The sequence below is a fragment of the Noviherbaspirillum sp. genome (assembly GCF_035654295.1).
Taxonomy (GTDB): domain Bacteria; phylum Pseudomonadota; class Gammaproteobacteria; order Burkholderiales; family Burkholderiaceae_D; genus Noviherbaspirillum.
Genome location: NZ_DASRXF010000006.1, coordinates 1 through 55,901 on the forward strand (window position 1 = coordinate 1; position 55,901 = coordinate 55,901).

The 55,901-nt window shown below is 62.5% G+C and carries 56 protein-coding genes and 1 pseudogene (1 of these 57 running past the window's edge); 28 read left to right on the forward strand and 29 right to left on the reverse strand.

All coding sequences use genetic code 11. The annotated features are described in order from the left end of the window. From VFF99_RS00235 to VFF99_RS00250, 4 genes are all read right to left on the reverse strand, one after another. Positions 1-369 (reverse strand): twin-arginine translocation signal domain-containing protein (locus tag VFF99_RS00235; RefSeq protein ID WP_325013900.1); only part of this gene is annotated, 369 nt, incomplete at its 3' end. Further along, positions 366-641 carry a chaperone NapD gene (locus tag VFF99_RS00240; RefSeq protein ID WP_325013902.1) on the reverse strand — a complete coding sequence of 92 codons (276 nt, stop codon included), beginning with the start codon at positions 639-641 and terminating at the stop codon, positions 366-368. The genes VFF99_RS00235 and VFF99_RS00240, both read right to left, overlap by 4 nt. Before the next feature lie 7 nt (positions 642-648). After that, positions 649-807: a periplasmic nitrate reductase, NapE protein gene (locus tag VFF99_RS00245; protein WP_325013904.1), complete on the reverse strand. Its 159-nt coding sequence runs from the start codon at positions 805-807 to the stop codon at positions 649-651. A 361-nt stretch (positions 808-1,168) separates the two neighbouring features. Beyond that, positions 1,169-2,221: a DMT family transporter gene (locus VFF99_RS00250; protein WP_325013906.1), complete on the reverse strand. Its 1,053-nt coding sequence runs from the start codon at positions 2,219-2,221 to the stop codon at positions 1,169-1,171. A 137-nt stretch (positions 2,222-2,358) separates the two neighbouring features. Here VFF99_RS00250 and yddG point away from each other — a divergent pair, with 137 nt between their 5' ends. Beyond that, positions 2,359-3,276: an aromatic amino acid DMT transporter YddG gene (gene yddG, locus VFF99_RS00255; protein ID WP_325013908.1), complete on the forward strand. Its 918-nt coding sequence runs from the start codon at positions 2,359-2,361 to the stop codon at positions 3,274-3,276. A 16-nt stretch (positions 3,277-3,292) separates the two neighbouring features. Here yddG and VFF99_RS00260 read toward each other — a convergent pair whose 3' ends face one another. From VFF99_RS00260 to VFF99_RS00290, 7 genes are all read right to left on the reverse strand, one after another. After that, on the reverse strand, positions 3,293-3,664 hold the full coding sequence (locus tag VFF99_RS00260) for a cupredoxin domain-containing protein (protein WP_325013910.1): 372 nt from the start codon (positions 3,662-3,664) through the stop codon (positions 3,293-3,295). A 12-nt stretch (positions 3,665-3,676) separates the two neighbouring features. Beyond that, complete coding sequence (locus VFF99_RS00265; protein ID WP_325013912.1) at positions 3,677-4,201, reverse strand: DUF4142 domain-containing protein; 525 nt, start codon at positions 4,199-4,201, stop codon at positions 3,677-3,679. Between the two features lie 207 nt (positions 4,202-4,408). Then, on the reverse strand, positions 4,409-5,050 hold the full coding sequence (locus VFF99_RS00270) for a TetR/AcrR family transcriptional regulator (protein WP_325013914.1): 642 nt from the start codon (positions 5,048-5,050) through the stop codon (positions 4,409-4,411). Positions 5,051-5,072: 22 nt separating this feature from the next. After that, positions 5,073-5,888 (reverse strand): crotonase/enoyl-CoA hydratase family protein, encoded by an 816-nt coding sequence (locus tag VFF99_RS00275; RefSeq protein WP_325013916.1) that lies wholly within the window; start codon positions 5,886-5,888, stop codon positions 5,073-5,075. Then, the gene (locus VFF99_RS00280; protein ID WP_325013918.1) at positions 5,885-6,235 is read right to left on the reverse strand and encodes an AtuA-related protein; all 351 of its coding nucleotides are present in this window, start codon (positions 6,233-6,235) and stop codon (positions 5,885-5,887) included. The genes VFF99_RS00275 and VFF99_RS00280 overlap by 4 nt, the downstream gene beginning before the upstream one ends. Continuing rightward, on the reverse strand, positions 6,236-7,630 hold the full coding sequence (locus VFF99_RS00285) for an acyclic terpene utilization AtuA family protein (protein WP_325013920.1): 1,395 nt from the start codon (positions 7,628-7,630) through the stop codon (positions 6,236-6,238). Continuing rightward, a complete protein-coding gene (locus VFF99_RS00290; RefSeq protein WP_325013922.1) occupies positions 7,627-8,406 on the reverse strand; it encodes an enoyl-CoA hydratase/isomerase family protein in 780 nt (259 codons plus the stop codon). The genes VFF99_RS00285 and VFF99_RS00290 overlap by 4 nt, the downstream gene beginning before the upstream one ends. Before the next feature lie 172 nt (positions 8,407-8,578). Between VFF99_RS00290 and VFF99_RS00295 the strand changes: the two genes are divergently transcribed. The 6 genes from VFF99_RS00295 to VFF99_RS00320 are packed head-to-tail and all read left to right on the forward strand — an operon-like array spanning position 8,579 to position 15,178. Then, a complete protein-coding gene (locus tag VFF99_RS00295) occupies positions 8,579-9,475 on the forward strand; it encodes a branched-chain amino acid ABC transporter permease (protein ID WP_325013924.1) in 897 nt (298 codons plus the stop codon). Positions 9,476-9,490: 15 nt separating this feature from the next. Further along, a complete protein-coding gene (locus tag VFF99_RS00300) occupies positions 9,491-10,567 on the forward strand; it encodes a branched-chain amino acid ABC transporter permease (RefSeq protein WP_325013926.1) in 1,077 nt (358 codons plus the stop codon). After that, positions 10,564-11,337: an ABC transporter ATP-binding protein gene (locus VFF99_RS00305; protein ID WP_325013928.1), complete on the forward strand. Its 774-nt coding sequence runs from the start codon at positions 10,564-10,566 to the stop codon at positions 11,335-11,337. Before VFF99_RS00300 ends, VFF99_RS00305 begins: the two co-directional genes overlap by 4 nt. Further along, positions 11,334-12,107, forward strand: a complete 774-nt coding sequence (locus VFF99_RS00310; RefSeq protein WP_325013930.1) for an ABC transporter ATP-binding protein — start codon at positions 11,334-11,336, stop codon at positions 12,105-12,107. Before VFF99_RS00305 ends, VFF99_RS00310 begins: the two co-directional genes overlap by 4 nt. Positions 12,108-12,117: 10 nt before the next feature. Next, the gene (locus VFF99_RS00315) at positions 12,118-13,971 is read left to right on the forward strand and encodes a long-chain fatty acid--CoA ligase (RefSeq protein WP_325013932.1); all 1,854 of its coding nucleotides are present in this window, start codon (positions 12,118-12,120) and stop codon (positions 13,969-13,971) included. A gap of 31 nt (positions 13,972-14,002) precedes the next feature. Next, the gene (locus VFF99_RS00320) at positions 14,003-15,178 is read left to right on the forward strand and encodes an ABC transporter substrate-binding protein (RefSeq protein ID WP_325013934.1); all 1,176 of its coding nucleotides are present in this window, start codon (positions 14,003-14,005) and stop codon (positions 15,176-15,178) included. A gap of 195 nt (positions 15,179-15,373) precedes the next feature. On the opposite strand, the gene VFF99_RS00325 is transcribed toward VFF99_RS00320, so the two are convergent. Genes VFF99_RS00325 through VFF99_RS00350 form a run of 6 tightly spaced genes read right to left on the reverse strand, consistent with a single transcriptional unit; the run spans position 15,374 to position 23,014 of the window. Continuing rightward, positions 15,374-16,543: an acyl-CoA dehydrogenase family protein gene (locus VFF99_RS00325; protein WP_414691484.1), complete on the reverse strand. Its 1,170-nt coding sequence runs from the start codon at positions 16,541-16,543 to the stop codon at positions 15,374-15,376. Next, entirely contained in the window at positions 16,540-18,510 is a 1,971-nt protein-coding gene (locus VFF99_RS00330) for a biotin carboxylase N-terminal domain-containing protein (protein ID WP_325013936.1), read from the reverse strand. Before VFF99_RS00330 ends, VFF99_RS00325 begins: the two co-directional genes overlap by 4 nt. A gap of 5 nt (positions 18,511-18,515) precedes the next feature. Further along, the gene (locus VFF99_RS00335) at positions 18,516-19,313 is read right to left on the reverse strand and encodes an enoyl-CoA hydratase/isomerase family protein (protein ID WP_325013938.1); all 798 of its coding nucleotides are present in this window, start codon (positions 19,311-19,313) and stop codon (positions 18,516-18,518) included. A 5-nt stretch (positions 19,314-19,318) separates the two neighbouring features. Further along, the gene (locus VFF99_RS00340; protein WP_325013940.1) at positions 19,319-20,479 is read right to left on the reverse strand and encodes an acyl-CoA dehydrogenase family protein; all 1,161 of its coding nucleotides are present in this window, start codon (positions 20,477-20,479) and stop codon (positions 19,319-19,321) included. 17 nt (positions 20,480-20,496) lie between these two features. After that, entirely contained in the window at positions 20,497-22,116 is a 1,620-nt protein-coding gene (locus VFF99_RS00345; protein WP_325013942.1) for an acyl-CoA carboxylase subunit beta, read from the reverse strand. Positions 22,117-22,123: 7 nt separating this feature from the next. Continuing rightward, on the reverse strand, positions 22,124-23,014 hold the full coding sequence (locus VFF99_RS00350; RefSeq protein ID WP_325013944.1) for an SDR family oxidoreductase: 891 nt from the start codon (positions 23,012-23,014) through the stop codon (positions 22,124-22,126). Positions 23,015-23,157: 143 nt separating this feature from the next. On the opposite strand from VFF99_RS00350, the gene VFF99_RS00355 reads away from it, so the two are divergent. Beyond that, positions 23,158-24,360, forward strand: a complete 1,203-nt coding sequence (locus VFF99_RS00355) for an acetyl-CoA C-acetyltransferase (RefSeq protein WP_325013945.1) — start codon at positions 23,158-23,160, stop codon at positions 24,358-24,360. Between the two features lie 35 nt (positions 24,361-24,395). Beyond that, positions 24,396-26,534, forward strand: a complete 2,139-nt coding sequence (locus tag VFF99_RS00360; protein ID WP_325013947.1) for a 3-hydroxyacyl-CoA dehydrogenase NAD-binding domain-containing protein — start codon at positions 24,396-24,398, stop codon at positions 26,532-26,534. Between the two features lie 17 nt (positions 26,535-26,551). Here VFF99_RS00360 and VFF99_RS21290 read toward each other — a convergent pair. Next, a pseudogene (locus tag VFF99_RS21290) lies at positions 26,552-26,721 on the reverse strand (VapC toxin family PIN domain ribonuclease); the annotation flags it as partial. Continuing rightward, the gene (locus VFF99_RS00365; RefSeq protein ID WP_325013950.1) at positions 26,721-26,921 is read right to left on the reverse strand and encodes a type II toxin-antitoxin system VapB family antitoxin; all 201 of its coding nucleotides are present in this window, start codon (positions 26,919-26,921) and stop codon (positions 26,721-26,723) included. The gene VFF99_RS00365 and the pseudogene VFF99_RS21290, both read right to left, overlap by 1 nt. 281 nt (positions 26,922-27,202) lie before the next feature. On the opposite strand from VFF99_RS00365, the gene pip reads away from it, so the two are divergent. Further along, positions 27,203-28,204 carry a prolyl aminopeptidase gene (gene pip / locus VFF99_RS00370; protein WP_325013952.1) on the forward strand — a complete coding sequence of 334 codons (1,002 nt, stop codon included), beginning with the start codon at positions 27,203-27,205 and terminating at the stop codon, positions 28,202-28,204. Positions 28,205-28,212: 8 nt separating this feature from the next. Here the strand turns inward: pip and VFF99_RS00375 are convergent, their stop codons facing one another. Next, positions 28,213-28,938, reverse strand: a complete 726-nt coding sequence (locus VFF99_RS00375) for a Crp/Fnr family transcriptional regulator (protein WP_325013954.1) — start codon at positions 28,936-28,938, stop codon at positions 28,213-28,215. Positions 28,939-29,218: 280 nt separating this feature from the next. Between VFF99_RS00375 and VFF99_RS00380 the strand changes: the two genes are divergently transcribed. From VFF99_RS00380 to VFF99_RS00390, 3 genes are all read left to right on the forward strand, one after another. Then, positions 29,219-29,503: a hypothetical protein gene (locus VFF99_RS00380; RefSeq protein ID WP_325013956.1), complete on the forward strand. Its 285-nt coding sequence runs from the start codon at positions 29,219-29,221 to the stop codon at positions 29,501-29,503. Between the two features lie 224 nt (positions 29,504-29,727). Then, a complete protein-coding gene (locus tag VFF99_RS00385) occupies positions 29,728-31,977 on the forward strand; it encodes a family 1 glycosylhydrolase (RefSeq protein WP_325013958.1) in 2,250 nt (749 codons plus the stop codon). Between the two features lie 116 nt (positions 31,978-32,093). Next, entirely contained in the window at positions 32,094-32,996 is a 903-nt protein-coding gene (locus tag VFF99_RS00390) for a transglutaminase family protein (RefSeq protein WP_325013960.1), read from the forward strand. A 23-nt stretch (positions 32,997-33,019) separates the two neighbouring features. Here VFF99_RS00390 and VFF99_RS00395 read toward each other — a convergent pair whose 3' ends face one another. The 4 genes from VFF99_RS00395 to VFF99_RS00410 form a co-directional block, all read right to left on the reverse strand. After that, on the reverse strand, positions 33,020-34,459 hold the full coding sequence (locus VFF99_RS00395; protein ID WP_325013962.1) for a dihydrolipoyl dehydrogenase: 1,440 nt from the start codon (positions 34,457-34,459) through the stop codon (positions 33,020-33,022). A gap of 4 nt (positions 34,460-34,463) precedes the next feature. After that, positions 34,464-35,885 carry an FAD-dependent oxidoreductase gene (locus VFF99_RS00400; RefSeq protein WP_325013964.1) on the reverse strand — a complete coding sequence of 474 codons (1,422 nt, stop codon included), beginning with the start codon at positions 35,883-35,885 and terminating at the stop codon, positions 34,464-34,466. A gap of 3 nt (positions 35,886-35,888) precedes the next feature. After that, positions 35,889-36,665, reverse strand: a complete 777-nt coding sequence (locus VFF99_RS00405; RefSeq protein ID WP_325013965.1) for a TlpA disulfide reductase family protein — start codon at positions 36,663-36,665, stop codon at positions 35,889-35,891. Positions 36,666-36,729: 64 nt separating this feature from the next. Then, positions 36,730-36,972 carry a hypothetical protein gene (locus tag VFF99_RS00410; protein ID WP_325013967.1) on the reverse strand — a complete coding sequence of 81 codons (243 nt, stop codon included), beginning with the start codon at positions 36,970-36,972 and terminating at the stop codon, positions 36,730-36,732. Positions 36,973-37,170: 198 nt separating this feature from the next. On the opposite strand from VFF99_RS00410, the gene VFF99_RS00415 reads away from it, so the two are divergent. The 3 genes from VFF99_RS00415 (at position 37,171) to VFF99_RS00425 (ending at position 40,358) form a co-directional block, all read left to right on the forward strand. Continuing rightward, positions 37,171-37,830, forward strand: coding sequence for a class I SAM-dependent methyltransferase (locus VFF99_RS00415; protein ID WP_325013968.1), 660 nt, complete (start codon positions 37,171-37,173; stop codon positions 37,828-37,830). Positions 37,831-37,853: 23 nt separating this feature from the next. Then, on the forward strand, positions 37,854-39,248 hold the full coding sequence (locus VFF99_RS00420) for an EAL domain-containing response regulator (RefSeq protein ID WP_325013969.1): 1,395 nt from the start codon (positions 37,854-37,856) through the stop codon (positions 39,246-39,248). A 144-nt stretch (positions 39,249-39,392) separates the two neighbouring features. Further along, entirely contained in the window at positions 39,393-40,358 is a 966-nt protein-coding gene (locus VFF99_RS00425; protein ID WP_325013970.1) for a GlxA family transcriptional regulator, read from the forward strand. Between the two features lie 11 nt (positions 40,359-40,369). On the opposite strand, the gene VFF99_RS00430 is transcribed toward VFF99_RS00425, so the two are convergent. Then, entirely contained in the window at positions 40,370-40,693 is a 324-nt protein-coding gene (locus VFF99_RS00430) for a DMT family transporter (protein ID WP_325013971.1), read from the reverse strand. A gap of 374 nt (positions 40,694-41,067) precedes the next feature. Here VFF99_RS00430 and VFF99_RS00435 point away from each other — a divergent pair, with 374 nt between their 5' ends. Together VFF99_RS00435 and VFF99_RS00440 are read left to right on the forward strand one after the other, a co-directional pair. Beyond that, positions 41,068-42,057 carry an SLAC1 anion channel family protein gene (locus VFF99_RS00435; RefSeq protein ID WP_325013972.1) on the forward strand — a complete coding sequence of 330 codons (990 nt, stop codon included), beginning with the start codon at positions 41,068-41,070 and terminating at the stop codon, positions 42,055-42,057. Positions 42,058-42,147: 90 nt separating this feature from the next. After that, positions 42,148-42,909: a metallophosphoesterase gene (locus VFF99_RS00440; RefSeq protein WP_325013973.1), complete on the forward strand. Its 762-nt coding sequence runs from the start codon at positions 42,148-42,150 to the stop codon at positions 42,907-42,909. Positions 42,910-42,949: 40 nt separating this feature from the next. Here the strand turns inward: VFF99_RS00440 and VFF99_RS00445 are convergent, their stop codons facing one another. Further along, positions 42,950-43,822: a pirin family protein gene (locus VFF99_RS00445; RefSeq protein ID WP_325013974.1), complete on the reverse strand. Its 873-nt coding sequence runs from the start codon at positions 43,820-43,822 to the stop codon at positions 42,950-42,952. A gap of 339 nt (positions 43,823-44,161) precedes the next feature. On the opposite strand from VFF99_RS00445, the gene VFF99_RS00450 reads away from it, so the two are divergent. From VFF99_RS00450 to VFF99_RS00460, 3 genes are all read left to right on the forward strand, one after another. Beyond that, positions 44,162-44,584: a hypothetical protein gene (locus VFF99_RS00450; RefSeq protein WP_325013975.1), complete on the forward strand. Its 423-nt coding sequence runs from the start codon at positions 44,162-44,164 to the stop codon at positions 44,582-44,584. Between the two features lie 41 nt (positions 44,585-44,625). After that, positions 44,626-45,378 carry an MOSC domain-containing protein gene (locus VFF99_RS00455; protein ID WP_325013976.1) on the forward strand — a complete coding sequence of 251 codons (753 nt, stop codon included), beginning with the start codon at positions 44,626-44,628 and terminating at the stop codon, positions 45,376-45,378. Positions 45,379-45,531: 153 nt separating this feature from the next. After that, positions 45,532-46,491 carry a GlxA family transcriptional regulator gene (locus tag VFF99_RS00460; protein ID WP_325013977.1) on the forward strand — a complete coding sequence of 320 codons (960 nt, stop codon included), beginning with the start codon at positions 45,532-45,534 and terminating at the stop codon, positions 46,489-46,491. Between the two features lie 3 nt (positions 46,492-46,494). On the opposite strand, the gene VFF99_RS00465 is transcribed toward VFF99_RS00460, so the two are convergent. Then, entirely contained in the window at positions 46,495-46,902 is a 408-nt protein-coding gene (locus tag VFF99_RS00465) for a PAS domain S-box protein (RefSeq protein ID WP_325013978.1), read from the reverse strand. A gap of 16 nt (positions 46,903-46,918) precedes the next feature. Further along, positions 46,919-47,521 (reverse strand): recombinase family protein, encoded by a 603-nt coding sequence (locus VFF99_RS00470; protein WP_325013979.1) that lies wholly within the window; start codon positions 47,519-47,521, stop codon positions 46,919-46,921. 194 nt (positions 47,522-47,715) lie between these two features. Between VFF99_RS00470 and VFF99_RS00475 the strand changes: the two genes are divergently transcribed. Genes VFF99_RS00475 through VFF99_RS00485 form a run of 3 tightly spaced genes read left to right on the forward strand, consistent with a single transcriptional unit; the run spans position 47,716 to position 49,647 of the window. Continuing rightward, positions 47,716-47,889: a hypothetical protein gene (locus VFF99_RS00475; RefSeq protein ID WP_325013980.1), complete on the forward strand. Its 174-nt coding sequence runs from the start codon at positions 47,716-47,718 to the stop codon at positions 47,887-47,889. Positions 47,890-47,939: 50 nt separating this feature from the next. Continuing rightward, positions 47,940-48,431: an FAD-dependent oxidoreductase gene (locus VFF99_RS00480; RefSeq protein WP_325013981.1), complete on the forward strand. Its 492-nt coding sequence runs from the start codon at positions 47,940-47,942 to the stop codon at positions 48,429-48,431. Next, a complete protein-coding gene (locus VFF99_RS00485) occupies positions 48,394-49,647 on the forward strand; it encodes a patatin-like phospholipase family protein (protein WP_325013982.1) in 1,254 nt (417 codons plus the stop codon). The genes VFF99_RS00480 and VFF99_RS00485 overlap by 38 nt, the downstream gene beginning before the upstream one ends. Positions 49,648-49,655: 8 nt before the next feature. Here the strand turns inward: VFF99_RS00485 and VFF99_RS00490 are convergent, their stop codons facing one another. Further along, positions 49,656-50,966, reverse strand: a complete 1,311-nt coding sequence (locus VFF99_RS00490; protein WP_325013983.1) for a b-glycosidase — start codon at positions 50,964-50,966, stop codon at positions 49,656-49,658. A 59-nt stretch (positions 50,967-51,025) separates the two neighbouring features. Between VFF99_RS00490 and VFF99_RS00495 the strand changes: the two genes are divergently transcribed. The 4 genes from VFF99_RS00495 to lnt all read left to right on the forward strand — a co-directional run. Continuing rightward, complete coding sequence (locus VFF99_RS00495) at positions 51,026-53,527, forward strand: sensor domain-containing protein (protein WP_325013984.1); 2,502 nt, start codon at positions 51,026-51,028, stop codon at positions 53,525-53,527. A 293-nt stretch (positions 53,528-53,820) separates the two neighbouring features. After that, positions 53,821-54,909, forward strand: a complete 1,089-nt coding sequence (locus tag VFF99_RS00500; protein WP_325013985.1) for an SGNH/GDSL hydrolase family protein — start codon at positions 53,821-53,823, stop codon at positions 54,907-54,909. Between the two features lie 18 nt (positions 54,910-54,927). Then, the gene (locus tag VFF99_RS00505; protein WP_325013986.1) at positions 54,928-55,593 is read left to right on the forward strand and encodes a hypothetical protein; all 666 of its coding nucleotides are present in this window, start codon (positions 54,928-54,930) and stop codon (positions 55,591-55,593) included. Between the two features lie 17 nt (positions 55,594-55,610). After that, positions 55,611-55,901, forward strand: the 5' portion of a protein-coding gene (gene lnt / locus VFF99_RS00510; RefSeq protein ID WP_325013987.1) for an apolipoprotein N-acyltransferase. The gene runs 2,151 nt beyond the window's last position; only the first 291 of its 2,442 coding nucleotides appear in the window; it begins with the start codon at positions 55,611-55,613; the stop codon falls past the right edge of the window.

Sequence of the window (55,901 nt, forward strand, 5' to 3'; positions counted from 1 at the left end):
ATCCCAGGACACCGGCGTGAATTCGCCGTTCTTGTCGTACTTGCCGTTCGTCATGCGCAGCAGCGGCTTGGTGAGGCGGTCCTTGCCGTACATGATCTTCGACAGGAAGTAGCCCTTCACGCAGTTCAGGCCGCGGTTGACCTCTGCGTTGATGTCGCCGTGGGTGGCCACCACGCGGCCGTCCTTGACGCCCACGTTCACGCCGCAGCCCACGCCGCAGAAGCGGCAGGCCGCCTTGCTCCACTGGAGTTGCGTCTTCGAGGAGTCGGTGACGACGTTCGATGCAATGGACTGGATCGGAATGCCGACCGAGCTGGCCGCGGTGACGGCGGCAGATTGTTTGATGAAGTCGCGCCGTGTGAGCTTCATTGTGAGACCTCCTGGTCAAGGGCGGAAACCGGTTCCGTGTGTTGATATACGAGTACGACGTCGAGCACGCCCGGCAGGGCGCGCATGGCGTCCATGGTGTCGAGGGTGCGTTTTGTTCCTTCAGTCTCGAGCGTCACGATCAGCTTTCCGTGGGGGTCCTCCGCGTGGATCTCCGCGTAGGGGACCTCGGCGATGCATGACTTGATCGACTCGAGCTGAGCGGGCTGCGTGTAGACCACGACCCCGGCAATATGAATTTCCTGTTCCATCATCGCGTGCTCAATGGGTCGGCAAGGAGCCTGTCAGAAGCTGGATCATCCAGACCGCAAAGCCATATCCGCCGACCACCATCACCGAAAGAATCGGCGCAGCGACAACGGTCAGGCCGAGGAAGGCGCGCAGCTCTTCCTTTCTGCTTGCTTGTGCTTCCTGTTTCATGTTTTCTCCATTTGGTGCGGGCGAGCGAGGCCACACGCACCGGTCGTCACTGGTTCGTGCTGCGGAGTTCGCAAGCGGGAAATTAGGGATGACTAGGTAAAACGGCGTTTGGTCTTCTTAGTCATTGCTCTGACATGCACTTAAGCAAGCGCCGTTCCAGCTCGTTAAAAACAGGCAATTGGCTGGGTTGAGAGGGGTTTTGTCTTGACGGCCTGTGATTTCACGTGTGCTCGCGTATCGAATGGACAAGCTTTGACACCGGCAGCCAGACTGGCGGCCGGTGCGCAGGAATCTCATAAGCAGGAACGTTTCCCGGCAATGGGAAGAAGCCGATGAAGACGCCGATGAAGTACGCGGCGGCTTAGTGCTTGTGCTGGTGATGGATATCGGGGAAATGCGGGTGGCTATGGGTGATCGGTTCGTGGCGGTGCGGGTGGGTATGCGGCTCCTTGCCGTCCCAGGGAAAATCGTGCTGGTGCTGATGATGCTCGTCATGCGAGTGCGGGTGCGAGTGATGCATCACCTCATGCGTGTGTTCGTGGACGTGCCGCTCCGTCAAATGCAGCCAGATCCCCGCTCCCATCAGCGCGGCGGCAGCCCAGAACATGGTCCCCGGCGATTCGGCCAGCATGACCAGGGAAACGGCGGCGCCGACGAATGGCGCGACAGAGAAATAAGCGCCGGTTCTCGCCGTGCCGAGGTTGCGCAAGGCCAGCACGAAGAGAACCAGGCTGAGCCCGTAGCCGCAAAAGCCGATGAGCCCTGCCCCGGCTGCGGTGATCATGCCCGGCATCGGCAAGCCTAGCCCTGTGGCAATTGTCAGATTCGCCATTCCGGCGACCAGGCCTTTGATTCCGGCGATCTGCACCGCATCGCTGGCCGACACCTTGCGGGTCAGGTTGTTATCGATGGCCCAGCACAGGCAGGCGCCGACAATGGCAAGCGCGCCCCATGGCACGCCGAGTTCCGGGCGCTGCTCCCATGACAGGAGCAAGCCGCCGGCAACAATGAGCACCATGCCCAGGAAGATGCGCCGGTCGAAGTTTTCCTTGAACACGAACCACGCCAGCAGGGACGTCAGCACGCCTTCCATATTTAGCAACAAGGATGCGGACGACGCCGGCGTCAACGCCAGGCCTGACATGAGCAGCACGGGCCCGGCAATTCCGCCGAAAAGTATCGCCCCGGCCAGCCAGGGAGCGTCGCGGGCGGCAAGCCGCGTGCTTGCCTCGTGCGCATTGCCGGAGGCGATTGCCCTGAATGCGTACCACGCAAGCAGGCCGATGCCGCTGCCCAGGTAAAGCAGGCCGGCAAGGGTTACCGGCGCAACCTCGCCCAGCAGCGTTTTGGAAAATGGCGTGCTGGCGCCAAAGGTCACGGCCGCCAGCAATGCATAGACGACGCCTGCATGCATTCCTTGCCTCATTAAAAAAGCGCCCTGTTTACTTGCAAATTTTAGTACAGGGGCGTATCAGCGCCGGCAAGCAGGCGTGACTTGTCGTATGATCCTCGGCTTTTCTCGCTGTCTGCCGCCTTCGTTGCGGAGCTATCGTGTTTACAACTCTTGTCTCAACCTCCCCGGCCCGGGCCGGAAATGCCGGCGGCATCCTTGCCATTCTTCTCTGGAGCGCGACGGTCGGCCTCTTTCGGAGCATTGGTGAAGCGCTCGGTCCGGTTGGCGGACCGGCTTTGATCTTCACCGTCAGCGGCATCCTGGTCGTCGTGTTCGCCGGCATCCCCGACCTCCGGACCATGGACCGGCGCTACCTGCTGTTCAGCGGCCTGCTCTTCGTTGCCTACGAGATCAGCCTCGCGCTTTCCATCGGCTATGCGCACAATCGCGGCCAGGCGATGGAAGTCGGCATGATCAACTACCTGTGGCCCAGCCTGACCATGCTGTTCGCGGTACTGCTGCGCCAGCAATCCGCCTCCATCCTTCTGCTGGCGCCCGGCATCACGCTTGCCTTCCTGGGCATCGTCTGGGTCATGAAAGGCAACGATGCATTTTCCCTGGCCCGGCTCGCAAGCAATTTCGCGGACAATCCGCTTGCCTACGGGCTGGCGTTCCTGGCCGCCTTTCTGTGGGCGGCGTACTCCGTCGTCGCGCGCCGGTACGGCAAAGGCAAGAGCGCGGTCGGCCCCTTCCTGCTGGCCACGGCCGGCCTGCTCTGGGTGCGCTACTTCCAAGGCGAGCAGCCGCCGATGCACTTCAGCATGGCGACAGCGGTCGAGGTCATGGTACTGGGGACCTTCACCGCAACCGCCTACAGCGCCTGGAACTTCGGCATCCAGCGCGGCAACATCGGGTTGCTGGCCGCCCTTTCCTACTTCACCCCCGTCCTGTCCAGTTGCCTGGCGAGCGTCTGGCTCGGTGTCACGCCGCCGTGGACCTTCTGGGCAGGGGTGGCGATGGTGACAACGGGCTCGCTGATGTCGTGGGGGGCGACCCGGCTGCCGGGGCGCCGGTAATGCGCCATGCCGGCGGTCACTTCACGACCAGGCGTGCGTTCATCGTCCGGTGGAGTGTGCACAGATAGGAAAAATCGCCGGGCTTCTTCGCGGTCATCTTCCAGCTGCGGCCCGGCTTGATTTCGCCCGAGTCGAAATCCCTGGTGCTGTCCGTGGTCGCCGTGTGCGGATAGGGATCCTTGTTGTGCCAGATCACCGTGTCGCCAGCATTGACTTCGAGGACCGCCGGCGAAAACTGCATGCCTTCGATGACCACGGTGTGCACCGCAGCCTTCGGCGCCGTCGCCGCGCCCACGCTTGAAAGGGCAAGGGCAAGGGCAAGGGCGAGGGCGAGCATCAATCCGCGCGTTCGCGGCAGGCCTGTCCCTGGCGGGAGCGCATGGTTCATGGTCCGTGCTCCTTACTTCAACGATGCCTGGATATGCTTGGCGTGCTCAAGATGGGCCACGAATGCGGGCCGCACCTTGACCAGTGTGTCCTTGAGCTCGGCGTTCCTGGCGTTGGGGATCAGGGTCTTGTCGAGTGCGTCGATCACCGTCTGGTGGTAGGTCACTTCATTATCGACATAGGCCTTGTCGAATTGGGCGCCGTTCAGGTCTTTCAATTTGGCGAGGGTCGCATCGCCGCTTTCCTTCAGGCTCTTGCTGGTATCGCTGTCCTCCGGCGTGATCTTGAGCTTCTTGACGAGCGCGGTTGCCTGCTTGTTGACGCCCGTGTGATCCGTCACCATCTGCTTGGCGAACGCCTTCACTTCCTTGTTCTGGGATTTTTTCTGCGCCAGCTTGCCGGCGTCGATATCCACCGTATTGGCGGCCACGACGATGCCGGCGATCTGCGCATCGTTGGGCGCGGCGGACTGCGAAAAGGCCGGCGTGGTGCCGAGTGCAAACAAGCCGGCAATCAGCGCGGCTGTCAATTTTTTCATGACGAGACTCCTTCAGTTTTGAGTGCTACACATCGCCGGAGCGGCGGATAAGGAAGCGGTCCCTGCGTTTCCGGTGCCGCGTAACACATTAGATGAAAGGAGTTGGCGCCGCGTTCCGGCGCCTCATGATGCGCTCGTCGCGATTTGCGACGAGGCAAGCTTCAGGGGGGAGTGCTGTGCCCCGTTTTGCGCAGCCGCAGGCAATCCCTAGTCAGCTGCTTCGCCGAGGAAGAATTCAACCGCCTGGTCTGCAAGCTGGTCGATCGAGAGGCCTTTCCCGCGCTTGTACCACTGGGCGGTGTAGTTCACGGCGCCGAACATGAGCAGACGCACGACCTTGCTGTCGGACTTGATCAGCCCGGCCTGTTTGAGGTCCGCAAGCACCTGCTGCCAGCGCGCATCGTACTTGTCCTTGAGGGTGATGATCCGGGCCTGCAGGTCGGGGCTGAGCGAGCGCCATTCGTAGAGCAGCACCGGGATGAAATCGTGTCCTTCCGCAAGCACGGTCTCGAGATGCGAGCGCACCAGGGCGCGAAATTTTTCGCGCGGCGGAAGATCGCTGCCGACGATGCGCTCGGTGTCGTTCAGTCCGGCCACCAGGCCCTCTTCCATGACGGCGGCAAGAATGTCCTGCTTGGTCTTGAAGTGATAGAACGGGCTGCCGGAGCGCATGCCCACGGCGCCGGCAATGTCGCGCACCGTGGTGCCCTCGAATCCTTTTTCGCGGAACAGCCGCGCGGAGACGCGGACGAGGTCGGCACGGCGGTTGCGGTCTTCTTCCGTGACCGTGACGAGGGGGCGCTTTCTCGGTGCGCGCTTGGCGGGAGCGGGGCTGGTCTTTTTTTGCATGAGGGTCACCTGGGGCCGCAAATTATAACGGGGAAGGCGTGCGCGGCGTACCTTTGTTTCCCTGGCCAATCGCGGAAAAGTCGCCGTGGCGTCCCGCGCCATCCGCGAAACGCTGCGCCCCGGCAAGCGACTCGGCGGCGATCACCGCTTGGCTGCGCGCAAACTCGGTGCGCAACGCCTCTCCCTCTGCCATGTTGCGGCATGCGAACACGTTGCTGCGGTCGGCCCGAAGGCAAGCCTGCGGATAGCGAGCGATATCCGCCGCCAGCGCCTCGGCCGCTTCCCGCGCCTGCCCATCCGGCACCACGCGGTTTGCGAGGCCGATGGCGAGAGCTTCGCGGGCGTCGACCGGACGGCCGGTGAGGATCAGGTCGAGTGCCCGGCTTTGGCCGATCAGCTGCGGCAAGCGAACCGTGCCGCCGTCGATGAGCGGAACGCCCCATCTCCTGCAAAATACGCCGAAGACCGCGCCTTCTTCCGCCACCCGCAAATCGCACCACAATGCCAGTTCAAGGCCGCCTGCCACCGCATAGCCGGATACCGCGGCAATCACCGGCTTGGACAGGCACATGCGGGTCGGCCCCATCGGGCCGTCTCCCTCCGGTTTCAGCCGGTTCCGGCGCTGCGGGTCCGCCATCGCCTTGAGGTCGGCGCCGGCGCAAAAATTCCCGCCGCTGCCATACAGCACGGCCACTGCGCTTTCAGGGTCCTTGTCGAATTCCCGGAACGCGTCGGCGAGCGCCTGAGCCGTTGTCCTGTCGACGGCGTTCCGGGACTCGGGGCGGTCGATGATGACGGTCGTGACGGCGCCCTTCTTTTCCACGCGCACGGCATTCATACGTGTTCCTCCGGATGGCGCAAAGGCAAGTCGTCCGGCACCTCGATGTTCATGCGCAGCAGGCCCGCTGCAAGGGACTTGCCGAGGTTATCGCTGCGTAACGAGCGCGCGGCGCCGCCGTCTAGCGCCTGGTGAAGAACGAATTTCAGTGCCAGCAGATTATCGAGCGCGAAACATTCGACCTTGCCGTGCGCGATGCCGGCGAAATGCGCCGCCACGCGTTCGGCGCTCACTTCGCGCTTCAGCACGGCGTAGGTTGTTTCGTCGTAAGCGAACAGGCTGAGGTCGGCCTTGTCGCCCTTGTCTCCCCCACGGGCGTGGGCAATGCGCACCAGTTGAACCTGCATCTATACCTCCATCACATCGACGGCAACGCGTTCTTCGATGAGCCCGCGCTCGGCCAGCGCCGGCCAGATTCCGAGGAGTTCGGATGCCGGCTGCATGGCGTAGCGGCCGCCCACGAACGGCGGGCCAGAGAGTGCGAGCCATGGGAACAGCCGCCCGAAGCCATCGGCCACCCGTTTGTCCTGCGCGCGGATCGCCATGCGCAGATAGATTTCATTCAGCGCGTCGCGCTGGGAAGGATCGGCGAGCCGGCCGAGGATCGAGTCGTAACCCAGGTACTCCACGCGCATTTCATCGTATTGCATGCCCTGCTCCTGCAAGAGGCCGGTGACGATCGCCGCCGTGCGCTCTGCCTTTTGATAGGCTTGCGGCCAGCTGTAGCCGAAGGTAGCCTGCCCCATCCAGCCATCTTGGTAGCCGCCGACGATTTTCAGTTCCGCCGGGCGCGGCCGCCCTGTTGCACCGCTGACCCTCACCCGGTCATCCCCGAGGTCATCAAGACGGATGGTTCCCATGTCGAGCACGACGTCGGGCGAATAGTAGCGGCGCGGGTCTTGTACCTCATACAGCAATTGCTGACGTACCGTGTCGAAAGAGATGCGCCCGCCGGTGCCCGGGGCCTTGGTGATGGTTGCCGTTCCGCTTTCATCGACTTCGGCGATCGGGTAGCCGATATGGCCGAGGTCGGGAATGTTTTTCCAGTCGAGACCGCCGAAATTTCCGCCGCTGCCTTGCCCCGAACACTCCAGCAGATGCCCGACAGCCAGGCCTTGCGCAAGCCTGTTCCACTCTTCAGGGGAGTGCGCCTCCAGTGTCCATCCGAATTCATGCACCAGTGGCGCGAGGAAAAGCGCCGCATCGGCGACCCGCCCGGCCAGCACGATGTCGGCGCCCTGCTCCAGCGCGCGCACCAGCGGCGCCGCGCCAAGGTAGGCATTGGCGAACACCATGCGTTCGCGCACGGCTTCGAGCGGCTGACCGGTGTCGAGGTGCGCGAGGGCTTGTCCGGCTTGCTGCAGGTCGTCGAGCCTGTCGAGCACGTCGTCGCCTGTGACGACGGCGATCTTCGCATGCCATCCTTTCTTCCGGAAAACCTCGGCCAGCGCATCGCGCGCACCGTGCGGATTCAGGCCGCCGGCATTGAGCAGGAAGCGAACGCCCTTGCCGCCGTTGGCCTTGCGCGACAAAGGCCAGAGTTGCGCCAGCATGGGCACGAGATCCTTCGTGTAACCCGATGCCGGATCGCGCGCGCGGTCCTTCTGCAGGATGGCCAGCGTCAGCTCGGCCAGGTGGTCGGAGGCGATGTATTGAACGTCGCCGCGCTCGATGCTTGCGGCGACAGGCCACCATGCGTCGCCGTAAAAGCCCAGGCCTGCGCCGATGCGTACGGTCTTCATTGGTCACCAAAACGGGGTTTGCGTTTCTCCAGGAAGGCCTGGATGCCTTCCGCGAAGTCCGGGCTTTCCGCAGCCTGGGCGAAGTGCTCGATCTCGTCGTCCAGTTGCTGCGCCAGCGAGGTTGTCTCGGACTGGAGAACGAGGCGCTTCATGCGCCGGTAGCTGCCTGCGGGGCCGTCCAGGAGGCGCCGGACCAGCGCGTCCGTGGCCTCGCGCAAGTCATGGTCAGGCACGACCTGGTTCACGAGACTGTTCGCCATCGCCGTATCGGCGTCGATATTGTCGGAAAGGATCATCCACTCCAGCGCCTTGCGCGGGCCGACGATGCGCGGCAGGAACCAGGAATTGCCGGCGTCGGGGCTGGCCGCGATGCGGGCGTAGGCGAGGTTGAAGGTGGTGCTGCGGGCCGCGACCACGTAATCGGCGGCACAGACCAGCCCCAGGCTGCCGCCCGCAACCGCGCCGTGCACGGATGCGACTACGATTGCCGGCAGCTTGTGCAATCTCAAGATCGCCGGATTGAGTTCGCGTCCGATTTCGCGCAGGAGTGAGGGTGTATTTTCCGTGTCGCGTCCAAGCATGCGCAGGTCGCCGCCGACGCCGAATGCCGGTCCTTCCGCCCGCAGAAGGACGACGCGTACGTCACCGCTCGCCGCAATCCGCTCGGTCACCTGATTGAGCTCGGCGATCTCGATCCTGCCCATTGCGTTGAGGGTTGCCGGGTTGTCGAATACCACGGTCGCCAATCCGCCGTCGATGGTCAGATGTGTGCTCATCTGTCTGCCCTGGAGTTAGAGGTCAGAATGAATCCTAGTCCTGCAAATCATAAAAAGCAATTGCTTGGTTGCTTAACAAAATCAATCTTGCTACACTGCCTTCAAATCATCGCTGCCGCCTTGCCGGCGGCGGGACAAATAATATCCACGTCGCACACTGCGCGGAGGAGACATGCAGGTACTGCAGATCGCGTTGAGCGGGATCGCACAGGGTTGTATTTACGGCCTGATCGCGCTCGGTTTCGTCCTGATCTACAAGGCAACGGAAACCGTCAACTTCGCCCAGGGCGAACTGATGATGGTGGGTGCCTTCATCGGCCTCTCGGGCGCAACCGTGCTCGGCCTGCCCTTCTGGGTCTCGATTGCCGCGACCATGCTCGCGATGTTCCTGTTCGGCATGGTTCTCGAGCGCAGCCTGCTGCGCCCGCTGCTCGGCCAGCCGGCCTTCACCGTCGCCATGGTCACGATCGGATTCGCTTACCTCGCGCGCGGCCTCGTGACCATGATTCCCGCTTGGGGCACGGAAACCCATACCCTCCCCGTTCCCTACAAGGATGAACTCCTGCGCTTCGGCACGCCGGACGCCACGGGCCAGCAGCTCGTGGTGAGCATGGAGCACATCGCCATCATTGTCGCGACTGCCGGGCTGTGCGCGATCCTGTACCTGTTCTTCCGCTTTACCCGCCTGGGCATTGCGATGCAGGCCGCCTCCCAGAACCAGCTTGCCGCGTTCTACATGGGCATCCCGGTGCGCCGGCTGAATGCGCTCGTGTGGGGCATCAGCGCCGGCATGGCCGCCTGCGCCGGCATCCTGCTCGCACCGATCACCTTTATCCACGCGAACATGGGCTTCATCGGCATGAAGGCTTTCCCGGCCGCCGTCGTCGGCGGCTTCGGCAGCATTCCCGGCGCCATCGCGGGCGGACTGGTCATCGGCCTGGTGGAATCGTTTTCGGGGTTTTATCTGCCGGAAGGTTTCAAGGACGTGGCGGCCTACGTCGTCGTCCTGCTGATGCTCGCCATCAAGCCGAACGGATTGTTCGGGGACAAACTGCGCAAGCGAGTATAAGGGGGCGCCGCAACGATGCGTTTCATATTCAAGACAGACTACGACCAGGATATCCGCCTGATCAAACATCGCGGCGCCGCCTTCTGGTATGCGGTGCTCGGCATCCTGCTGCTGGCCGCACCCGCGCTGTTGTCGGAATACTTCCTCTCGCAGCTGGTCTTCATCCTGATTTATTCGATCGTCGGCCTGGGCCTGATGCTGCTGGCCGGCTTCACGGGCCAGGTATCCATCGGCCATGCCGCCTTCCTCGCGGTCGGCGCCTACACCGAGGCTTACCTGCAGAGCAAGGGGTGGCCGTTCGCGGCTTCGCTTGCGGCGGCAGCCATCCTGTCGGCGGCGACAGGCGTTCTCGTCGGGCTGCCGGCGCTGCGCACCAAGGGCATGTATCTTGCCATCGCGACGCTCGCCTTCGGCTTCATCATCGAGGAGGTCGTGGTGCGTGCCGAGGGCATCACGGGCGGCAACTCGGGCAAGCAGGTGGGCCGGATCGAGGTCGCCGGCGTACTGATCGACAGCGAAGCACGCTTCTACTACCTGACACTGATCTTGACCGTCGGCGTGACCCTGCTGGTGCTGAACCTGATGCGCAGCCCGACCGGGCGGGCCTTCGTGGCCGTGCGCGACTCCGAAATTTCGGCGCAGAGCATGGGCATCCATCTCGCCCGCTACAAGACCATCGCCTTTGCGCTCAGCGCCGCCATCGCCGGTATCGGGGGCGCGATCTATGCGCACAAGCTGCGCTTCCTCTCACCCGAGCAATTCACTTTCCTGCAATCGATCGAGCTGCTGATGATGGTCGTGATCGGCGGACTCGGCTTCGTGCACGGCGCATTCTTCGGCGCGGCGTTCTGGGTGGTCACGCAGCAGCTGATCGTGCTGGCCAAGGATTACCTCCCCGAGTCCATCGCCCAGCAGTCGGGACTGCAGCCCACCGTGTTCGGCGTGATCCTGATCGCCTTCGTGCTGTTCGAGCCGATGGGCCTGTACGGCCGCTGGCTCAAGGTGCGCACCTACCTGGAGCTGTTCCCCTTCTACCGGCGCGGCATGTTCAAGAGGCAGAAATCGTATATGAAATCGGAGCGGCTGAAATGACGGCGCCCCTGCTGCAGGCGGACAAGCTCACCGTGCGCTTCGGCGGGCTGACGGCGGTCAACAACGTCAGCTTTTCGGTGCAGGAAGGCGAGATCTTCACCCTGATCGGCCCCAACGGCGCCGGCAAGACGACCACCTTCAATCTCATCAGCGGGCTGTACCGGCCGACCAGCGGCAGTATCGTCTTTCGCGGCGAAACCATCTCCGCGATGCCCCCGCATCGCATCGCCGGCAAAGGCATCGCCCGCACTTTCCAGAACATCGAGCTGTTCGAACATGCGACGGTGCTGCAGAACCTGCTGATCGGGCGGCATACCCAGCGCAGCACCTCCTTGTGGCAGGAACTCCTGTTCACGCCGGCCACGCGCCGCGCCGAACTCGCCTTCCGCGCAGAGGTGGAAAAGGTGGTCGATTTCCTGGACCTGCAGCATTACCGCGACAGCCTGGTCGCCGCCCTGCCCTACGGCGTGCGCAAGGTCGTCGAGCTGGGGCGCGCCCTGTGCATGCAGCCCAAACTGTTGCTGCTGGACGAACCCTCCTCCGGGCTCAACGCAGAGGAAACCGACGACATGGCATTCTGGATCGAAGACATCCGGACCGACCTTGGCATCACGGTCATCATGGTCGAGCACGACATGTCGCTCGTCAACCGTGTCTCGGACCGGGTGCTGGCGCTGAACTACGGCGAAGTCCTGGCGACCGGAAAATCCTCCGAGGTGCAGTCCGACCCGGCAGTCATCGAAGCCTACCTCGGCGGGGTGGCGGCATGAGCGACACCATCCTCCAGCTCAACAATATCGAGAGCAGCTACGGGCCGGTGAAGGCCATTCGCGGCGTGAGCCTGGGTGTCAAGCGCGGAAGCATTTCGGCGGTCCTCGGGTCCAACGGCGCGGGCAAGTCCACCATCCTGAAGACCATCTCCGGCATCATCGATCCGCAGAAGGGCTCGATTGCCTTCGAAGGCGAGCCCATCCAGAAAAAGGACCCGGCGGAGATCGTGCGGCGCGGCATCGTGCACGTTCCCGAAGGGCGCGAAGTGTTTCCCCTGCTCTCGGTCCACGACAACCTGCTGATGGGCAGCTATACCCGTAGCGACCGCGACGCCGTTGCCCGGGACATGGAAGCCGTGTTTGCCTACTTTCCCATCCTCAGGGAACGGGCGCGGCAGGAAGCCAGCCTGCTGTCCGGCGGGCAGCAGCAGATGCTGGCCATCGCGCGCGGTTTGATGGCCCAGCCCAAGCTGATGCTGCTGGATGAACCGAGCCTCGGCCTTTCGCCCAAGCTGACGAGGGAAATCTTCGAAATCATCCGCCGCATCAATGGCGAGCGCGGCACCACCATTCTCATCGTCGAGCAGAATGCGCAGGTGGCATTGCATTACGCAGACTACGGCTACGTCCTCGAACTGGGACGCGTCGTCATGGAAGACCATTGTGCGGTGCTGCGCGAGAAGGATGACATCAAGGAGTTCTACCTCGGCGTCAAGGATGCCGGAGTGCGTGGACAGCGCCGCTGGAAGCGCAAGAAAAACTGGCGTTAGGACTGTACACATGCGACACGACACCGCATCGACCGCACTGCTCGTCCCCGGGGAAACGATTCCGGAAATGTTCTGGAACGCCGTGCAGAAACGGCCCCGGCATGTCTGCCTGCGGCAGAAGGAATTCGGCATCTGGCAGAGCATGACCTGCGAGGCCTTGGCACAGGTCGTCCGCGAGATCGGGCAAGGCTTGATCTCGCTCGGCTTCTCGGTCGGCGAACGCGCCTCCATCCTCGCCAATACCACGCGCGAGTGGCTTTACGCGGACCTCGCCATCCTGTGCGCGGGCGGCGTTTCCAATGGCATCTATCCGACCGACGCCGCGGCGCAGGTGGAATACCTGATGCAGGATTCCGGCTCCGTCTTCCTGTTCGTCGAGGACGAAGAGCAGCTCGACAAGGCACTGGAAGTGCGCGACAAGCTGCCGCACCTGCGCAAGATCATCGTGTTCGACATGGAAGGCTTGCGTGACCTGCGTGACGACGATGTGATCAGCCTCGACACCTTGCGCGCGCTGGGGCGGGCGTACGAAACGATGAACAGCGCGCACGCAGGGCAATGGCTGGAGCGCATCCATTCACGCAAGGCGTCCGACCTCGCGATCCTCATCTATACATCCGGCACGACCGGCAAGCCCAAGGGGGCGATGCTTTCGCACCGCAACGTCATGACTTCGGTGCGCGGGTTCGGATCAGTGATTCCGCAGGACGAGAAGGACGAGCGCATGTGCTTCCTGCCGCTCTGCCACGTCGCCGAGCGCCTGGCCGGCGCCTATTACTCCCTCTACACCGGCTCCTGCCTGAACTTCGTCGAGAACCCGGAAACGATTCCGGAAAACGTGCGGGAAATCGCGCCGACCGTGTTCCTCGCGGTGCCGCGCATCTGGGAAAAATTCTATTCCGGCGTCATGATCGCGCTGTCCGAGGCGACGCGCTTCGAGCAGTTCGCCTACCGCGTCGCGATCGGGATCGGGCAAAAGGCTGCGGCCTGCATGGAGAGCGGCAAGCCTGTGCCCGCCGGGCTTGCGCTCCGCTTCCGGCTGGCGCGGCTGCTGGTGCTCGACAACGTGCGCAAGATGATCGGCATCCACCGCTGCCGGCATATCACCACGGGCGCGGCGCCGATTTCCCCGGAACTTGTCCGCTGGTACCTCGCGCTCGGCATACCGATGATCGAGGTCTGGGGGATGACGGAATCGGCCGGGGGCGGCACGGCAAATCCCGTCTCGCGCATCAAGCCCGGCATGATCGGTATTCCCGCGCCATTCAACGAGGTGCGTGTCGACCCGACGACCAGCGAAATTCTGGTGCGCGGCGACAACGTCTTCATGGGCTACCTGAACCAGCCCGAAAAGACGGCGGAAACCATCGATGCGGACGGCTGGCTGCGCACGGGCGACGTGGGCTCGGTCGACGCCGACGGCTACCTGAAGATCACCGACCGCATGAAGGACATCATCATTACCGCCGGCGGCAAGAACATCACGCCGTCGGAGCTGGAGAACGAACTCAAGTTCTCGCCCTACATCACCGACGCCGTGGTCATCGGCGACAAGCGGCCCTACCTCGTCTGCCTGATCATGATCGACCAGGACAACGTGGAGAAATACGCGCAGGACCACGACATCCCCTTCTCCAACTACGCCAGCCTGTGCCGTGCGCCGGACATCCAGGCGCTGATTGCCGGGGAACTGCAGAAGGTCAACCAGAAATTCGCGCGCGTCGAGCAGATCAAGAAGTTCCGTCTGATCGAGCAGAAGCTGACCGCCGAGGACGAAGAGCTGACGCCGACGATGAAACTCAAGCGCAACTTCGTCAACAAGAAGTACGCCGAGCTGATTGAAAGCATGTACCGGGAAAATTGACGCAACATCCGTCACCTTGAAAGGAGGCATCATGAAAACAACAAGCCGTATCCTTGCACCGTTTGCCGCAGCAGGCCTGCTCTGCGCGGGTCCCGCTGCACTCGCCCAGACACAGGGTGTGACGAAGAATGAAATCGTCGTCGGCACCATCCAGGACTTGTCGGGCCCGATTGCCGGCTTCGGCAAGCAGGCCCGCAACGGCATCCAGATGCGGATCGAGGAAATCAACGAAGCCGGCGGCATCCACGGCCGCAAGCTGCGCCTGGTGGTCGAGGACAGCGGCTACGATCCGAAGAAGGGGCTGCTCGCGACGCAGAAGATGGTGCAGCAGGACAAGATATTCGCCATGCTCGGCACCATCGGCACCGGCGTTGTGATGGCCTCGCTGCCCACGCTGATGGAAAAGAACGTGCCCAACCTGTTCCCGCTGACGGCGGCGCGCGAAGTGTACGAACCGGTGCACAAGCTCAAGTTTGCATTTGCCGCGCCCTACCACGAGCAGGCGCACAGCGCGGTGAAGTTCATGCAGAAAGAGCGCGGCGCGAAGAAGTTTTGCGTCATCTACCAGGATGACGACTTCGGCCTTGAAGTGCTGCGCGGCGCCGAAGCCGGCCTGAAGGAAATCGGCATGAGCTTTGCCGAGAAGACCAGCTACAAGCGCGGCGCCACCGATTTTTCCTCCCAGGTGGCCAAGATGCGGGGCGCGGGCTGCGATACGGTCGTCATGGGCACCGTGATCCGTGAAACGATCGGCACCATCGCCGAAGCGCGCAAGACCGGCTGGAGCCCCAACTTCATCGGCACCAGTGCCTCGTACACGGAGCTGATCCACAAGCTGGGCGGGAAGGCGATGGATGGGTTCTATTCCGCCTATCAGGTCGGCGTGCCCTACCTCGATGATGCATCGAAGAACCTGCGCGACTGGGGCGGCAAGTACAAAGCCAAGTTCAACGACGACCCGAGCGTGTTTTCCGCATACGGCTATTCGATGGTGAATCTGTTTGCTGCCGCGGCCGAGAAGGCAGGGCCGAACCTGACGGTGGACAGCTTCATCGATGCCCTCGAAAAGACGACCTACAGCCGCGACATTTTCGGCAGCCCGGAATACAAGTTCAGCAAGACGAACCACCTGGGCAATTCCAAGTCGCGCATCGGACAGATCCAGGGTGGGAAGTGGATTGCGGTGACTGATTACCTCGATTATTGACGAGTAGCCAACCGTCATTTGCGGCCCGCCTTGTGCGGGCTGTTTTTTTGGGGAGCGGGTATATATGCTCGAAGGCGCGCAGGTGGGCCGGTCAATCACAAGAATTCACGCGTCATTCCCGCCTCCGCGGGAATGACGGGGAAAGGGAGTTTGAGACGTTGATCGGAAGGTGCCCGCAGATAAATTTCGTCTCTGCTAGTAATCCAGCTGCCGCGCCGCCAGATCCTTCATCACTTCCTCCGCCCCGCCCCCAATCATGTTGACTTTCACGTCGCGATAAATGCGCTCCACGCGCGTGCCGCGCATGTAGCCCATCCCGCCCAGCGTCTGCACCGCCGCGTCCGCACAGAACTGCGTGGTCTGCGTCGCATGGTTCTTCAGCATGCACAGCATGGCGACCAGCTCCGGCCCCTGCTGCCCCCGATCGCCGAGCCGCCACGCGACATCTTCGAGGAAGGCGCGCGTGGACTGGATGCGCATGCCCATGTCCACCAGCTTATGGCGAACCACCTGGTGGTCGACCAGGCGCTGCCCGAAGGTGTGGCGGTCGCGTGCCCAGGAAAGCGCATCCTCGTAGCACACTTTGGCGAAACCGTAGGCGCTGGAAGCAAGCGTGAAGCGCTCGAGATTGAAATTCCGCATGATCAGCTGGAAGCCCTTACCCTCTTCCCCGATCAGGTTGGAGGCCGGGACGCGGCAGCCGTCGAAGCGCAGGTGCGCGGTGTCCGATGCCCACCAGCCCATTTTCTGCAAGGGAGTGCGGCTGAATCCGGGCGTGTCGCGCTCGACCAGGATCAGGGACAGTCCGCCGGCGCCGCGCACCTCGGGGTTGGTGCGCACCGCCACTGTAAAGTAATCGGCACGGATGCCCGAGGTGATGAAGATCTTTTCGCCGTCGATGAGGTAATCGTCGCCGTCGCGCCGGGCAATCGTCTTGAGTGCGGCAACGTCGGAACCGCCACCGGGTTCGGTGATGGCGAGCGCGGAGATGCGCCTGCCGGCGATGATATCGGGCAGCACCCGTTCCTTGAGGGCGGCACTCCCTGCATGCATGATGGGCGGCGCGCCGATGCTGTGCGACATGAGCGAGGCGGCTACTCCGCCGCTGCCCGCGCGCGCCAGTTCTTCCGATGCGATCAGGTGGTGGAATGCGTCCACGTCCGGCGTGCCGCCATACTCGGCTGGAAAGCCCAGTCCGAGCAGGCCGAGCGCACCGGCTTTTTCGTAGAGCGTGCGCGGGAAGCTCTCCGCTTCCTCCCATTCGTTGGCGTAGGGAGCGATTTCCTGCTCGGTGAAGCGGCGTACCGCCTGCCGGAAGTCCTCGTGGCCCGGGGTGTAATAGACGGGATTCGGCCGTGACATCATGATGCGATCTCGGCCAGGATTTTCCCCGGCGCCACCTGCTCGCCGCCGGCGACGTGCAATACCTTGATCACGCCGTCGCAAGGCGCGGCGACACTGTGCTCCATCTTCATTGCCTCCAGTACCAGGATAGGCTGGCCGGCGCTGACTTTCTCGCCCGGGCGCACATGCATGACGGTCACCTTTCCGTTCATCGGCGCGCGCAGGAGACCGTCGGAACTATCGTTGCGCCCGAATTTCGCCGGCCGCCAGCCCGCGTCTTCCGCAACATGATTGCGGCCGGCATGGCGGAAATGGATCTTGCCGTCCTGCAGCGCATGGGCGACCGGGACGGAGGCACCGTCGATGTTCAGCTGCAGCAGACCCGGCGCGTGCGCGGCGATCGCAACCGATGCCTGGAACCCCTCGCCGCGCAGCAGCCATGCGTTCGGCCCGTTCGCCTGCGCTTCGCAGCGGTGCCGCGTCCCGTCGAGTTCGAGATCGATGCCGGCCGGCATGGCCCCCGTGCTGTTCCAGCCCGCAAGTTGCGCCGGGAATCGCCGTTCGGCGGATGCCTGACGGCTGGCGAGCACCAATGCGGCCGCTGCCACGGTGGCCGTCGAATCGCTGCGGGACTGACGCTTTTCCAACGGAAAGCAGGCATCGATGAAGCCGGTCGTGGCACGACCCTCGGCGAAGTCGGGATGGGCCAGGCAATCGGCAAGGAAATCCTGGTTGGTGGGCAGGCCGAGCAGGACGCATTCGCCCAATTGCTGCAGCAGCCTTTGCCGCGCCTCTTCGCGGTTCGTACCGTGCGCGATGAGCTTGGCGACCATGGAATCGTAATACGCCGGCACCACCGCGCCGTCGCGCAAGGCGTGGTCGACACGCTGCTGGCTTGGTGCGCACCAGAGGGCGATTTTTCCCGCCTGCGGAAGAAAGTCCCGGGCCGGATCTTCCGCGCACAGGCGCACTTCGATCGCGTGCCCGCCCGTCGCCAGCCGGGCGTCGATCTCGGCCTGCGTCAGTGGCAACAGCTCGCCCGCGGCGACGCGCAACTGCCATTCGACGAGGTCGAGGCCGGTAATCGCTTCCGTGACGGGATGTTCGACCTGGAGCCGGGTATTCATTTCCATGAACCAGAAGCCGCCGGTGGCATCCAGCAGAAATTCCACCGTGCCGGCGCCGGCGTAGCCGCATGCACGCGCCGCTTCCACCGCGGCCGCGCCAAGCCGCGCGCGCAAGGGCGGCGTGACGGCCGGCGACGGCGACTCTTCGATGATCTTCTGGTGGCGGCGCTGCACCGAGCAGTCGCGCTCGCCAAGGTGGATGACATTGCCCTGCGTATCCGCAAAGACCTGCACCTCGACGTGGCGCGGCGAGATCAGCGCGCGCTCCAGGATCAGCTCTCCGCTGCCAAACGCCTGCAGTGCCTCGGAACGGGCACGCGCGAGTTGGGACGGCAAGTCCTTTTCTTCCATGACGAGCCGCATCCCGCGCCCGCCACCGCCCGCCGCCGCCTTGATCATCAGCGGCAAGCCGATGCGCCGGGCTTCCCGCAGCAATGCCTCTTCGGACTGCTCCGTTCCCTGGTATCCGGGCAGCAGCGGCACACCGCGCTCCAGCAGCAAGCGTTTTGCACCCGCCTTGTTGCCCATCGCGCGCATCGCCGAAGGCGGCGGGCCGACCCATGTGAGGCCGGCATCGAGCACCGCCTGCGCAAAGTCGGCATTCTCGGCAAGAAAACCATAGCCCGGGTGCACCGCGTCGGCGCCGAGGCGGCGCGCGGCATCCAGGATCGCCGCTGTGTTCAGATACGATTCGCGTGCCGGGCCGGCGCCGATGCACATGGCGCTGTCGGCGAATTCCGCATGGACGCCACTGCGGTCGGGCTCGGAGTAGACCGCGGCAGTGCGCAAGCCCATACGGCGCGCGGAGCGCATGATGCGGACGGCGATTTCGCCACGGTTTGCGATGAGGAGTGTGTGCATAGTAGTTACGCCGGTTGTTCAACCCAGGCCGGGCTGCGTTTTTCGCCGAATGCGCGTACACCCTCGGCCGCTTCACCGCCTCGCAGGGCGTGCGCAAACTCTCCCGCTGCAAAGTCGAGCGTTTGATCGAGATCCACGGCGCGCGCAACAATCGCCTTCGTGGAGCGCAGGGCGCCGGGTGCGCAGCGCAGCACCGCACGCAGTGTCTTGCCCAGCGCTTCGGCAAGGGCGTCCGGCCCCTCGTGGATCTCATCGACCAGCCCCGCCGCGCGCGCCTCCTGCGCGCCGATACGGGAAGCCGTCAGGGCGAGGCGGCGGGTTGCGGCCTGTCCGATCCGCAGGGCGACGAAGGGCGCGATCTGCGCGGGCGGAAGGCCGAGGCTGGTCTCCGGCATCGCGAACTGCGCCGATGTCTCGGCCAGACAGATATCGCTGATCGCGGCAAGGCCGAAACCCCCGCCCATTGCAGCGCCCTCCACCACGGCAACGACTACCTGCGGCAGTGCATGCCAGGCTTGCAGCATCCGGCCGAATTCACGGTTGGCGGTTGCAATCGGATCGACGGCTCCTTCCCGCGGCATGCGCATGAGCCGTTGGAAATCCGCCAGGTTGCCGCCTGCGCAAAAGTTGCCGCCGGCGCCACGCAATACGACGCATCGCAGGTGCGCATCCGCGGCACATTCCGCTGCCACCGCCTGCAGTTCGGCCACCATTTCCGCCGACAGCGCATTGCGGGACTGCGGCTGGTTCAGCGTCACGTGGAGTGCGGCCCCCGCGCGCCGGAGTTCGAGCGTGGCTGCCATCGTGTTCACCTTGCCTGTTTGCCGGGGTGGATGCCCATGGTCTTGGCGATGATGCCGAGCATGACCTCGTCCGCGCCGCCTCCGATGGAGCCGAGCCTGCCGTCGCGGAAGGTGCGCGACACCAGGTTTTCCCAGGTGTAGCCCATGCCGCCCCAGAATTGCAGGCACGCGTCCGGCACGATCCGGAGCAGGCGCCCTGCCTTGAGCTTGGCCATCGATGCCAGCTCGGTGACGTCCTGCCCGCCGACGTAGAGTTCGCAGGCGCGGTAGGTCAAGGCGCGCAGCGACTCGACTTCGGTCTTGAGTTCGGCCAGCCGGAAGTAGACGTACTGGTTGTCCAGCAGGCGTCCGCCGAACATCTGGCGTTCGCGAGCCCATTCCACGGTCCAGTCTATGCAATTGGTCAGGCTCTGCAGCGCGTTGGCCGCGCACCAGAGGCGTTCTTCCTGGAACTGCATCATCTGGTAGGTGAAGCCCATGCCCTCTTCGCCGATCGCATGATGCTGCGGGACGCGGACATCATCGAAGTAGATCAGGCCGGTATCGGAGGAATTCATGCCGATCTTGCGAATCTTTTTGGCGATGCTCACGCCCTTGGTTTTCATCGGCACGATAATGAGCGTCTTGTTCCGGTGCGGCGCGCCTTCGGAGGTATTGGCCAGCAGGCAGATCCAGTCCGCCTGCAGGCTGTTGGTGATCCACATCTTGCTGCCGTTGATCACGTAATCGCCGCCATCCTTGCGCGCGGTCGTCCTGATTGCCGCGACATCGGAACCGCCCGATGCCTCCGATACGCCGATGCAGCCGACCGTCTCGCCGGCGATGGCAGGAGCGAGGAATTCGCGGCGCAGCGCGTCCGAACCGAAGCGCGCCAGCGCGGGGGTGCACATGTCGGTCTGCACGCCGATGGCCATCGGGATGCCGCCGCAGTGGATATGGCCCAGCGCCTCGGCCATCACGACCGAGTAGGAATAGTCGAGGCCGAGTCCGCCGTACTCCGCCGGCTTGCACAGGCCGAGGAAGCCCAGTTCGCCCATTTTTCTGAATACCTGGTGCGCCGGGAAAATGCCGGCCTCTTCCCATTCGTCGACATGCGGATTGATCTCGGTATCAATGAAACGCTTGAGGCTGCGCTGCAGCTCCTGGTGCTCCTGGGTGAATTGCATGATGTCTCCTCTTATCGTTAAGGTCTTGCAACGCTGAACTGCACGGGGCGAACCTGCCGGCGGTTCGCCTCCTCGCACACGGACAGGCACATCCCCACCACCTTGCGCGTATCGCGCGGATCGATCACGCCGTCGTCCAGCAGCAGCGCGGAGGTGTAGAACGCGCTGGTCTGCCGCTCGAAGGTGGCAATGATCTGTTGCTTGAGCCCGGCGATCATCCCGGCGTCCACCGGCTGGCCTTTGCGCGCGGCGCCGGCTTCCATCACCATCGCCATCGTGTCCGCCGCCTGCTCCGCGCCCATCACCGCTGTGCGCGCATTCGGCCAGCTGAAGGCGAAATCGGGCTCGTAACCGCGGCCGCACATGCCGTAGTTCCCCGCGCCGAAACTGGCGGCGCACATGACGGTAATGCGCGGCACATTCGCGCTCGATACCGCCTGGATCATCTTCGAGCCATGCTTGATCATCCCGGCCTGCTCGGATTCCCTGCCGACGATGAAACCGGTGGTGTTCTGCAGGAACAGCAAGGGCGTGCCGGACTGGCAGCAGGCTTGCATGAAGTGGGTTGCCTTGGTCGCGCCGGCGGGATCGATGGGGCCGTTGTTGGTCACGATGCCGACCCGCTGGCCGTACACCGACGCATGGCCGGTCACGGTGGCCGGGCCGTAGCCGGCCTTGAATTCGAGGAAGTCGGAGCCGTCGGCGATGCGCGCGATGACTTCCCGCATGTCCACCGGTTTCTTCGGGTCGGCGGGCATGATGCCGAGCAGTTCCTCGGCGTCGTAGCGCGGTTCCTCGAACGGTGGCGGTGCGTAGGGCAACTGCCTGTTCCAGTCGAGGGCGGCGACGATGTCGCGGGCAATACGCAATGCATCCGCATCATCCTCGGCCACGTATTCCGCCAGGCCGGATGTGGTGGCGTGCATGTCCGCGCCGCCAAGCTCTTCCTCGGTCGCGATCTCCCCGGTAGCCGCTTTCAGGAGCGGCGGGCCGGCGAGGAAGGCACGCGCGCGGCCGCGCACCATGACGACATAGTCCGACAGGCCCGGCATGTACGCGCCGCCGGCCGTGGACGAGCCATGCACGACGGTCACGACCGGCAGGCCTGCGGCAGACAGGCGGGCGAGGTTGTAGAACACGCTTCCGCCGTGGATGAAATGTTCGACCCGGTATTCGAGCAGGTTTGCGCCGGCGCTCTCGACGAGATGAATGAAGGGCAGTTTCTTGTCCAGCGCGATGGATTGCGCGCGCAGCATCTTGTCGAGGCCGGCCATCTTCAGCGCCCCGGCGTTGATGCCGGCATCGGAGGCGACGATCATCGCGCGCACGCCGCGCACATAGCCGATTCCGGCGATCACGCCGCCGCCGGGTATGCTTTTTTCCGGATCGGGCGAGTCCAGCATATAGCCGGCCAGCGTGGACAGTTCAAGGAAAGGTGCGCCGGTGTCCAGCAGCCGGGCCACCCGTGCGCGCGGCAGCATCTGCCCGCGCTTGTCGAACAAGGCTTTCGATGCCGCCGAGGCATCGCGGGTGCGCTGCTCAAGGGCGCGCAGGCGCTCGATCTGTTGCAACAGTGCCGCCCGGTTCTGCGCAAACTGCTCGCTGCCCGTGGCAATTCTGGATTCGATGACGGCCATGGGAGGTTTACCCTTCGTCGGATTGAAGAACCTTGGGTGGTCGGGCGAGCGGGAATCCCTGGAAGGGCCGCACAGCGGGCCGATCCATTCCCTCTTTGGATTGCATCTGCGGCCAGCCCGCGCGCATCTGCGGCCTGCCGCCATCGACGCGCAGCACCGTGCCGGTGATGAACGACGCCGCCTCGGACAGCAGGAAGACGATGGCCGCGGAAATCTCCGCCTCGGTCGCCATCCGCTTCAGCGGCACGCCGTCGGCGGCGCTGCGCAGCAAGGGCGCCATGGCCGGCGGGTAGGCATCCATGCCGCTCGAAGCGACGTAACCCGGCGCGACCGCGTTCACGCGCACGCCGTACGGCGCCCATTCCATCGCGGCGGTTTCGGTGAAGCTCACCATGCCTGCGCGTGCGGCGCCGGAATGCCCCATGCCCGGCATGCTTCCCCAGTTGTCGGCCGTGATATTGACGATGGCGCCGCCCTTGTCCTGCATCCATTGCTGGAGGCATTCGCGCGCCATCAGGAAGCCGCCGGTGAGGTTGGTGCGGACGACCGCCTCCCAACCCTTCAAGGAGATGTCGCGCAGCGCGGCGGGAAACTGCCCGCCCGCGTTGTTCAGGAGGGCGTCGATACGGCCATGCGCGGCGAGGACTTCAGCCACGGTTTGCCGGACCGCTTCCTCTTCCCGGATATCGCAAGGATGGGCGGTGGCGATACCGCCGGCGTCCGCAATTTCCGCGCACACGGATTCCAGCTTGCTTGCGTTGCGGCCGATCAGCGCAACACGCGCGCCGAGCGCGGCGAGTTCATGCGCGGTGCATCTGCCAATACCCGAGCCTCCCCCGGTCACGACGGCGACCTGTCCGGCGAACAGGCCCGGCCGGAATACCGATCGATACTTCATTGCTTCTCCTTGGAAATAATGCAATCGCTCACGGCCGCCGCAGCCTCGTTCGAGCCATTCTACTAACCAAGCAATTGCTTTGTAAAGTGCTCCGATTTATGATTCGACAAACCCCGACAAAACCCATTACACAGGAGACCGCTGTGACCGAAGCCTATATCTACGATGCCATCCGCACCCCGCGCGGCAAGGGAAAAAAAGACGGCAGCCTGCATGCCGTAAAGCCCGTCAGCCTGCTGACCGGGCTGATGCGGGAACTGGAAACCGCCCATCGCCTCGACACCTCGCAGGTCGATGACGTCGTTCTCGGCTGCGTGACCCCGGTCGCCGACCAGGGCGCGTGCATTGCAAAGACCGCGGCGCTGGCAGCCGGCTGGGACTGGAAGGCATCGGGATTCCAGCTCAACCGCTTTTGCGCATCCGGTCTGGAAGCGGTCAACCTGGCGGCGCAGAAAGTGCGGTCCGGCTGGGAAGAACTGGTGGTGGCGGGCGGCGTGGAGTCGATGTCGCGCGTACCGATGGGATCGGACGGCGGCGCTTGGGCAGCCGACCCCGAAACGAGTTTCGGCACGGACTTTGTGCCGCAGGGCATCGGCGCGGACCTGATCGCTACCCTGGAAGGCTTCTCCCGCGAAGATGTCGATGCCTTCGCCTTGCGCTCGCAGCAAAAGGCGGCAGCGGCGCGCGCCGCCGGCCGCTTCAAATCAATCCGTCCGGTACGCGATGCGAACGGCATCGTCGTGCTGGCCGAGGATGAATTCATCAAGCCGAATACCACGATGGAGACGCTCGCCTCCTTGAAGCCCTCCTTTGAAATGCCGGGGAAGATGGGCTTCGATGCCGCCGCCATCCGCAAATACCCGCAGGTCGAGCGCATTCGCCACGTGCACACCGCCGGCAATTCGTCCGGCATCGTCGATGGCGCGGCGCTCGCGCTGATCGGCAGCGCAGCCGCGGGCAAGCGCCTGGGCCTTACGCCGCGCGCCCGCATCGTGTGCGCCGCCGTCACCGGAAGCGACCCGACCATCATGCTCACCGGCCCCGCTCCCGCCACGCGCAAGGCGCTGGCCAAAGCCGGGCTTTCCATCGGCGACATCGACCTGTTCGAAGTGAACGAAGCCTTCGCCTCGGTCGTCATGCGCTTCATGAAAGACCTTGGCGTTCCGGAAGAAAAGATCAACGTCAACGGCGGTGCGATCGCCCTTGGACATCCCCTGGGCGCGACCGGCTGCATGATTCTCGGCAACCTGATCGACGAACTGGAAGCGCGCAATCTGCGCCGCGGCCTCGCCACCTTGTGCGTGGGCGGCGGCATGGGCATCGCCACCATCATCGAGCGCGTATAAGTGGACATTAAGCGGATATTCAGCGGAGAAACCTCATGAGCATTCAATGGCAAGCCGACGGCGACAACATCATTACCCTGACCATCGATATGCCGGGCCAGCCGGTCAATACGATGAACGCGGCGTTCCAGCAGGCGCTGGCGGCGACGCTGGAACGGCTGGAGAAGGAGCGGGGCAATATCAAGGGTGTCGTCATCACGTCGGCCAAGGACACCTTCTTTGCCGGCGGCGATCTGCGCGAGCTGATCGCGATCCCCGCGGATGGCGCGCAAGAGTGCTTCCGCATGGTCGAACAGAACAAGGCGGTGCTGCGGCGCCTCGAAAAGCTTGGCTGCCCGGTAGTGGCGGCCCTGAACGGCAGCGCGCTGGGCGGCGGGCTTGAACTGGCGCTGGCCTGCCACTACCGGATCAGCCTCGACAACCCCAAGATCCAGTTCGGTTTCCCGGAAGTGACGCTGGGACTGTTGCCCGGCGCAGGCGGCGTGATCAGGACCGTGCGCCTGCTCGGCCTGCAGGAAGCCATGCCCTATCTCGTCGAGGGCAAACGCATGCCGCCGCAGGAAGCCTTGAACAAAGGTTTCGTGCATGCGCTTGCCACGGACAAGGACCACATGCTGGCGCAGGCCCGCGAATGGATCGCGGCCAATCCCGCAGCCAAGCAGCCATGGGATAGCGAGGGCTACCGCATGCCGGGCGGCGCGCCGAACACGCCGAAGCTGCTGCCGATGCAGATGGCGGCACCGGCGATGCTGCGCGAGAAAACGCGCGGCCTTTACCCCGCTCCCGAAGCCATCCTCTGTGCGATGGTGGAAGGCGCGCAGGTGGACTTCGACAACGCGCTCGTGATCGAGGGACGCTACTTCACCCGGCTGGCCACAGGCCAGGTCGCCAAGAACATGATCGGCACCTTCTTCTTCCAGATGCAGGAAGTCAGCGCCGGCAAGAGCCGTCCGCGCGACATCCCGAAATGGAAGGCCGGCAAGGTGGGCATCCTCGGCGCCGGGATGATGGGCGCGGGCATCGCCTGGGCCAACGCGAGCCGCGGGATCCCGTGCGTGTTGAAGGATGTCGGGCTGGAGCAGGCGGAGAAAGGCAAGTCATACAGTGCGCGTCTGCTGGAAAAGCGCGTGCGCAACGGCAAGATGACCGAAGCGAGAGCAAAGGAAACCCTCGCGTTGATCCAGCCGGCGGCCAGTGCGCAGGACCTGGCCGGATGCGACCTCGTCATCGAAGCCGTCTTCGAGAAGCGCGAGCTCAAGGCAGCAGTCACCAGGGAGGCGGAGCAGTTTCTCGCGCCGGGCGGCGTCATGGCGTCCAATACCTCGACCCTGCCGATCACCGGGCTGGCGCAGGCATCCACCGACCAGTCTCGCTTCATCGGCCTGCACTTCTTCTCCCCGGTCGACAAGATGCAACTGGTGGAAATCATCCGCGGCGCCAAGACCTCGGAAGAGACGCTCGCCCGCGCCTACGACTACGTGCAACAGATCGGCAAGCTGCCGATCGTGGTCAATGACTCGCGCGGCTTCTTTACCAGCCGCGTCTTCGCCACCTTTGTGAACGAAGGTATTGCCATGCTCGGCGAAGGCGTGCCTGCGGCATTGATCGAGAACGCGGCCTTGTCGGTTGGCATGCCCGTCGGCCCGCTTGCGGTCCAGGACGAGGTGGCGCTCACCCTGTCCCTGCATGTGATGAACCAGACCCGAGCCGACCTTGCCGCCGAGGGAAAACCGTACCGTGCGCACCCGGCGGAAGCGATCGTGGAACGCATGGTCAACGAGTTCAAGCGCTGCGGAAAAGCCGCCGGCGGCGGATTCTACGAGTATCCCGTCGGCGAAGGGAAGAAATACCTCTGGCCGGAGCTGCAGAAGCATTTCGGCGGGACGAATGCCTTGCCTGTCGAGGAAGTGCGCGACCGCTTGCTCTACATCCAGAGCATCGAAACGATACGCTGCCTGGAAGAGCGGGTGTTGGAATCCACGCGCGATGCCAACATCGGTTCGATTTTCGGCATCGGATTCCCCGGCTGGACGGGAGGCGCCATCCAGTTCGTGAACCACGTCGGGGTGAAGAAGTTTGCCGAACGTGCGGAACAGCTGCGCAGCCGTTACGGGGACCGATTCGCACCCCCGGCGCTGTTGCTGGAGCGTGCCGCCGGCGGAGAGGCTTTCTAGTTCGTAGGCCGGACTGAGGTCCTTGAGCGTCTGCGCGCGTGGTGCCGGCGGTGTCCTGCAGGCGAGTTCCACCAAAACCATGGGGGTGCATCAGTACCAAGTCCAGGCCGAGCAAATTTACCAGCGAATCATTGCGTTGCCGGAAGTGGTCGACCCAGACCGAGGTATCAATGAGCACGCTCCTCATCACGCTGGCTCTGCACGCCGGCGTGGTACGTCCTGCATCTCCGGCATCGTAGCGCCCAAAGCTGCCAAACGCTTGGCGGCTTGCACCCGCACAAACGTCTTGATCGCCTCACGAAACAGATCCGCCTTGTCCATGGTCGGATCGGCCATCTCCAGGGCCTTCTCATACAACTCGTCTTCGATCGTGACTGTCGTCCTCATGCGCGCTCCTTGCTTCAATGTTGATGATATTGCGCATCGCTTTCGACATCTATACAAGATCGTGGGCCGGATAGTTGCGCTGTTGTTCGATATCCTGTCAGAGTTGGCGGTATGCAATGTCGAAGTATCGAGTTTGCGCAGGAGGTTGTTCATCGGGATTTGATGCAGCATTAATTCGGCGCCGGCCTGTCGGTGGAGAGAACTTCTGATCTTTCTCGCCGCGCCGCTGTCGGAGCGACAGGTACTCGCAAGTTTCATTCAACGACTTCTCCCCCGCAATCATGAACGCTCCTTCTGACTTTTCCCTGTTCCCTCCGATAGAAGCGCGCCGTACCGGCATGCTGCCGGTAGATGCGCTGCACACCATCTACTGGGAAGAATGCGGCAATCCCGACGGCATTCCGGTCGTTTATCTGCACGGCGGCCCGGGCGGCGGCGCCTCGCCGGAAAAGCGCCGCTGGTTCGATCCGGATTCCTATCGCATCATCCTGTTCGACCAGCGCGGCGCCTACCGCTCCACCCCGCTGGCCGAGGTCCGCGCCAACACCACGCAGCTTCTCGTCGACGACATGGAAGTGTTGCGCAAGATGCTGGGCGTGGAAAAATGGCTGCTGGCAGGCGGCTCCTGGGGCACGACGCTCGCGCTCGCTTATGCCCAGACCTGTCCGGACAGGTGCCTGGGACTGATCCTGCGCGGCGTCTTCCTCGGCACGTCAGGCGAGATCGACTGGTTCTTCGACGGCATGCGCCGCTTCTTCCCGAAGGCCCACGCCGATTTCGTCTGCTGGTTGCCTGAAGAGGAAAGGACAGACCTCCTCGCCGCGTACGAGCGCCGCCTCTTCGGCGAGGATGAAGACGCGCGCATGGAGGCGGCAAGGTATTGGTTCAAGTACGCCGAGGCGTGCTCGCTGCTGCGCCACGATCCGCAGCTGGTGGAGGAAGCGGCGAAAAACGATCCGGTGGTACTGGGCGTGGGGAGACTGGATGCCTTCTATTTCCGGAACCGGATGTTCCTGGAAGAAGACCAGCTGGTCCGCACCATCGAGCGCATCGCGCATCTCCCGCTCATGATGGTGCAAGGCGGCCATGACGTGATCGCCCCGCCGGAGTCCGCTTACCGTGTTCACCGCGCGTGGCCCGGCTCGGTCTTGCATATCGCGGCCGAGGCCGGCCATTCGCCTGCCGAACCCGCCATTCGCTGCAAGCTGATCCAGGCGCTGGAGCAGTTCAAGCGGGAACGGCGCTTCGATGCGCAGATGCTGGAGGCATCGGGCCCGGTTTAAGCCCTGGTTCAGCCATAAGGAGTGTCCAACACTCTCCTGAACTGGGCGTTCACGCACGCATAGCATTCACAAGAGACGACTTCGAGTTTGGCGCGATCCAGTATCGCCATGTGGCCGCGACGGTAACGTATCAGCCCATCCTTCTGGAATGCCACCGCCGCCAGGCTCACGCTCGGCCGGTTTACCCCCAGCATGTCGGCCAGAAACTCTTGCGTCAGCATGAATTCACGTCCCTGCACCCGGTCATGCGTGAGCAGCAGCCACCGTGCAAAACGCGATTCGAGCGTGTGCCTCCGGTTGCAGGCTGCCGTTTGTGAGACTTGGGACAGGTAGCCCTGCAGATAGCACTCGCTGACGTGGCGAAGCGCGGTATCGCCATCTATAGCATGCAGGTAGTCGCGTGCGCTCATGCGCATGCTATGGCCTTCTATCTGGCAGATCGAGGTTTCTGTCGCCCGCGATGCACGGGCGAGCAACTCCGGGGCACTGAAGCCCTCATTGCCGACGGTGCCCACCTCGATGACCGTTCCGTCTTCAAACCCCACGATATTGGACATCGCGGCGTTGCAAGGAAAGTAGACATAGGGGATGCAATTATTCCGCTCGTGCAGTACCTGCTTCACGCTCGTATGCACTCTCTCCAGCTTTTTGCATAGTGGGGCGTAATGCTCGTCGGACAGGCGGGACAGCAACCGGTTTGCGCACAAGCGCGCCTCGGCAAGGGTGACAGGCATGACGTTTCCTTGTTGGGTTGAGAAACAACAATCGGAAACAAGCGCCGAGGAAAAAAGATGTCAGCGGGAATTTTCGACCCCGGTACAGGCCTTTGCAGGGAGAAAGGCAGACGGAATGCCTGCGCCAACGCTGAAAGAGGATAGGCGGACCTGAAACCCGCGGCCGCGACACTGTGTATCGAATGTGACAGGAAGCGAAGTCATATGTTCAAAAATGACGAAAATGTCCGAGCACAGGCATAAAAAGTTCCTGTGACTTTTTTGGCAGAATCGCGCGCATATGTCGCGTATCGAACAGAAGCTCTTGTTTGTACGCGCAAGAATCTCTCTCAGGCTGATCTTCGATCTCGTACTTATGGACCCGAAAATCCCGTTCAAGGGCGTCGCCCGTCCATGGATACTCGGCTCCTATGCCGTGTACGCACACAACCTTCATGCCGCGCGCCTTGTTTACGAGTATGCGCGCCAGTCAGATCCGGGTCCATTCGGCACCGTTGAATTAGAGACCGGGGAAGCCATCGACTGGAACAACATGAACTATGGCGTCGGCGACCACCATGGATGAGCTGCGAACCATCGTTGGAGACCGGCGCAGGAACTTGCGCCTGTCATGTTGGTTCGCGGCCTGATACAACAAACCGCCACCCCCCCGGTCGCCGGAAGCAATACTAGTCGCCCCCTCCGTCATGCCGCCATTGGCACGACGATTGCAACGGAAAGTGCTCGCCTCCCCGCCGTGCCAGTTGCTGCGTGAATGCACGGCTCTTAATTCCCCTCCCCCGAAAAAACATGAATAAAGAACGAACCAAGGACCTCTCCATCGAACTCTGGGGCGGTCTCGAATGCACGGTCAATCGTGTACTTGACGACTATTTCAGCCAGATGGAGCGAAACGGCCACGCCACCCGCGGGGACGACCTCGAACGGTTCGCTTCCCTGGGCATTCGCGCCATCCGGTATCCGGTGCTCTGGGAGCGCACGGCCCCTGACGGCCTGGCGAGCGCGGACTGGTCCTGGCCCGACGAACGTCTCCCGGGCCTGCAAAAGCTCGGCATCACGCCGATCGCCGGTCTTGTCCATCACGGCAGCGGGCCGCGCCATACCAGCCTCGTCGACCCCGGATTTGCCGAGGGCCTGGCTGAATTTGCAGGCGCCGTCGCACGGCGCTATCCCTGGCTCGCGTACTACACACCGGTCAATGAACCCCTGACGACCGCCCGCTTCAGCGGCTTGTACGGGGTGTGGTATCCGCACGGGCGAGACGAGCGCAGCTTCATCCAGGCCCTGTTGAATCAGTGCCGTGCAGTGGTCCTCTCGATGCGTGCCATTCGTGAAGTCAATCCAGATGCCAAGCTGGTCCAGACCGACGATCTCGGTAAAACTTACAGCACATCGGAAATGTCTGGATTGGCGGCCTTCTATAACGAGCGGCGATGGCTGGGCTGGGACTTGTTATGCGGGAAGGTGGATGAAGCACACCCTCTCTGGGATTACCTCCTCGAGACGGGCATCGAGGCATCGCAGTTCCTGTGGTTCCGGGACAACCGCTGCCCGCCGGATGTCATCGGAGTCAACTACTACATCACGAGCGAGCGCTGGCTGGACCAGCGGGTCGAGCGATATCCGCAGGAATATGTGGGCAGCTACCGGGGAAGCCATCATGCCGACATCCATGCCGCGTGCGCGGTGGCCACACCGACGCCCGGCATCGGGCCGCTGTTGCAGGAAGCCTGGGACCGCTACGGCTTGCCCCTGGCCGTCACCGAAGCGCACATAGACGCGAACCGCGAAGACCAGCTGCGCTGGCTGCGCGAGATCTGGAGCGCTGCACAGGATGTCCGGCGCGGCGGGGTGGATATCCGGGCAGTAACGGTCTGGGCCTTGCTGGGTTCGTATGACTGGAATTGCCTGGTGACGCAATGCAAAGGCTATTACGAACCCGGGCCGTACGACGTCCGCTCGCCCAAGCCGCGTGCCACAGCGGTTGCCGAACTGATGCGAGAGCTCTCCGCAGGGCGTCCTTTGTCCCACCCGGTGCTCCAGGGGCAGGGCTGGTGGCGGCGCCCCGGCCGCTTCCTTTGCCCGCCGGTCGCCAACAGCGCTGCGATCGCCGCCCTCACGCCGGATATTCTGCACGACAGGACAAGTCACGTGCAGCCGATCCTGATCACCGGCGCCACGGGCACCCTCGGCAGCGCCTTTGCCCGCATTTGCCAGACCCGTAACCTTGCCTGCCGGCTAGTCAACCGGCAGGAGATGGACATAGCGGATCCCGCGTCGGTTGAGCGGGCGATTGCGCGGTACCGGCCGTGGGCGATCATCAATGCCGGCGGCTACGTCCGCGTGGACGACGCGGAGCAGGACGTCGAACGCTGCTTCCGCGAGAACGCGCTTGGCCCGTCGCTGCTCGCCATTGCCTGCATACGGCACAGGGTGCAGTTGCTGACCTTCTCGAGCGACTTGGTATTCGATGGACAGCAGAACGCACCCTACGTCGAAACCGACCCGGTAGCTCCGCTCAATGTGTATGGCAGAAGCAAGGCCGAAGCAGAACGCCGGGTGCTGGACATGTATCCCGAAGCCCTTGTCGTGCGCACCAGCGCATTCTTCGGCCCCTGGGACACGCACAACTTCCTGACGCAGGCGCTCAACACCTTGCGGTCGGGCGCTCCCTTTCTCGCCGCCAACGACACCACCGTGTCGCCCACCTACGTCCCCGATCTGGTTCACGCCTGCCTCGACCTTCTCATCGACAGGGAAGAAGGCGTCTGGCACCTCACCAACGGCGACCCCATCACCTGGCTGGACCTCGCGTACAAGGCCGCGTCCATGGCGAATGTGGATACCAGCCGGCTCGAGGCACGGTCATGCTCGCAATTCGGCCATGCGGCCGCGCGTCCTCTGTTCAGCGCGCTGGGGACCGAGAAGGCCATTCTCCTTCCGCAACTTGACGATGCGGTCTCGCGCTATCTGCGCCTCCAGGCGCAGGCGGGCGAGGAGGACTTTTCGGGCCAGGCAGCACGGGTCGGCCACGGATGAATGCATGGGGATGAAGAAGTAACGGGCGTTTGTCAGGCATCTAACAGACACGTGATCGATGCCGGCCCAGAATGACATCGTGCTCCAATATCCTCGACCTACATCCTTGCATCTGCATGACCTCCCACACCGCGATCCCTACGATGCATCGGCACCCGCAAGTGGTGCCCGCGCCCGAAATGAACGCAACCCGGACCATTCGTCTCGGATGTTCGCTTGCCTATCTGGCGGAAGAACGGTCGCACATACTGCTTCTCATCCAACCCGCACCCAGTCCCGGCCAGAGGATCCTGAGTGAAGAGATCACGGTCGGCAGCGGCGAGGCACTGGAACGGTTGACCGACGCGCATGGAAACAAGGTCCTGAGAGCGACCCTGGTACCAGGGAAAAACACATTCCGGCACGAGGCGGTACTTCGCGTGCCGGTGAACAATGAACATGTCCTGCCGCGATTGGACAATAGTTCGGACAAACTGCCGTTCGATGTCATTCGCTACACATTGCCGAGCCGCTACTGCGAGTCGGACAAGCTCGTCCCGTTCGCCTCGAAGCAGTTCGGCTGCGGCAAGGGGATGGAAACGGTGCAGAAAATCTGTGACTGGACCCATCGGCATCTCGAATACAGGTACGGGTCCGGGGATCCGACCCTCTCGGCATGCGAAGCCCTCCAGCGCGGGTACGGCGTGTGCAGGGATTTTGCACATGTGATGGTGGCCCTGTGCAGGGCGCTGGACATTCCTGCCCGCTATGTCGCCGGACACATGCCGCTCATCGGTGCCTCCATCCCGGATTCAGACATCGGTATCGATTTCCATGCCTACGTGGAGGTTTACGTCGAAGGGGCATGGCGCGTCTTTGACCCGCGCTACAACAGGCCCTACCCCGGGCGCATCAAGATCGCCCACGGCGCGGATGCTGTCGACGCAGCGTTTGCGACATACATCGGGCCGGTAAAACCGGTCACGTTTGAAGTCTGGTCATACGCGATCGACGATGGCGCTTCGCTGAAAGGCAATTGACCTGCGGGATAAGCGGAACGCTCTTACCCGCCCGGCCCGCAGTCCAGACAACGTTCCACCGGAACCGGCCCCATCCTCAGCCTGTGGTTGAGCTGGCGCAGCGCCGTGCGCACGCCCTCCTCCACGACCGGATGGTAGAACGGGCTGTCGAGCATCTGCTGCACCGTCTGCTGCTGCTGGATCGCCCATGACAAGAGATGGCCGATGTGCTCCGCGGCCGGGCCAATCATTTCGGCACCGAGGAAGCGGCCGGTGTGGCGCTCACCGTATACCCGGATCATCCCCTGGTTGCGCGCCATCACGCGGCTGCGTCCCTGGTCCTCGAAACTGGCTTCGCCGGTGTCGAATTCGGCCTCGCGCTCGGTGAGCGTACGATGGCTTTCTCCGGCAATGGCGATCTGCGGGTCGGTGAAGACGATGGTCAGCGGCGCGCGCCGCGGCCGTACGCGTACATCGGGAAAGCGTCCGGCGTTGTCGCCCGCGATCCGTCCGTCATCGGCGGCCTCGTGCAGCAAGGGCAGTTCATCCGTCACGTCGCCGGCAATAAACAAGTGACTGTCGCCGACCCGGCCCGTATACCGGTCCACCGGAGGTATGCCGTGTGCGCCCAATTCAATCCCGGCGTTGTGCAGATCGAGCCCGTCCACGTTCGACCTTCTTCCGATCGCAACAAGAAGGTAATCGAATCGTTCCTCCCGATGCGCGTCGCCTTCCGTAAAGCGCAGCACGACAGTGTCGCCGTCGCGCGTCACGTCGAGGTTTCTCGCGTCGGCGGAGAACTCCAGTGCACCCGCAACGATTTCCCGCGCCTTGCCGACCAGATCCGGATCGGTCAGCGGCCCCACCTTTCCACCCCGGCCAAGCAGACGGACGCGCACACCCAGGCGCGCCAGCGCCATGGAAAGTTCCAACCCGATGACGCCCGCGCCAACCACCGCCACCGAGGACGGAAGGTCCTGCCACTCGAATACATCGTCGTTGATCACCAGCCGATCGCCAAGGTGTTCTCTCCAGCCGGAGGGAACGATCGGACTGGAGCCGGTGGCGATCACAATTCGATCGGCGTGCACTTCAGCCTGGTCGTCCACGGCCAGCACATGCGGTGAAAGGAAGCGCGCAGCGCCGCGCAGCCGGTGTTCTTCCGGCCACGCCTGCACGGCATTCACGGCGAACCCTGCAAACCGGTCACGCTCGGCCCGCACCCGCTGCATCACCGCCTGGCCGTCGATTTCGCGGCCTTTCACCTGGATGCCAAAGCGGTGCGACTGCTCCACGGCATGGGCCGCCTCGGCGGCGGCAATCAACAGCTTGCTCGGCATGCATCCGACGCGCGCGCACGTTGTGCCGTACGGCCCCGATTCGATCACCACCACGCTTCGGGTATGCGCCAGCGCCGAACGATAGGCAGTCATTCCTGCCGAACCGGCACCGATGATCGCGACATCCACGTTCAGCTTTTTCATTTCGCTACTCCGTCATGGATAAGTGGGATTGCGCGGGAGACCAAGCTGTTACCGGCTTCGCCATCGCGCCCTGCAGCGATATCAATGCGCTGCGCAATTCTTCCTGCATGGCCGCGCCGTGAAACGGCATGTCGAGAATCTGGCCAATGCTAAGCGTGTTCCGATGGGCCCATGACAGAAGTTGGGCAATGTGGCCCGCTTCTGGTCCAACCATCTCTGCCCCCAGAAATAGACCGGTACCGATCTCGCCGTAGACACGCAAGACGCCGCGCCTACGGCGTCCCGTTCCGTTCCGCGAGACGATGTCAAGCGGCGCTTCTCCGACTGCATAGCCTTGTTTCGGAAGATTACTGAAGGTGGTACCTGTCGTTGCAATCTGCGGAGCGGTATGGCAGACGTCCAGTCTCGGGCCTTGTCTGCACTCCTGGACTTCAGGGTAACGCGCGGCATTCCCACCCGCCAGTTCACCCGCACCCGGCCCGCAAGACAAGGCGCCGCCGGCCGCCATGAAGATGCTGCTGTCCCCGCATTGCAGCGTGCGCCGGGTGAAGGCGGGAACGCCGCGTGAATCAAGTTCCAGACCGGTGTTTTCGAGGCCCAGCCTGTGCACATCGGGGATTGACCGGTCGGCGATGAGCACATACGCAAACCGCTCAACGAACTCCTGACCGTCATCATCCTTGAACCGCAGGATGGCCGAGGCATGATCCCATCGTGCATCGAGCAACTCGACATTGCGCCGCACGTCCATGCCTTCCCCGACGCACCTGGCAGCCACGTTCCGCACGACGGGATCGGAAAGCGCGGCAAACCCGGATCCGCTTTCGAAAATGCCAACCCTCACGCCGAGGCGATGCAGGGCCTGGCCGAGCGCCAAACCGGCCGGGCCGGCGCCGATGACCGCCACCGAATAAGGGAGCGTATCGAGTTCGAACAGCGTATCGGGTGTCAGCAGACGCTCATTCAGTCCGGCCAAAGCGCCCGGCACCGCTACGCGCGATCCCGTGGCGATGACGACTGACGCTGCCTCCACGACTATCCGTTCACCCGCCTGCAGACAATGCGTATTCAGGAACCGGCCGTGCCCATGAATGAGATCGGCAGCCGGAATTTCGCTGACGGGATCGCGCGAGAAAGCGTCGAACCGTTCGCATTCCGCCTGGATCCGTTTCATCAACGCTCTGCCATCGATATGACGCAAGACCGCATGGACGCCCACCCCTTCTGCTTCCTCGATCGAATGTGCTGCTTCAGCTGCCGCAAACAGCAGTTTGCTCGCCACCTGCCTCGTTGCGGAGCACGCTGCTCCACCACAGCCGCGGTCGATCAATACCGCCCGTTTGCCAAGGCGGGCCGCTGCATGATATGCAGAGATCCCGGCGTTCCCGGCACCGATCACCGCGACGTCAACTTTGAATTTTTCCATTTCCTAATTCCCTGCCCGAACTGCCGCGAGCCTTTGTGACAACGTAGCGGCCGACAGCTCTCCTATCCGGCTATCGACAATGCGTCCCGTCGCATCAAGGAATACTGTGGTGGGCAATGCGCCGGCGTTCCAGTCCCGCATGGCCGTCATTGTCGGATCCAGCGCGACGTTGGACAGTTCCAGTCCGCGTGACTGCAGAAAGGCAGAGACCGTGGCGTGCGACTCGCCTTGGTTGATAAACACGAACGTGATGTCCTGGTTCTTCTCCTGGGCATCGCGGAATACGGGCATCTCCCGCATGCAAGGCGGGCACCAGGTCGCCCACAGGTTGACGACGATGGGTTTTCCGGAGAACGATTCGAGTTCGAGCGGCTCTCCATCGAGCGAGGTGAACCTGGCGGCCGGGAGGCCGGCGGCATCTTCCCGCTCCGCCGTCAGCACAAGTGTGCCGGCCGCCCAGGCAAGGGCGCCAAGGGCAATGGAAACGACCAGGGTGGCCCGCCCGCCCATTTGCCGGATGAAGTACCAGCCCCCGCTTGCAGCTCCCGCCAGCACGCCCGCGACCGGGCTGAAGCCGCCGTCGCGGAAATCCAGAATTTTCCACGGCGCTTGCATGTACTCATCCAAATACATGGCGACGAACGCGATACGGGACACAACGACGGCGACCATCAGTATCGTGAATAGGGGGCTCTCGCCTGGCGTCTTGCGGACACGCCGGAACAGAGCATCGACGCCGAGTGCAACGATGACCGCGACGAAAAACACGGCCAATTCCATTGGCACTGCCAGTGGGCCGATACTCAAGGTCTTTTCCACACATTCCTCACATTCAGATTGACCGTCATTGCTTTAAAAAAATTGGCAGCACCGTGGACGAAGGGCCTTCCTGAACCAGATGAACATAAGACAGGTAGCCGACCTCGCACAAGGCAAGCAGCATCATCAGGCAGGGAGCCAGCTGGATTGCCGCCTTGCCGGTCGAAACAAGGCGGTGCATGGCCATCGTGACCAGGATGGCGCCAACGGCGGTAGCCAGCAAAATGGCAATGACTGCCGCATCAATTTCCTGAAGAGATGTATTCATGCCCGGTACCCGTGCTGGCTGATCTCTTTCAATTATGGTCGAGCCGTGGACGGCACGATGTGTCGCGGATTAACAGTTCTGGCCAATCTGAGGACAGATTCCGCCAGCCGCGGCACAACGAAGGCGTTTGGAGGCATTCTCTGCCTGCCCGATCCCATGCGGGTCTTCCTTAACCTAGCGCAAACCGCCCGTTCGTCCATGTCATTTCGCACGCTGCACCTTGACGATGCTCTTGGCACTTACATTCTCCGGAACACCCTGCGAGAACACCCTTCTCAAGCCGCGCTGCGAGAGGAAGCGGCGGCCCTGCCGGCTGCCCGCATGCAGATCTCGCCGGACCAGGCGCAGTTCCTCGCGTTCCTGCTCCAGCTCCTGCATGCCAGGAACGCGATTGAAATTGGCGTACTGGCCGGTTACAGCGCCCTGGCCCTGGCACTTGCCCTGCCGGAGGACGGCCACCTTCTTGCCTGTGAAATTTCGGACAGGCATATTCACATCGGGCAACGTCACTGGGAAAGCGCCGGCGTTGCATCAAAAATTGATCTCAGGATAGGCCCGGCGCTCGAGACCCTGGACGAAAGACTGGGTAGGGGCGCCGCGGGAAAGTACGATTTTGCCTTCATCGACGCCGACAAGCGCGGATACGACGCCTACTACGAGCGGTGCCTGTTGCTGCTGCGTGCCGGCGGCGTCATTGCGATCGATAACGTCCTGTGGGGCGGGAAAGTGGTGGGCCGCGGCGAGGACAGGAAGACTTCCGCAATACGCGCCTTCAATACCAAGCTGCAACAGGACAAGCGCGTTGACATATCGCTGCTGGCCATAGGGGATGGCCTCATGCTCGCCCGCAAGCGATAGGTGCCGCAACGCGACGAAGGACTATGCGCTGCCATGGCCGAAAATGTCGCGCTACCGTCGCGCTTTTTTATGATGCGTCACTTTCAGCCTCGCCCGACATCGGTAAGAATGAATTCATTGCGCGGTGTGGGCCAGCACGGGAGCCGGCGTCCACGCTGAAACCGGAGGTTGCCATGGTGAACATTGCAGGAGACCGTCTCACGCGATTCAACGAAATGCGGGTCCTCGTCCTGGATGACGTTGCCCCGCAAAGAGCAGCGGTAACGCAGGCACTCGGGAAGCTCGGCGTGACAGACGTGGTCTGCGCGGCGAACTGCCGCGAAGCGCTGAAGCTTTTCGAGGATGCGGGCGACTTCCGGTTCGACGCGGTTCTCTGCAGTCTGGACATGGTAAGCAAGGACAGCGAATGCCTGATGCGCAATGCCCCGGAGCAGCGCATCGACGGCTATGTCCTGATGACCGACTTCGCCGACGAAATGGTGGCAACCGCCGATGCGCTCGAGCAGGAGTACAAGGTCAATCTCCTTGGCCTTGTTCCCAAATCGCTCGACGTGGCCATGCTCGGCGACCTGCTGCGCAAGCGGCAACTGTCGAACGATCCCGCCAGCCAGCTCCCCTTGCCGCCGGCGCCGCGCGCCTGGACATTCGAGGAACTTGAATCGGCGTTGCGAGCGGGACAGTTCGTCCCTTACTATCAGCCCAAGATCGAGCTGAAGTCAGGCAAACCCGTGGGAGTCGAGGTGCTCGCCCGCTGGAATCACCCGGAATACGGAATGCTTTCGCCCGTCGTGTTCATCGAGGCCATGGAGAAGACAGGCCTCGTTGACGAGCTCTTCAACCGCCTGTTTTCCCTTTCGCTTGGCCATGCAGAAGCGTGGATGGCGAACAAATGGGACATCGGGATGGCCATCAATGCGTCTCCGCGCACCTTGCAGAACGTCGCACTGCCGGATCAGTTGAAAACCAAGGTTGAGCAGCATGGCATCTGTGCGCATTCAGTGACCATCGAAATCACTGAAACAGCTTCCGCATCCGATGCCGACGGAATCGAGAGCGCGGTCTGCCGGCTCCGCGCCCATGGTTTCAAGATCTCCGTCGACGACTTCGGCACCGGATTCTCCGGACTCCAGCAATTGAGCGCCCTTCCCTTCACCGAACTGAAAATCGACCGTTCCTTCGTTGCGGGAATGATGGAGAAGGAAAAGTCGGTTGCCATCCTGGAGTCCATTGTCGGGCTGGCGAACCGGCTTTGCCTCAACACCGTCGCCGAAGGGATCGAGACCAAGGGAGAACTGGAGTTCATCCAGTCGCTGGGATGCCGTGTCGGACAGGCATTTTTCTTCGCGAAGCCGATGCCGCAGGACGAACTCATCTCCTACCTGCGCACCGAATTCGCCGGTGCCGCCCTCGCTGCCTGAGCGCGTTCAAAACCGGCCGGGGGGATTTTTCCCGTCCCGATAGTGTCGGCTCCGGACTTTCATCGTGCAGAGCCGGACACCGGCGTTCATCCCAATGCGCGGGTAGCTACACTGGGAAGTCCGATAACACGATAACGCTTCCCTATGCTTGTGGTCGTATTTGCCTATCACGGAGTTCAACTTCTGGATATTGCCGGCCCCGTCGATGTGCTTGCGGAGGGCGGTTTGCTCGCCGGCGACGCCCGGTCGTATCGCTTCCAGCTGGTATCCCCGGACGGTGCCGCGGTACATGCTTCCAATGGAATGCGAATTGAAGTCGACTCCGCGCTGCAGGACGTGTTCGGCGAGATAGACACGATCCTTGTTCCTGGCGGTTCCGAGAAGCAGATACCGGACGAAGTCGACGCCATCGTGCGCTGGCTTTCCGTGCACTCCCATGGCGCGCGCCGGGTGGCGGCAATTTGTACCGGGTCATTCCTTCTCGGCTCCGCGGGACTGCTCGACGGCAAGAGAGTGACCACGCACTGGAAAAAGGCGAAGCAGTTCGCGTCGCGTTTTCCGAAGGCAGCCGTCGAGCCCGACCGGATCGTGCTACGCGATGGACAACTCTATACATCGGGCGGAAAGACCGGAGGGATGGATCTGGCCCTGGGCCTGGTGGAGGAGGATTACGGCAAAGACGTCGCGTTGAACGTCGCACGGCAGCTCGTTCTCCTGCCGAAGCGGGATCGGGGGCAGGCACAGTTCCGTGAACTTCGACCTTCCGCCCGGCGCGAAGGATGCATAGTCGAAGGCGTCAAGCACTGGCTGTGCGAGAATCTCGGCAAACCGTTGAGTCCCGAGCAGTTGTCCCTGGAGTCCGGCATGAGTCTCGCGAATTTCCGCGAGATGTTTGTCCGCGCAACCGGCATGGAGCCGGAAAAATATATCGAGATTGTGCGAGTGGAAGCGGCCCAACGGATGCTCGAGACTTCCAATGCACCGCTTCGCCGCGTCGCCGAGGCTTGCGGCTTCTCCGGCACGAGCGAGCTTAGAAGACAGTTCATCAATCATGTCGGCGTGCCCCCGTCCCTCTACCGTCGCGAGTACGGATCGCCGTCGAAGCACTAGGAAAACAGGGATCAGGCGCTTCCCGAAACCAGCTTCAGTCCGATCACGCCGCCGAGAATGAGTGCGATGCACAGTATCCGCAGTGGCGACGCCGGATCTCCCATGGCGAGCATGCCGAGAACTGCCGTGCCCGCCGCGCCGATCCCGGTCCAGACCGCATAGGCGGTGCCGACCGGCAGCGTGCGCAGTGACAGCGACAGGAGAAAGATACTGGATAGCCCCGTTGCGGCGGCAAAGAGGCCCGGAACGAGGCGTGTGAATCCGGCAGACCACTTCATGCCGAACGCGAACGCGATTTCAAGAATGCCGGCAATGCCGAGTAATACCCAGGACATGATTCGAACTCCACGTGAAGCGCCGGCAGGGGCCGGCAAGGTTTACAGAAACTGGAGTGAGGCATTGTCGTGGACCCGGCCCGGAACTGGGCACGCTCAAGGAAGGCATTCTCGGCCAAATTTCCTGCAAATGGAGACTAGCGGACGCGTGGCGGTGCACGCCAGTTCATCATCCGGCCTCGCGCATGTCCGATGGCATCATCTGAACGACGATTGGCCGAATGTGGAACATTGCGGCGCTGTCAGCCACCGTCCATAAATTACATAATTCTTCGCAAGGCACGTCCTAATGCCGGCACTTACGGCCAAGAGATGCGTTGCCAGATAAAAGCGAGAAAGAATCAGATTCGGCCAAAACGAAAAGGAATGTCAATATGAACACTGCAAGCGCCGCCGGCGCCACCGCCGCCGGGAAGCACGTCTCCGTGAAGAATCTTCCGGTCAACCTGTTTGGCTCAGTCATGGGTCTCGCAGGCCTTTCACTGGCATGGCGCCTTGCCCATGACGCTTACGGGACCAGCGCGGCGATCGCCGATACCATCGGCGTCATCGCAATCCTCGCCTTCATCGCAATCGGCCTCGGCTACCTGGCCAAGTGGGGAAAGTATCCGCAGGCAGTCCGCGCCGAGTTCGAGCATCCGATTGCCGGCAACTTCTTCGGCACAATCACGATTGCCATCCTTTTGCTATCCGCAGTCATCGGCAACTACAGCGCGATGCTGCAGCAGGTTATCTGGACCATCGGCGCGATATCCACGATCGTATTGAGCTTTATCATCGTCTCGCGCCTCCTCAGGGGCAATGTGGATGGCGGCCACGCAGTGCCGGCCTGGCTGATTCCTGGCGTGGCCACCCTCGACATCGCTGTTGCCGGCGGGACGATGCCCATGGTCTGGGCCGCCGAGCTGAACCTCTTTTCCGCCGCGGTCGGCGCCGTTGTAGCACTTGTGTTCTTTACGCTCATCTTTGCCCGGCTGGTGCACAAGGAAGCCCTTCCCGCAGGCATGGTTCCCTCACTGATGATCCTCATTGCGCCGTTCGAAGTCGGCTTCCTCGCTTACGTCAACATCGTCCAGAAGGTCGACATGTTCGCGGCCTTGCTGTTCTACTTCGGACTCTTCATGTTTGTCGTTCTGGCGTTCAAGGTATTCCGCCCCTCAGTCCCGTTCGCTCCGGCCTGGTGGGCGATCAGCTTTCCGATCGCTGCACTTGCAAACGCAGCCTTGAAGTACGCGGCAGTGTCCGGCACCTGGGTTCTGAGCCTGATTGCCGCGGTGATCCTCTTCATCCTGTCCGTGGCGATTGCCGTGCTTTTCGTCCGCACCCTCCACATCCTTTTCAACGGCAAACTGCTTGCCGGATAAATCGCTGTCCCGCAGCATCGGGCGCTGGCCTATCTCAATTCCCTTGTGCCCGCGCCCGGCTATCATTTCGTCATGGGAAGGAGCAAACGTATGCGCATCGCTGTCTTGTCGGACCTTCACCTGTCGGTTCATGGCATGCCCACGCCGGCACCGGACTGCGACCTGGTGGTCCTGGCCGGTGACATCGCCCGGCCATTCGCTGCGATCGAATGGGCCCGCCGGTTCTCTACGCCGGTCGTCTACGTGCCGGGCAATCATGAATTCTACGGAGGCAGTATCGATGGCACGATTCGCGAGCTGCGTGAACTTTCCATCAATACGAACGTGCATATCCTGGAACGCGAATCGCTCACGTTCGGGGGTGTCCGGTTTCTCGGTTGTACGCTGTGGAGCGACTTTCGTCTTTCTCCGAAAGAAGAGGACCAGCAGCGCTGGATGCAGCAGGCCGTGGATCTGATCTGGGACTTTCGCCGCATCAAGCGCAGCGAGCACTGCAGCGAGCTCCTGACGCCCGCCGAATCCAGGCGCCTGTTCGACGAATCAGTCAGCTGGCTGAACCAGATGTTCGCCACGCCGTTCGACGGCCCCACGGTGGTGGTGACGCACTTTGCGCCCTCGCGCAGGAGCATTCACGAAAAGTATGCGGAGTCCCCGTTGAACGCATGCTTTGTCTCCGACCTCGACGAACGCGTGCAGGCATGGAAGCCGCGGCTATGGATACACGGCCACACGCACGACACGCACCACTACATGCTGGGCGACACGGAAGTGCTGTGCAATCCGCGAGGGTATGCAAGAGATGGGATTCCGGAGAACAGGAGCTTCGACGCCGGGCTGACAATTGACCTGTAGGCGTCACGCGGCATCAGCACAGTGCACTTGGTCCCCTGGATCAGCCTTTTTCCGAGGTCCGGGCTGCACACGGTCTCAGTGCAGGAACATCAGGCAGGATCTCAGTTTGAGAGCCGGCTTCGCCTGACAACGGACCTCCGTACAGGACTACGACGTGCGCTGGATCAGGCGAACGGATCCGCCACCTGAAGGGCTCACCCGGCCTTCCCCTGAAGGCGACTGCCTCGCCCGCCGCGACGGCAACCGCACGGTCGATCCGCCCCAAGGCGTAAACCTGGACAGCGCCGTCGACCACGAGCAGGAAGCTTGTCAATCCGGCAGGAGTCATGAATTGCTGGCGCGTCCGCGGGTTGAGGAAGATGTCTGAGGCGAAAATTTGGTGCGCAAGACGACCGTCGCCGGGACCGTCCGGCGTCTTCGCATGGCGGGAGCGGATTGCGGGCCTGTGGATCCGGCTCATCCCCGTTGCAGGAAGGTGAATCGAATACGGGCTTTCGGTTCTACGGGAATCGGGGAGGCCGACGAAGATGCGCAGTCCGTGGATTCGCCCGCCCTCTTCCGAGAGATTTTCCCGATGGACAAAGCCGCGCCCGGCCGTCAGCCAGTGCATGTCCCCCGGTGAAACGCGCACGGATTCTCCACCGGGCGCGGTGTAAATGGCATGTCCGGCGGAGTCTTCGAACATGAGCGTGAGCATGGCGAGCTCTTTGAGGGCAGTCTCGCGGAACGCCGATTCTGTCTCCACGAAATGTTCGACGGCCAGAATAGGGTCCATCAGACCGCCAAATGCCGCCTGACAGAACCGCTTCGCCCGGAAGCCGGCGCCTGCCAGGCATTCCTGCCCGCGTACGACCGGAGAGAACACCACGTCCGGTTCCGTCGCCCCCGGACGCAAGGCCTTGCGCGTTGCCATTATCCGGCGCGCTGGCGCACCGTCACGCCGCGGACTCCTGCTGCGACAGGTTCGGCCATGATCTCGACACGACCGTACGCAGAGTAATAGAGAACGAGGATATTTTTCATGGACATTTTGCCGGGAAGGTTGAATGGAGAACGATGTGCCTGTTTGAAGGCACCGCCAGCTTAGGGCGCGGCGGGATTGGAGCTCGGCCAACGCGGTAGCAATGTCGGACAATGCAACGCGAGCGGCCGAGCTTGCAGGTCCGGTGGCCGGAAAGGCCGCTTCTTCGGCAGTCCGGTACATCGGCTGGACATTATCTTTTCCGTCTTTCCCAACGACGGAGACGAGCCGATGCCTTCCAAACGTCCAATCCCTTCCATGCGTTTCTATGCAGCCGCGGTAATGCTGTCAGCCGTCGCCGGCCTCACAGCATGTGTTCCCGCACCGATCGTCCGCCACGAAGGCGCATCCGTGCCGCAGCAGGGGTACGGGGGCGCCCGTGAACGCATCGGCGATATCGACTTCTGGACGCATGGATCGCCGCCGGGAGAATACCGGGTCATCGGATATACCACCGTCGAATCGCAGGACGATCTGATCGGCCGGCGAATTCTGCTGTCGCGCGTTGCTGCGCAAGTGAGGCGGGCTGGGGGCAATGCGGCGATCCGAATCAGCGAGACGTCGAAGCCCAGCATTGCGTACCAGGCAGGCGGCGTTTCCCGCATCGAGAATAGGCGCATTGTCGAGATTGCGATCATTCAGTACCGAGACTGAGTAGTGTTCAACTTCATGTCATCCGCACGGAAAAACTTCTTATGAAAATTACCCTGTCCGGCCAGCTGGAATCGATAACGCGCTACCCCGTCAAATCATTTGCCGGCGAAGGTCTCGGCATGGCATACGTGTCGAGGCAGGGAATCGAATTCGACCGCCAGTACGCCATCGTCGATGCCGAAACCGGAAGACTGGCCAATGCCAAGAATGCCAAGCAATGGCCGGCAATGTACTTCTATCGATCCCATTGCCTGGACACGCTGCTTTCACCGGTTCAGCTGCCACATGTCCGCATTACCTTGCCCGACGGCTCCAGTGTGGCTTCCAGTGATCACGATGCGAGCCTGCGGCTTTCCCGGGCATTCAACCGTCAAGTGCAACTCAGATCCGCTTGCGAAGAGGCGACCCGCGGCGAATGGAATTCCTTTGTCGATATCGCCCCGATTCATCTGGTCACGACCGCGAGCCTCGCCATGCTGAGCGACGCCGGCCTGCCGTTAGAAGAAGGCGCGATCCGGTTTCGTCCGAACCTGGTGATCGACACCCGTTTCCAACGCGGCTTTGTAGAGAACCGGTGGATAGGCAAAGTGGTTTCCGTGGGCGGCGTCCGCCTGCGCGTCGTCGATGGCACGCGGCGGTGCGCCCGCATCACCCTGCGTCAACCGACGAGCGAGAAGAATCCCGGGTTGTTCGAACACATATTGAAGGTCAACGGCGGCAAGCTCGGCGTCTACGCGGAGGTTCTCAAACCGGGTTTCATCCAGGTCGGCGATGCCGTGATCCTGCACGAATAGAGCCTTCTGTTCGAACATCGTTACCGCAGGGAAGCTGGCCTTCAGTGCCGCATCGGGCACAATCCGGCCAGATACGCTTCATCCCCTGCCATGGCCGATTCTTACGGCTTTTGCGGAACTATACTGTGGGTAATTGCCAAGGAGGATCAAACCATGCGTATCGCAGTCCTTGCCTTTCCCGGAGTGCAAATGCTGGATGTCGTGGGGCCTGCCGACGTCTTCCATGAAGCGGTGCGGCAGGCCGGCACACCGGGTGCGTACAAGCTGGAAATCGTTTCAACCGTGAATGGGCCGATCCGCGCGTCGAATGGAATGCGCTTTTACCCGGACAGTACGATCGACACCATCGAACCCGGCATCGACACGCTCCTGGTGGCTGGCGGACCCAGCATGCAGTCGGTCGAGGACGACCAGCGCCTGACCGGATGGCTGCAGGAACAGGCGCGGCATGTGCGCCGTCTCGGTTCAGTCTGTTCGGGCGCGTTCATTCTGGCAAAGTCGGGCGTGCTCGACGGCCGCAGGGTGACGACCCACTGGAACTCCTCGGCGCGCCTGGCTCGCTCCTTCCCCAAGGTCAAGGTGGAAGCCGACCAGATCTACGTGCGCGACGGTTCGATCTATACCTCTGCCGGCGTTACTGCCGGGATGGATCTCGCCCTGGCCCTCGTCGAGGAAGACTTCGGCCGTGGAGTTGCCCTGAAAGTGGCGCGAGAGTTCGTGATGTTCCTGAAGCGCCCGGGCGGGCAGGCGCAATTCAGCGCGCACCTGGCGGCGCAGACTGCCGAAAAAAGCGTTATCCGGGACGTACAGGTCTGGATACTCGAAAATCTGGACCAGCCATTGACGGTTGACCAGCTGGCTGCGCATGCCGGCATGAGTACACGCAACTTTTCCCGGATTTTCAAGCATGAAGCGCAAACGACTCCGGCGGACTACGTTGAGATGGCAAGGATAGACGCGGCCCGCCGGCTGCTGGAAGAGACCAACACACCGCTCAAGCGGGTCGCGGCGTGGTGCGGCTTTGGCGACCCCAATGGCCTTCGTCGCGCGTTCATGCGCCGGCTGGGCGTGTCCCCGGCCGACTATCGCCGGCGCTTCCAGGACGCTGCCTGAGGCTCATGCACTTTGCGTTGCCGCTTTCTCGCGTTCCGTCCTTTCAGTGACATCGCGTGCAACCGCCACCGATCCCAGGACAGTGCGTGCCTGATCGACAACCAGGGCAAAGCTCATTTCGATGTAAAGTTTCTTCCCGGACTTGTGCAGGCCGCGGGTCAGCGTCGGGCGCCCGTTCAGGCGCGTGACGCCGCTCTGGATGGCAGCGTCGAAGCCGCGCCAATGCGCCTCGCGAAGACGCTCGGGGATGATCAGGTCCAGGCTCTGTCCGAGTGCTTCGAAAGCGCTATACCCGAATAGCGATTCGGCCGCCCGGTTCCATCGTCGTATCGTGCCGTCCGTGCCGGAATAGATCAGGGCCTCGGCCATCTGCTCCAGTATCGCGTCTTCGAGCGAAATTTCACCATCCATCTCAACCTCCATCAGGCTAATCGCCCCAGGCAAACGGCAGCGGCTCGTCATCTTTCCGCTTGGGGTCGACGACCTCCTGGATGCGAGGGCGCGATATGTCATAGCGGCGCGCCAGTTCGGTAACGCCTACTCCCTGGCAGTAATCGGTAATGATCTTTGCTCGCAGCTCTCGCGGCAGCTTCCCCGCGCGGCCGCTTCTTTTCCCTGCCGATCGCGCGGGTTCGGAACAGGGCTTCGCCCGCGCCCGCACCCGATTCTTTTCAATGTCGACCACGGCGCTCAGCGTTTTAAGCATCAGCCTTCCCGCATCGGATTGCAGACGCGCCGCGCCGAGTTCGAGGACGATGAGATCGATCCGCTGCGCGTCCAGTGCCTGGAGCGTGGCCAGGACATCTTCGGCGTTGCTTCCGAGGTGATGCAGCTTCGTCACCACGATCGTATCCCCGGCCTGCAGGTGATGCAGCATTTCCGTGAACCTTGGCGCCCTGCTTCTCGGGCCGGGCGCCGCTTCATCTGCAAACCAGCGCTTGATGCGGTATCCGCCATTTTCGATTTCACGGCGAGCATCCTCGGCGGCTTTCTGCTCATTTCCGATGCAGCTATAGGCAATGATTTCCATCGTTGAATTTCCTCACCGTAACCATCATGAAACCGGGTGTCCATTCGCGAAGCAGAACCGGACGACTGATTGTTGATTATGCATCTGAATTTGTACAAACACACGCGCGCCCGGTTTCCGGAACGCCAGGGAAACAGGTTTCATCTAATGGGTAAGTGCAGAGATGCGTATCGATTCCCCCTGGAGAGGCAGCGATGAATACCTTCGACACTCAGCTCACGTCCCGCGAAGTGGTGGCAGAAGGCACATCGGCCTTTCACTTCAGGAAGCCGGACGGATTTGTCTTCAAGCCGGGTCAGGCCATCGATCTTGTTCTCGAACTTCCCGGGCAGGAGGGAGAGACTGCTCGTCATGCTTCTCTCTGGTAAGCGCTCCGTTTGAGGACGAGCTCGTTATCGCGACGAGAATGCGGGACAGTGTGTACAAGCGTGCACTCGGCGCCCTTCCGGCCGGCGCGATGGTCAGGATAGAAGGACCGTTCGGCTCGCTCACCTTGCACAGCGATCGGACGCGTCCTGCTGTCTTCCTCGCGGGCGGCATCGGGATTACGCCATTCATGAGCATGCTGCGACAGGCCGCGCGGGACGGCCATGCCCGGGACCTGATCCTTATGTATTCGAACAGGCGGCCGGAGGATGCGGCATTTCTGGATGAGCTTCAGGCGATTGCGAAGCAGAACAAGGGCGTCAGAGTGATTGCAACCATGACGGATATCGCCAGGTCAAAGCGGCCATGGGATGGCCGCGTCGGCGCCATCAACGACGCCTTAATCGCAAGTGTCAATGCCGATGTCACTCCGGTTTATTACCTGGTCGGTCCGCCGGGCCTGGTGGAAGCGCTGAGGGACACGCTAAACCGGATGGGAATCAGCGATGACGACATTCGCAGCGAAGAATTTTACGGGTACTGATTCTCGTCATTCGGCACGCCAGCCGGACAGGAAGTCTTCTGCACAACGCAAGAACGCGCCTGGCAAGCGCGGGCTGCCGGGCCAGGTCGTGCTGGTCCTGCAGGGCGGCGGTGCTTTGGGTGCGTATCAGGCCGGCGTGTTTCAGGCTATGCATGAAGCAGGCATCGAGCCGGACTGGATCGTTGGAACTTCCATCGGCGCGATCAACGCTGCCCTCATCGCAGGAAATCCGCCGGATGGGCGCATGGCGCAGTTGCGCAGGTTTTGGGGAAGCATCGAGCAGCATATCGGGAATGAGCTCTCCCGGTATCTATCACCTGCCATCGACCATGCGCTCGCCAACCTGCTGACGGTCGCCGCGGGCATACGCACATTTTTCATACCGAATCCCTTGGCAATGTTCGGTCAGCATGCGGCGCTAGGCACAGGAAAGGCTGCGTACTATACGACCGAACCCTTGCGCCGAACGCTTTCCGAACTGGTCGATTTCGGCTGCATCAATGAAGGTCGTACACGGATCTCCCTCGGTGCCGTCAATGTGCGCAGCGGAGAAATGACGTACTTCGACAGTCGTGAGGCGTCCATTTCGATGGACCATGTGATGGCATCGAGCGCGTACCCGCCGGCGTTTCCGGCAATCGGCATCGACGGCGATTTTTACTGGGATGGAGGGATATATTCAAACACGCCCATCGAGGCTGTACTCGATGACAATCCTCGACGCGACTCAGTGATCTTTGCCGTCGATGTATGGAACCCGGAAGGATCGATGCCGGAGTCGCTCTGGCAGGTTGCCGGCAGACAGAAGGAAATCCTCTACGCGAGCCGGACCAAGAGCCATCTTGCGAGACAGAAGCAGATACATCATTTGCGGCATGTCATCCGCGAACTGACAAAGGACATTCCCGAGAAGGGGCGAAGATCGCCGCGAGTCAAGGAGCTGGCTTCCTGGGGTTGTCACACGACGATGCATGTCGTCAGGTTCGTGGCAAGCGGCCTTCGCGATGAAGACCACTTGAAGGACATCGACTTCACCCCTGCCGGGATCGATGCCCGCTGGAAGGCGGGTTATGCGGACGCCAAGCGCATGATCGATGCCGCGCCATGGGAGGCTGTCGTGGACCCGACGGAGGGCGTGGTCATCCACGATATGCCGGACGCCGTCGGGAAGCCGGTGGCCGCGGGCATCGATGGCTTCGAAGGAAGGACGAAATAGGCGCGGCTTCAGTGCCAGTTTGCGTCAGGCTGAGGCCGAAGCCGCCGCGCGGCCTCGATCACTTCCTGCAATTCCACCGGGTCGCTATGGGGATCGTCATCAAGGGAAGTGACCCGGTTCAGCTCCTTTTGCCAGCGCCTGAGCTCATCGACATAGGGTTGATACGGCACCCGCCTCAGACGCCCGTCGTCCGGCACCAGATCAGCAATCCCGTTGTGCAGCCACTCACCGGTATGCCAGTCCGGCATGTCGACCGCGGGAAAGAGGCAGACGCCATGCAGGTCCATTCCGCGGTTGACCGCTGCCAGCGATTCCTGCATGACGTCGCGCAACCATTCCGGGCGGCCCTTCGACATGCCGCTGGTTTCGCCGATGATCATCGGCCGCTTGTAGCGATCCCAGATACGGTGCAGCAAGACGCACAGCGGTTCGATGCCCGGGTGCCCGGGTTCCAGCGCCTTGTGCGGGCCCTGTTCCCGATACTCCATCTGCCCGAAGGAATAGTTGTTTGCGCCGACGATGTCGAGGATGTCCGGCGCGCCGCCCAATTCCGGCCTTTCCTTGCCGTACAGGATGTCCCATGCCCGAAAGGTATCGACATGCGTCTCGTGCGCGGCTGCTTCGGCCAGGTCCGGGCGGTCGGCGGGCGCGATGACCTGCACCAGGGGATCGACGTGAACCATGCGGGCATCGGGCAGTACCGAGCGAATGGCTTTCACGCCGCGGATGGCCGCCAGGCACAGCGCCTCGCGCAGGGCTTCGCGCTCCTGGCGGCTCTTGCAGTAGGGAGCGACCCAGCCCCATTCGCCGCCGCAGAACGCGAAGAAGGTGATCTCGTTGATCGGCGTAAAGTAATACGGGCCCGGCAGATGCGTCGAGACATGGCGTGCTGCCGCTTCGCAATACTGCTCGAAGCGGAGGCTGAAATCGGGCGAGAATGGATCGAGGCCGTCCGGATAGCCGTAGTGGCACAAGTCCCACAAGGGAAGGATCTTCGTCTCACGGCATGCGGCGATCATGGGTTCGATCCAGTGGAAGTCGAAACCGCCCTGCCGCGCCACCAGCGGCCAGGGAATGCCTTCGCGGGCAACGCCTATTCCGAGTTGCCGCAGCAAGCGGTAGTCTTCCAGTGCATGCTCGCGGTGCTGGGTCTCGTCGACGAGGTCGCGCCGGCGTCCATCCTTCCACAGAAAGGTGGAGCACTCGAAGCCGGAGAGAAAGAAGGTCGGGAAGATTCCAGGTCGGGTGGCCATGCGGATGAGATGGCGGTCGAAATGCACTGGTTCCCAATGCCGCAGTGCGGCGTGCCCTGCAAACATGGCTTGCCTTTTGCATGCTGACCTTCCTCCCCAGTGCGCCTTTCTTTACAAAATGAAATATGGAAGATAATCCCGCCCGCCGCGCCGTAACGAAAATCGACACTTCATTCCTGGAGCCCCAGGCACTGTTGCAGGCGGTATTTACGATCGAAACAGTGGGCGTGCTGTTCTTCAACCTCGACGGCACGATTATCGATGCCAACCCCGCATTCGAGCGCATGTGCGGATACACCCGCGATGAGCTGTGTACAACGGGACATTGGAAGCAGCTGACGGATCCCCAGTTCTTCGAAATTACGTTCAAGGTGGCGGAACGGCTGGCGGCCACGGGCCGAACTCCGCCTTACGAAAAACTGATGGTCCGCAAGGACGGCACGCAGTGGTGGGGATTGTTCGCGCCGACCCGCCTTTCCGGAAGCGGCCTCGAGTCAAAATGTGCAGAGTTCATCCTGGATATTACGGAGCGCAAGCGTGCGGAAGCGGCGCTCGGCGAAAGCGAGGAACGATTCCGCTCGCTGGTACAGGGATTCGCGCAGGCGGTATGGGAAACGGATGCGGAGGGTGTCGTGGTCGCCGATTCGCCGAGCTGGCGTGCCTACACCGGGCAGACAATCGAGGAGTGGATGGGCGACGGCTGGCTGAATGCGGTCCATCCTGACGACCGGGATTTCGCCCGCCGCGAGTGGCACGAGGCACTGCAGGAAGTAAAAGTGGCGAACGCGGAGTTCCGCCTCAAGTTTGCCAAAGGCGGCGATTGGCGCTGGACCAACGTGCGCGTGGCGCCGATCTTCGATGCCGGCGGGGCAGTCCGGAAATGGGTGGGCATCAATATCGATGTCAATGAGCAGCGGTGCATGCAGGAGGCGTTGCGCGCCTCGGAGGAGCGCTTGCGCGCGCTATTCGATTCAATGAACGAGGCTTTCGCCATCATGGAGGCGGTGCCGGACGAGGCCGGGAGCATCGCGGACTATCGCTTCATCGAAACCAATCCGGCCTTTGACCGGCATACCGGACTGGGCGACCCGCGCGGCCACTCCATAAGAAGCCTGCTGCCGGACAACGAGCCGATCTGGACAGAAAGATTCGGGCGCGTCCTGCATGCCGGCGAACCGGTGCAGTTCGAGGCGTATGTCGCCGCGCGCGACCGCTGGCTCTCCGTATCCGCCACCCCGCTCGGCAGCGACAATGACTTGCGCCTCGCGGTTGTCTTCACCGATATTACCGATCGCAAGCAGGTGGAAGAGCAAGTACGCCATGCCTCACTGCACGACGCACTGACCGGGTTGCCGAACCGCAGCATGCTTTTCGAATACGCGAGCCATCTGTTGCCGCATAACAGGCGCACCAGCCACTCCGCTGCTGTCTTGTTCCTGGACCTGGATCGCTTCAAACCGATCAACGACACCCATGGTCATGCGGTCGGAGACCTTGTGCTGAAAGAAGTGGCGTCGAGGCTGCTGGCAGGAACGCGGGCGGAGGACATTGTCGTTCGCCTGGGCGGAGACGAGTTTGTGATTCTCCTGCAAGACCTCAAGAGCCGGAGTGCGGCAGCGGAAGTCGCCAGGCACATCCTGGACCGCATCAATCAGCCATACCTTATCGGCGACCTGTCGCTCTCATTATCCACGTCGATCGGCATCAGCACATTTCCCGGCGACGGGCAGGATCTCGATACGCTGATCAGTCATGCCGACACCGCCATGTACCAGGCCAAGCAAAACGGCAGCAATAACTATCAGTTCTATTCTCCGGCGTATTCGGCTGAAACGAGACTGCTGCGCATCATCGAGCAGCAACTCAAGAGTGCACTGCGCAACAACGCGTTCCAGCTTCTCTACCAGCCGGTGATGGATGTGGAAACCGGCCGTATCGTGAGCGTGGAAGCGCTGCTGCGCTGCAGGGAAACCGGCATCGGGCCAGACCGCTTCGTGCCCGTGGCCGAAGCCACCGGCATCATCAATCCGATCGGGCGCTGGTTGCTGTCGGAAGCGGCGCGGCAGCACAAGGCATGGCGCGACCACGGCTTGCCGTTGATCCCGATCGCAATCAATGTATCGGTCGTCGAATTCCGCGATCGGGACTTTCCCGAGAGATTCGCCAGCACCTTCAGGGAACACGGCATCGACACGAACGCGCTGCAACTGGAAGTGACCGAAACCGCGGTGATGGACGACATCGAGCATACCGTCATCATTTTGTCCCGCCTGCAGGCGCTGGGCGTGAAGATCCTGCTCGATGACTTCGGCACCGGTCATTCCAGCCTCGCCTATCTTGCGCGCCTTCCGCTGAACAAGGTCAAGATCGACAAGTCGTTCGTGCTGCCGCTCGATAGCGATACAACCAGCCGCGTGGTGACCAATGCGATGATTGCACTCAGCCGCACCTTAGGCCTGGAAGTCGTGGCCGAGGGCGTGGAGACCGAAAGCGCGCTCGACTATATCCGCTCGCACGGCTGCACGCAGGCACAAGGGTATTACTTCGGGCTGCCGATGTCGGGCGACGAATTCGAGCATTGGTACCGAGGGTCTCGACTCGCTGATCCCGCACGCCCCGTGATCTGAGAGCGATCGGCCTTCCAAACGGCAACCCTTGCCTGCAGCAGTTCCGCCGCTGTCAGCTCCCGTATCCCTAATCGCATCACCTATTCCTGCGTGGCAGCGCCCTTGGTCTGCAAAGTCAATTGATGAATGTCATCCGGTTTGCTTCGGCATAGGGAAGCCCGAGGGCGGCTGAAATCCGTTCATTTATAGTCGATCAGGGCGCTTATCAACATCACTTGTTTGTCCAGCGGATCGGCATCCGGTGAGTCGTGGTGAGGTCCAGGCCAGCAAAAATTCTACTAACAGGAGACTCAATGAAGACACGACTTCGCACGACGGTGCGCGGGTTGATTCCCGTGCTTGCGCTACTGGCTGTTGGATCGGAAGCGGCGGCCAACACGCTGAACCAGAACGCTTCCTGGACCATCGACCGCACCGGCACCACGACCAAGTACCGCGTGGTGTCCTACGGCGACTCGATCTACGCCGGCTACAACGGTTCGATCAGTAACGCGGCCAAGTACGCGGGCCCGGTGGTGCAGGCCGAGTATCTGTCGGCGCTGTGGAATGCCGACATGGAGCAGGTGCGCCGTACGAAGTCCGGCGCGGTGGCCTCGGATATTTACAACAACAAGATCGTGGCCGAGCGGTCTTACATGCAGCACAGCGCAACGCGCGTGGTGGCCTTCGAGATGTGCGGCAACGATGCGCTGCAGGCACGCACGGCCTTCAAGAACCAGACCGGCACCTGCAATACCAGCGGGCTCGATGCGGCACTGAGCAACTGCAAGACTTACGTGGCGAGGGCGATGGACTACATCAACGCCAATGCCTATGCCGGCACCAAGCTCAAGATCGTCTCCAACCTGCACTACCCGGGCTATGCCGCCGACAACGTGCAAAGTTCCTGCAGGAGTGCGGCGACCGGCACTACGGTGAGCATACAGAATACGCTTTTGCCCTATCTCGCCAAAATCAATTTCGCGATGTGCGAGTACGCCCGGCAAAAGGGTTTCGCATGCGTGGACGCGTTCGCGCAGTACATGGCTGCCGACTACGACAGCAACGGCGACGGCAAGATCGATTCCGACGCGCTGCGTTATGTCGCCGGCGAGAGCGAGGCGGACTACGTGAATCGCATCACTACGACACTGCGTTCGACGCTGCGTGACTCCAACACCCACTTCGTGTCCGCCAGCCGGAGCTATGACTACATCCAGTCCGACGACACTCACCCGACCTATACGGGAGGTACGGTCACTTCCGGCCTGTTTGGCAGCAGTAGCGGCACGGGTGCGGCGCGCTACACGTCATTCACTGATGGCAAGAATCCGATCTGGAACCAGTATGGCCATGAGCGTCTCGGCTGGGGCTTGTCGACCTTCAATCCCCCTGCCCCGTAAGCCAGGGAGCAGTCAACGATGAAAACGCCACGCCGCTCCGGCCAGGCACGGGCCGAACCGGTCACAGACCCGGGCGGCTGGCGCCCATCCCCCGGCTACCTCGCGATTGCGCTCGCGCTGGCCGTAGCCAGTCTCGTCTTTCTGCTCAAGCCGTCCGAGGAGGCCGACGGTCCCCGGCCATCGAAGGCGGCGTCGACAACGCAGCGTGAGACGATCCCCATGTGGACACCGCCTGCGATAGCCGTGCCGCAAGCGGAACAAGAGGTGCCGCCGGCCGCACCGGAGCAGCATGTGGAGGGAGATGCAGACCCGACGCGCGATCTCACTTTCTACGTTGCCCGCGGAGAGAAGCCGACGATGCCGGAGGTGATCGAGCGTCTGCAACAGGCCGGTGTTTATACCGGTCTCGGTGCGTTCACGCCGCCGGGCACCAGCCCGCCCCTGGTCGGCATCGCGGTGCCGGAGGATTTCGAGCTTCCGCCCGGTTACGTCCGCCACTATCAAACGACAGATGACGGCCAGCGCGTCGAGGCCATCCTGATGTACTCGCCGGACTTCCAGTTTGTCGATGCCTCGAAGCAGCCGCTAGCGATCCCGAAGGACCGCGTCGTGGTGCCGGAACACGCTCCACCCGGGCTGGCAATCCGGCGGGTCGAGATTCCCAAGCCGGTTGAGCCGCAGTGAGCCGCGTGTTGAATGTCATGGCACGATCGGCACATCCCGTGGCCGGCATCCTCGGCAGCGCGATCCTGGCCGGCCTGTATGTCCGCGGTGGTATCGGCTGGGTCATCGGCTTCGTGATTCTCGTGCCGTGGTTGCGTGTACTCGACGCGAAGCGGACGCTCGGTGGCATTCTGCTCAGCTCCTGTGCCATGGCGCTTGCGTTCACCGCGGCAGTTTTCGCCTGGTTCGGGAACGCCATCGGCAGCTATACCCAGATTGGAACGGCCGCCGGTGTGTCATTACTCCTTCTCGCCGCGCCGTTATTGCAG

Coding starts and splice junctions, on each gene's coding strand:
- VFF99_RS00240 (WP_325013902.1), bottom strand. CDS start 641: ATGATGGAACAGGAAATTCATATTGCCGGGGTCGTGGTCTACACGCAG.
- VFF99_RS00245 (WP_325013904.1), bottom strand. CDS start 807: ATGAAACAGGAAGCACAAGCAAGCAGAAAGGAAGAGCTGCGCGCCTTC.
- VFF99_RS00250 (WP_325013906.1), bottom strand. CDS start 2,221: ATGCATGCAGGCGTCGTCTATGCATTGCTGGCGGCCGTGACCTTTGGC.
- VFF99_RS00260 (WP_325013910.1), bottom strand. CDS start 3,664: ATGAACCATGCGCTCCCGCCAGGGACAGGCCTGCCGCGAACGCGCGGA.
- VFF99_RS00265 (WP_325013912.1), bottom strand. CDS start 4,201: ATGAAAAAATTGACAGCCGCGCTGATTGCCGGCTTGTTTGCACTCGGC.
- VFF99_RS00270 (WP_325013914.1), bottom strand. CDS start 5,050: ATGCAAAAAAAGACCAGCCCCGCTCCCGCCAAGCGCGCACCGAGAAAG.
- VFF99_RS00275 (WP_325013916.1), bottom strand. CDS start 5,888: ATGAATGCCGTGCGCGTGGAAAAGAAGGGCGCCGTCACGACCGTCATC.
- VFF99_RS00280 (WP_325013918.1), bottom strand. CDS start 6,235: ATGCAGGTTCAACTGGTGCGCATTGCCCACGCCCGTGGGGGAGACAAG.
- VFF99_RS00285 (WP_325013920.1), bottom strand. CDS start 7,630: ATGAAGACCGTACGCATCGGCGCAGGCCTGGGCTTTTACGGCGACGCA.
- VFF99_RS00290 (WP_325013922.1), bottom strand. CDS start 8,406: ATGAGCACACATCTGACCATCGACGGCGGATTGGCGACCGTGGTATTC.
- VFF99_RS00295 (WP_325013924.1), top strand. CDS start 8,579: ATGCAGGTACTGCAGATCGCGTTGAGCGGGATCGCACAGGGTTGTATT.
- VFF99_RS00300 (WP_325013926.1), top strand. CDS start 9,491: ATGCGTTTCATATTCAAGACAGACTACGACCAGGATATCCGCCTGATC.
- VFF99_RS00305 (WP_325013928.1), top strand. CDS start 10,564: ATGACGGCGCCCCTGCTGCAGGCGGACAAGCTCACCGTGCGCTTCGGC.
- VFF99_RS00310 (WP_325013930.1), top strand. CDS start 11,334: ATGAGCGACACCATCCTCCAGCTCAACAATATCGAGAGCAGCTACGGG.
- VFF99_RS00315 (WP_325013932.1), top strand. CDS start 12,118: ATGCGACACGACACCGCATCGACCGCACTGCTCGTCCCCGGGGAAACG.
- VFF99_RS00320 (WP_325013934.1), top strand. CDS start 14,003: ATGAAAACAACAAGCCGTATCCTTGCACCGTTTGCCGCAGCAGGCCTG.
- VFF99_RS00325 (WP_414691484.1), bottom strand. CDS start 16,543: ATGATGTCACGGCCGAATCCCGTCTATTACACCCCGGGCCACGAGGAC.
- VFF99_RS00330 (WP_325013936.1), bottom strand. CDS start 18,510: ATGCACACACTCCTCATCGCAAACCGTGGCGAAATCGCCGTCCGCATC.
- VFF99_RS00335 (WP_325013938.1), bottom strand. CDS start 19,313: ATGGCAGCCACGCTCGAACTCCGGCGCGCGGGGGCCGCACTCCACGTG.
- VFF99_RS00340 (WP_325013940.1), bottom strand. CDS start 20,479: ATGCAATTCACCCAGGAGCACCAGGAGCTGCAGCGCAGCCTCAAGCGT.
- VFF99_RS00345 (WP_325013942.1), bottom strand. CDS start 22,116: ATGGCCGTCATCGAATCCAGAATTGCCACGGGCAGCGAGCAGTTTGCG.
- VFF99_RS00350 (WP_325013944.1), bottom strand. CDS start 23,014: ATGAAGTATCGATCGGTATTCCGGCCGGGCCTGTTCGCCGGACAGGTC.
- VFF99_RS00360 (WP_325013947.1), top strand. CDS start 24,396: ATGAGCATTCAATGGCAAGCCGACGGCGACAACATCATTACCCTGACC.
- VFF99_RS00365 (WP_325013950.1), bottom strand. CDS start 26,921: ATGAGGACGACAGTCACGATCGAAGACGAGTTGTATGAGAAGGCCCTG.
- pip (WP_325013952.1), top strand. CDS start 27,203: ATGAACGCTCCTTCTGACTTTTCCCTGTTCCCTCCGATAGAAGCGCGC.
- VFF99_RS00375 (WP_325013954.1), bottom strand. CDS start 28,938: ATGCCTGTCACCCTTGCCGAGGCGCGCTTGTGCGCAAACCGGTTGCTG.
- VFF99_RS00380 (WP_325013956.1), top strand. CDS start 29,219: ATGTCGCGTATCGAACAGAAGCTCTTGTTTGTACGCGCAAGAATCTCT.
- VFF99_RS00385 (WP_325013958.1), top strand. CDS start 29,728: ATGAATAAAGAACGAACCAAGGACCTCTCCATCGAACTCTGGGGCGGT.
- VFF99_RS00390 (WP_325013960.1), top strand. CDS start 32,094: ATGACCTCCCACACCGCGATCCCTACGATGCATCGGCACCCGCAAGTG.
- VFF99_RS00395 (WP_325013962.1), bottom strand. CDS start 34,459: ATGAAAAAGCTGAACGTGGATGTCGCGATCATCGGTGCCGGTTCGGCA.
- VFF99_RS00400 (WP_325013964.1), bottom strand. CDS start 35,885: ATGGAAAAATTCAAAGTTGACGTCGCGGTGATCGGTGCCGGGAACGCC.
- VFF99_RS00405 (WP_325013965.1), bottom strand. CDS start 36,665: ATGGAATTGGCCGTGTTTTTCGTCGCGGTCATCGTTGCACTCGGCGTC.
- VFF99_RS00410 (WP_325013967.1), bottom strand. CDS start 36,972: ATGAATACATCTCTTCAGGAAATTGATGCGGCAGTCATTGCCATTTTG.
- VFF99_RS00415 (WP_325013968.1), top strand. CDS start 37,171: ATGTCATTTCGCACGCTGCACCTTGACGATGCTCTTGGCACTTACATT.
- VFF99_RS00420 (WP_325013969.1), top strand. CDS start 37,854: ATGCGCTGCCATGGCCGAAAATGTCGCGCTACCGTCGCGCTTTTTTAT.
- VFF99_RS00425 (WP_325013970.1), top strand. CDS start 39,393: ATGCTTGTGGTCGTATTTGCCTATCACGGAGTTCAACTTCTGGATATT.
- VFF99_RS00430 (WP_325013971.1), bottom strand. CDS start 40,693: ATGTCCTGGGTATTACTCGGCATTGCCGGCATTCTTGAAATCGCGTTC.
- VFF99_RS00435 (WP_325013972.1), top strand. CDS start 41,068: ATGAACACTGCAAGCGCCGCCGGCGCCACCGCCGCCGGGAAGCACGTC.
- VFF99_RS00440 (WP_325013973.1), top strand. CDS start 42,148: ATGCGCATCGCTGTCTTGTCGGACCTTCACCTGTCGGTTCATGGCATG.
- VFF99_RS00445 (WP_325013974.1), bottom strand. CDS start 43,822: ATGGCAACGCGCAAGGCCTTGCGTCCGGGGGCGACGGAACCGGACGTG.
- VFF99_RS00450 (WP_325013975.1), top strand. CDS start 44,162: ATGCCTTCCAAACGTCCAATCCCTTCCATGCGTTTCTATGCAGCCGCG.
- VFF99_RS00455 (WP_325013976.1), top strand. CDS start 44,626: ATGAAAATTACCCTGTCCGGCCAGCTGGAATCGATAACGCGCTACCCC.
- VFF99_RS00460 (WP_325013977.1), top strand. CDS start 45,532: ATGCGTATCGCAGTCCTTGCCTTTCCCGGAGTGCAAATGCTGGATGTC.
- VFF99_RS00465 (WP_325013978.1), bottom strand. CDS start 46,902: ATGGATGGTGAAATTTCGCTCGAAGACGCGATACTGGAGCAGATGGCC.
- VFF99_RS00470 (WP_325013979.1), bottom strand. CDS start 47,521: ATGGAAATCATTGCCTATAGCTGCATCGGAAATGAGCAGAAAGCCGCC.
- VFF99_RS00475 (WP_325013980.1), top strand. CDS start 47,716: ATGAATACCTTCGACACTCAGCTCACGTCCCGCGAAGTGGTGGCAGAA.
- VFF99_RS00485 (WP_325013982.1), top strand. CDS start 48,394: ATGACGACATTCGCAGCGAAGAATTTTACGGGTACTGATTCTCGTCAT.
- VFF99_RS00490 (WP_325013983.1), bottom strand. CDS start 50,966: ATGTTTGCAGGGCACGCCGCACTGCGGCATTGGGAACCAGTGCATTTC.
- VFF99_RS00495 (WP_325013984.1), top strand. CDS start 51,026: ATGGAAGATAATCCCGCCCGCCGCGCCGTAACGAAAATCGACACTTCA.
- VFF99_RS00500 (WP_325013985.1), top strand. CDS start 53,821: ATGAAGACACGACTTCGCACGACGGTGCGCGGGTTGATTCCCGTGCTT.
- VFF99_RS00505 (WP_325013986.1), top strand. CDS start 54,928: ATGAAAACGCCACGCCGCTCCGGCCAGGCACGGGCCGAACCGGTCACA.